Annotated in this window: 48 protein-coding genes and 1 tRNA gene (1 of these 49 only partly in view); 31 read left to right on the top strand and 18 right to left on the bottom strand. The window is 67.8% G+C overall.

Annotated elements, in window-relative coordinates:
- Window positions 1-48: 48 nt before the first annotated feature.
- Window positions 49-3,195: an ABC transporter substrate-binding protein gene (locus tag ACJ8AT_RS28560; protein WP_407741054.1), complete on the bottom strand. Its 3,147-nt coding sequence runs from the start codon at window positions 3,193-3,195 to the stop codon at window positions 49-51.
- Between the two features lie 118 nt (window positions 3,196-3,313).
- Between ACJ8AT_RS28560 and ACJ8AT_RS28555 the strand changes: the two genes are divergently transcribed.
- Window positions 3,314-4,288 carry a transglutaminase domain-containing protein gene (locus tag ACJ8AT_RS28555; protein ID WP_407741057.1) on the top strand — a complete coding sequence of 325 codons (975 nt, stop codon included), beginning with the start codon at window positions 3,314-3,316 and terminating at the stop codon, window positions 4,286-4,288.
- A gap of 4 nt (window positions 4,289-4,292) precedes the next feature.
- Here ACJ8AT_RS28555 and ACJ8AT_RS28550 read toward each other — a convergent pair whose 3' ends face one another.
- The gene (locus ACJ8AT_RS28550) at window positions 4,293-5,276 is read right to left on the bottom strand and encodes a c-type cytochrome (RefSeq protein ID WP_407741053.1); all 984 of its coding nucleotides are present in this window, start codon (window positions 5,274-5,276) and stop codon (window positions 4,293-4,295) included.
- 59 nt (window positions 5,277-5,335) lie between these two features.
- Window positions 5,336-6,361, bottom strand: coding sequence for an arginine N-succinyltransferase (locus ACJ8AT_RS28545; RefSeq protein ID WP_407741052.1), 1,026 nt, complete (start codon window positions 6,359-6,361; stop codon window positions 5,336-5,338).
- A 369-nt stretch (window positions 6,362-6,730) separates the two neighbouring features.
- Between ACJ8AT_RS28545 and ACJ8AT_RS28540 the strand changes: the two genes are divergently transcribed.
- Complete coding sequence (locus tag ACJ8AT_RS28540) at window positions 6,731-7,654, top strand: polysaccharide lyase (RefSeq protein WP_407741051.1); 924 nt, start codon at window positions 6,731-6,733, stop codon at window positions 7,652-7,654.
- Window positions 7,655-7,738: 84 nt separating this feature from the next.
- Window positions 7,739-9,253, top strand: a complete 1,515-nt coding sequence (locus ACJ8AT_RS28535) for a pyridoxal-dependent decarboxylase (protein WP_407741050.1) — start codon at window positions 7,739-7,741, stop codon at window positions 9,251-9,253.
- A gap of 29 nt (window positions 9,254-9,282) precedes the next feature.
- Here the strand turns inward: ACJ8AT_RS28535 and ACJ8AT_RS28530 are convergent, their stop codons facing one another.
- Complete coding sequence (locus ACJ8AT_RS28530; protein WP_407741049.1) at window positions 9,283-9,663, bottom strand: hypothetical protein; 381 nt, start codon at window positions 9,661-9,663, stop codon at window positions 9,283-9,285.
- 90 nt (window positions 9,664-9,753) lie between these two features.
- Here ACJ8AT_RS28530 and ACJ8AT_RS28525 point away from each other — a divergent pair, with 90 nt between their 5' ends.
- The 4 genes from ACJ8AT_RS28525 to ACJ8AT_RS28510 all read left to right on the top strand — a co-directional run bounded on the left by ACJ8AT_RS28525 (window position 9,754) and on the right by ACJ8AT_RS28510 (window position 12,371).
- The gene (locus tag ACJ8AT_RS28525; RefSeq protein WP_407741048.1) at window positions 9,754-11,049 is read left to right on the top strand and encodes a TIGR04013 family B12-binding domain/radical SAM domain-containing protein; all 1,296 of its coding nucleotides are present in this window, start codon (window positions 9,754-9,756) and stop codon (window positions 11,047-11,049) included.
- A gap of 15 nt (window positions 11,050-11,064) precedes the next feature.
- The gene (locus ACJ8AT_RS28520) at window positions 11,065-11,415 is read left to right on the top strand and encodes a hypothetical protein (RefSeq protein ID WP_407741047.1); all 351 of its coding nucleotides are present in this window, start codon (window positions 11,065-11,067) and stop codon (window positions 11,413-11,415) included.
- Between the two features lie 90 nt (window positions 11,416-11,505).
- A complete protein-coding gene (locus tag ACJ8AT_RS28515; RefSeq protein ID WP_407741046.1) occupies window positions 11,506-11,751 on the top strand; it encodes a hypothetical protein in 246 nt (81 codons plus the stop codon).
- A gap of 50 nt (window positions 11,752-11,801) precedes the next feature.
- A complete protein-coding gene (locus tag ACJ8AT_RS28510) occupies window positions 11,802-12,371 on the top strand; it encodes a DUF2378 family protein (protein WP_407741045.1) in 570 nt (189 codons plus the stop codon).
- Window positions 12,372-12,416: 45 nt separating this feature from the next.
- On the opposite strand, the gene aceA is transcribed toward ACJ8AT_RS28510, so the two are convergent.
- Together aceA and aceB are read right to left on the bottom strand one after the other, a co-directional pair.
- Complete coding sequence (aceA, locus tag ACJ8AT_RS28505; protein WP_407741044.1) at window positions 12,417-13,703, bottom strand: isocitrate lyase; 1,287 nt, start codon at window positions 13,701-13,703, stop codon at window positions 12,417-12,419.
- A gap of 28 nt (window positions 13,704-13,731) precedes the next feature.
- Window positions 13,732-15,357 (bottom strand): malate synthase A, encoded by a 1,626-nt coding sequence (gene aceB / locus ACJ8AT_RS28500; RefSeq protein WP_407741043.1) that lies wholly within the window; start codon window positions 15,355-15,357, stop codon window positions 13,732-13,734.
- A 267-nt stretch (window positions 15,358-15,624) separates the two neighbouring features.
- Between aceB and ACJ8AT_RS28495 the strand changes: the two genes are divergently transcribed.
- From ACJ8AT_RS28495 to fumC, 3 genes are all read left to right on the top strand, one after another.
- Window positions 15,625-15,984 (top strand): PspC domain-containing protein, encoded by a 360-nt coding sequence (locus tag ACJ8AT_RS28495; protein WP_407741042.1) that lies wholly within the window; start codon window positions 15,625-15,627, stop codon window positions 15,982-15,984.
- A 56-nt stretch (window positions 15,985-16,040) separates the two neighbouring features.
- Window positions 16,041-16,610: a Uma2 family endonuclease gene (locus tag ACJ8AT_RS28490; RefSeq protein ID WP_407741041.1), complete on the top strand. Its 570-nt coding sequence runs from the start codon at window positions 16,041-16,043 to the stop codon at window positions 16,608-16,610.
- Between the two features lie 97 nt (window positions 16,611-16,707).
- Window positions 16,708-18,105 (top strand): class II fumarate hydratase, encoded by a 1,398-nt coding sequence (gene fumC, locus ACJ8AT_RS28485; protein ID WP_407741040.1) that lies wholly within the window; start codon window positions 16,708-16,710, stop codon window positions 18,103-18,105.
- A 48-nt stretch (window positions 18,106-18,153) separates the two neighbouring features.
- On the opposite strand, the gene ACJ8AT_RS28480 is transcribed toward fumC, so the two are convergent.
- The gene (locus ACJ8AT_RS28480; RefSeq protein WP_407741039.1) at window positions 18,154-18,579 is read right to left on the bottom strand and encodes a hypothetical protein; all 426 of its coding nucleotides are present in this window, start codon (window positions 18,577-18,579) and stop codon (window positions 18,154-18,156) included.
- Between the two features lie 72 nt (window positions 18,580-18,651).
- On the opposite strand from ACJ8AT_RS28480, the gene ACJ8AT_RS28475 reads away from it, so the two are divergent.
- The 6 genes from ACJ8AT_RS28475 (at window position 18,652) to ACJ8AT_RS28450 (ending at window position 26,676) form a co-directional block, all read left to right on the top strand.
- Complete coding sequence (locus tag ACJ8AT_RS28475; protein ID WP_407741038.1) at window positions 18,652-19,245, top strand: Isoquinoline 1-oxidoreductase subunit; 594 nt, start codon at window positions 18,652-18,654, stop codon at window positions 19,243-19,245.
- A gap of 18 nt (window positions 19,246-19,263) precedes the next feature.
- On the top strand, window positions 19,264-19,779 hold the full coding sequence (locus ACJ8AT_RS28470; RefSeq protein WP_407741037.1) for a (2Fe-2S)-binding protein: 516 nt from the start codon (window positions 19,264-19,266) through the stop codon (window positions 19,777-19,779).
- Window positions 19,779-21,965, top strand: coding sequence for a molybdopterin cofactor-binding domain-containing protein (locus ACJ8AT_RS28465; protein WP_407741036.1), 2,187 nt, complete (start codon window positions 19,779-19,781; stop codon window positions 21,963-21,965). The genes ACJ8AT_RS28470 and ACJ8AT_RS28465 overlap by 1 nt, the downstream gene beginning before the upstream one ends.
- A gap of 117 nt (window positions 21,966-22,082) precedes the next feature.
- Window positions 22,083-22,685: an ATP-dependent Clp endopeptidase proteolytic subunit ClpP gene (gene clpP / locus ACJ8AT_RS28460; protein WP_407741035.1), complete on the top strand. Its 603-nt coding sequence runs from the start codon at window positions 22,083-22,085 to the stop codon at window positions 22,683-22,685.
- 145 nt (window positions 22,686-22,830) lie between these two features.
- On the top strand, window positions 22,831-25,128 hold the full coding sequence (locus tag ACJ8AT_RS28455; RefSeq protein WP_407741034.1) for a hypothetical protein: 2,298 nt from the start codon (window positions 22,831-22,833) through the stop codon (window positions 25,126-25,128).
- A 153-nt stretch (window positions 25,129-25,281) separates the two neighbouring features.
- A complete protein-coding gene (locus tag ACJ8AT_RS28450) occupies window positions 25,282-26,676 on the top strand; it encodes a serine/threonine-protein kinase (RefSeq protein ID WP_407741033.1) in 1,395 nt (464 codons plus the stop codon).
- A gap of 237 nt (window positions 26,677-26,913) precedes the next feature.
- On the opposite strand, the gene ACJ8AT_RS28445 is transcribed toward ACJ8AT_RS28450, so the two are convergent.
- Together ACJ8AT_RS28445 and ACJ8AT_RS28440 are read right to left on the bottom strand one after the other, a co-directional pair.
- On the bottom strand, window positions 26,914-28,002 hold the full coding sequence (locus ACJ8AT_RS28445) for a restriction endonuclease PLD domain-containing protein (protein ID WP_407741032.1): 1,089 nt from the start codon (window positions 28,000-28,002) through the stop codon (window positions 26,914-26,916).
- A 3-nt stretch (window positions 28,003-28,005) separates the two neighbouring features.
- Complete coding sequence (locus tag ACJ8AT_RS28440; RefSeq protein WP_407741031.1) at window positions 28,006-28,821, bottom strand: GIY-YIG nuclease family protein; 816 nt, start codon at window positions 28,819-28,821, stop codon at window positions 28,006-28,008.
- Between the two features lie 294 nt (window positions 28,822-29,115).
- Between ACJ8AT_RS28440 and ACJ8AT_RS28435 the strand changes: the two genes are divergently transcribed.
- From ACJ8AT_RS28435 to ACJ8AT_RS28410, 6 genes are all read left to right on the top strand, one after another.
- Complete coding sequence (locus ACJ8AT_RS28435; RefSeq protein WP_407741030.1) at window positions 29,116-30,540, top strand: WGR domain-containing protein; 1,425 nt, start codon at window positions 29,116-29,118, stop codon at window positions 30,538-30,540.
- Window position 30,541: 1 nt separating this feature from the next.
- A complete protein-coding gene (locus ACJ8AT_RS28430) occupies window positions 30,542-33,652 on the top strand; it encodes a WGR domain-containing protein (protein WP_407741029.1) in 3,111 nt (1,036 codons plus the stop codon).
- On the top strand, window positions 33,642-35,288 hold the full coding sequence (locus tag ACJ8AT_RS28425) for an SWIM zinc finger family protein (protein WP_407741028.1): 1,647 nt from the start codon (window positions 33,642-33,644) through the stop codon (window positions 35,286-35,288). The genes ACJ8AT_RS28430 and ACJ8AT_RS28425 overlap by 11 nt, the downstream gene beginning before the upstream one ends.
- A 280-nt stretch (window positions 35,289-35,568) precedes the next feature.
- Window positions 35,569-37,092, top strand: a complete 1,524-nt coding sequence (locus tag ACJ8AT_RS28420) for a reverse transcriptase domain-containing protein (protein WP_407741027.1) — start codon at window positions 35,569-35,571, stop codon at window positions 37,090-37,092.
- Window positions 37,093-37,166: 74 nt separating this feature from the next.
- On the top strand, window positions 37,167-37,430 hold the full coding sequence (locus ACJ8AT_RS28415; protein ID WP_407741026.1) for a hypothetical protein: 264 nt from the start codon (window positions 37,167-37,169) through the stop codon (window positions 37,428-37,430).
- A gap of 67 nt (window positions 37,431-37,497) precedes the next feature.
- Complete coding sequence (locus tag ACJ8AT_RS28410; RefSeq protein ID WP_407741025.1) at window positions 37,498-38,121, top strand: hypothetical protein; 624 nt, start codon at window positions 37,498-37,500, stop codon at window positions 38,119-38,121.
- Between the two features lie 33 nt (window positions 38,122-38,154).
- On the opposite strand, the gene ACJ8AT_RS28405 is transcribed toward ACJ8AT_RS28410, so the two are convergent.
- Entirely contained in the window at window positions 38,155-38,727 is a 573-nt protein-coding gene (locus ACJ8AT_RS28405; RefSeq protein WP_407741024.1) for an ester cyclase, read from the bottom strand.
- Window positions 38,728-38,825: 98 nt separating this feature from the next.
- Entirely contained in the window at window positions 38,826-39,506 is a 681-nt protein-coding gene (gene nth / locus ACJ8AT_RS28400; RefSeq protein ID WP_407741023.1) for an endonuclease III domain-containing protein, read from the bottom strand.
- A gap of 122 nt (window positions 39,507-39,628) precedes the next feature.
- Here nth and ACJ8AT_RS28395 point away from each other — a divergent pair, with 122 nt between their 5' ends.
- Window positions 39,629-40,444 (top strand): hypothetical protein, encoded by an 816-nt coding sequence (locus ACJ8AT_RS28395; protein WP_407741022.1) that lies wholly within the window; start codon window positions 39,629-39,631, stop codon window positions 40,442-40,444.
- A 22-nt stretch (window positions 40,445-40,466) separates the two neighbouring features.
- On the opposite strand, the gene ACJ8AT_RS28390 is transcribed toward ACJ8AT_RS28395, so the two are convergent.
- Window positions 40,467-40,664 carry a hypothetical protein gene (locus tag ACJ8AT_RS28390; RefSeq protein WP_407741021.1) on the bottom strand — a complete coding sequence of 66 codons (198 nt, stop codon included), beginning with the start codon at window positions 40,662-40,664 and terminating at the stop codon, window positions 40,467-40,469.
- A gap of 106 nt (window positions 40,665-40,770) precedes the next feature.
- The gene (locus ACJ8AT_RS28385; RefSeq protein ID WP_407741020.1) at window positions 40,771-41,280 is read right to left on the bottom strand and encodes a GNAT family N-acetyltransferase; all 510 of its coding nucleotides are present in this window, start codon (window positions 41,278-41,280) and stop codon (window positions 40,771-40,773) included.
- A gap of 210 nt (window positions 41,281-41,490) precedes the next feature.
- Between ACJ8AT_RS28385 and argC the strand changes: the two genes are divergently transcribed.
- Window positions 41,491-42,555: an N-acetyl-gamma-glutamyl-phosphate reductase gene (argC, locus tag ACJ8AT_RS28380; protein ID WP_407741019.1), complete on the top strand. Its 1,065-nt coding sequence runs from the start codon at window positions 41,491-41,493 to the stop codon at window positions 42,553-42,555.
- A complete protein-coding gene (argB, locus tag ACJ8AT_RS28375) occupies window positions 42,552-43,400 on the top strand; it encodes an acetylglutamate kinase (RefSeq protein ID WP_407741018.1) in 849 nt (282 codons plus the stop codon). Before argC ends, argB begins: the two co-directional genes overlap by 4 nt.
- A gap of 52 nt (window positions 43,401-43,452) precedes the next feature.
- Here the strand turns inward: argB and ACJ8AT_RS28370 are convergent, their stop codons facing one another.
- Both ACJ8AT_RS28370 and ACJ8AT_RS28365 read right to left on the bottom strand, forming a co-directional pair.
- A complete protein-coding gene (locus ACJ8AT_RS28370; protein ID WP_407741017.1) occupies window positions 43,453-45,087 on the bottom strand; it encodes a TIM44-like domain-containing protein in 1,635 nt (544 codons plus the stop codon).
- 4 nt (window positions 45,088-45,091) lie between these two features.
- Entirely contained in the window at window positions 45,092-45,721 is a 630-nt protein-coding gene (locus ACJ8AT_RS28365) for a hypothetical protein (RefSeq protein ID WP_407741016.1), read from the bottom strand.
- Between the two features lie 49 nt (window positions 45,722-45,770).
- Between ACJ8AT_RS28365 and ACJ8AT_RS28360 the strand changes: the two genes are divergently transcribed.
- The 3 genes from ACJ8AT_RS28360 (at window position 45,771) to ACJ8AT_RS28350 (ending at window position 49,801) form a co-directional block, all read left to right on the top strand.
- Window positions 45,771-46,688: a phosphotransferase gene (locus ACJ8AT_RS28360; RefSeq protein ID WP_407741015.1), complete on the top strand. Its 918-nt coding sequence runs from the start codon at window positions 45,771-45,773 to the stop codon at window positions 46,686-46,688.
- A gap of 210 nt (window positions 46,689-46,898) precedes the next feature.
- The gene (locus tag ACJ8AT_RS28355; protein ID WP_407741014.1) at window positions 46,899-47,732 is read left to right on the top strand and encodes a BsuPI-related putative proteinase inhibitor; all 834 of its coding nucleotides are present in this window, start codon (window positions 46,899-46,901) and stop codon (window positions 47,730-47,732) included.
- A gap of 167 nt (window positions 47,733-47,899) precedes the next feature.
- A complete protein-coding gene (locus ACJ8AT_RS28350) occupies window positions 47,900-49,801 on the top strand; it encodes a glycoside hydrolase family 15 protein (protein WP_407741013.1) in 1,902 nt (633 codons plus the stop codon).
- A 137-nt stretch (window positions 49,802-49,938) separates the two neighbouring features.
- Here the strand turns inward: ACJ8AT_RS28350 and ACJ8AT_RS28345 are convergent.
- Together ACJ8AT_RS28345 and ACJ8AT_RS28340 are read right to left on the bottom strand one after the other, a co-directional pair.
- Window positions 49,939-50,036 (bottom strand) — tRNA-OTHER (locus ACJ8AT_RS28345).
- Window positions 50,020-50,292 carry a hypothetical protein gene (locus ACJ8AT_RS28340; protein WP_407741012.1) on the bottom strand — a complete coding sequence of 91 codons (273 nt, stop codon included), beginning with the start codon at window positions 50,290-50,292 and terminating at the stop codon, window positions 50,020-50,022. Before ACJ8AT_RS28340 ends, ACJ8AT_RS28345 begins: the two co-directional genes overlap by 17 nt.
- A gap of 118 nt (window positions 50,293-50,410) precedes the next feature.
- Here ACJ8AT_RS28340 and ACJ8AT_RS28335 point away from each other — a divergent pair, with 118 nt between their 5' ends.
- From ACJ8AT_RS28335 to ACJ8AT_RS28325, 3 genes are all read left to right on the top strand, one after another.
- On the top strand, window positions 50,411-50,905 hold the full coding sequence (locus ACJ8AT_RS28335; RefSeq protein WP_407741011.1) for a hypothetical protein: 495 nt from the start codon (window positions 50,411-50,413) through the stop codon (window positions 50,903-50,905).
- Between the two features lie 92 nt (window positions 50,906-50,997).
- The gene (locus ACJ8AT_RS28330; protein WP_407741010.1) at window positions 50,998-51,648 is read left to right on the top strand and encodes a hypothetical protein; all 651 of its coding nucleotides are present in this window, start codon (window positions 50,998-51,000) and stop codon (window positions 51,646-51,648) included.
- An 11-nt stretch (window positions 51,649-51,659) separates the two neighbouring features.
- Window positions 51,660-51,821 (top strand): hypothetical protein, encoded by a 162-nt coding sequence (locus ACJ8AT_RS28325; RefSeq protein ID WP_407741009.1) that lies wholly within the window; start codon window positions 51,660-51,662, stop codon window positions 51,819-51,821.
- Between the two features lie 107 nt (window positions 51,822-51,928).
- Here the strand turns inward: ACJ8AT_RS28325 and ACJ8AT_RS28320 are convergent, their stop codons facing one another.
- Window positions 51,929-52,157: the final stretch of an amidohydrolase family protein gene (locus ACJ8AT_RS28320; protein WP_407741008.1), read on the bottom strand. 971 nt of this gene lie beyond the right edge of the window; the window shows 229 of its 1,200 coding nt (coding positions 972-1,200); its start codon lies off the right edge, out of view; its stop codon occupies window positions 51,929-51,931.

The following is a 52,157-nucleotide window of genomic DNA, read 5'->3' as shown; positions in this document are numbered from 1 at the left end:
GCCACCGCAAACATCAAGACGAGCAATCTCATTACGCTATCCTCGCCCCTACGGCTTGCTGTCCATTACGATCCACATGTCCTCGAAGCGGACCTGGGGCGGAGTCATGTGCAGCCGCAGATCCTGAACCATGGGCGTGGCCACGGCGAAGATGCGGTCGTGGTACAGGGGCAGCAGCGGGCAGTCCTTCTCGAACAGCTCCTCGGCGCGGCGGTACAGCATGTGGCGCAGATCCGGATCAATGGACACGCGCGCTTCGGCCGTGAGCTGATCCAGCTCGGGGTTCTTGTATCCCAGCGGATAGATGGTCTGCGCGCTGGAGTTCAGCAGCAGGTAGAGGAAGTTGTCCGGGTCCGGGTAGTCGGCGATCCACAGCGTCCGGAACGCCGGAATCTGCCCCGCGCGCAGCCGCGTCGTGTAGTCCTGCGGAGGCAGCTCCACGTGGTGCAACTCCAGCAGCCCCGCCTCGATGAGCGGGCGGAACAACACCTTGTCCTCCTCGGACGTATCCCGGCCCGCTGGGTAATAGAGGGTGAGCGGCACCTTGCGCACGCCGGCCTCGCGCAGCAGCTGCTGCGCAAGCGCCACGTCCGGGCCTGACACCAGGGCCGGGTTGCTGTTCTGCAGCAGCTCGGGCGGGGTGAGCGTGCTCGCCATGCGCGCGCCGGGGTGGAACTGCTCCACCAGCCGGGGAATGTCCATCCCGGCGCGGATGGCCTGGCGCACGCGCACGTCGTCATAGAGCGGCTCGCGCAGGTTCAGGCCCACGAAGGCGGTGGAGGGCGTGGCGCTGGCGACGACCTGGAACATCTCCATGCCGTGGCCCTGCGCGTGCTGCGCATAGAGGAAGGAGACGAAGTCCACCTGTCCGGCCTGGAACTGCTCGATGGCCTCCTGCCGCGAGTCCACCAACCGGAACTCGAGCCGATCCAACAGCGGGTGCCCGCTCCGGTAGTAAGCGGGGTTGCGCTCGAGGATGACGCGGTCCGACTCGAAGCGCTCCAGGCGGTAGGGGCCGGTGCCCAGCAGGCGCCCCTGGGTGTCCACGCGAGCGATCGCCGTGGGCGTCAACGTGAGCAGGTGGAGGAAGAAGGCCTTGGGCTCCTTGAGGCGGATCTCCAGCGTCCCCTCGTCGATGACGAGGATGCCCGTGACTTCACGCGCGTTGCCGCTGACGTAGTCGGGCACCCCGGCGATGTCCTCCAGCAGGGTCCGGTCCGGTGAGCGCACCTCCGGGTTCAGCAGCCGCTCGAAGTGGCGCTTCACATCGAAGGCCGTGAGCTTCACCCCATCGTGGAAGGTGACGCCGCGGCGCAGGAAGAAGCGGAAGATGCGCGCCGAGGAGTCCACCTCCCAGCGCTCGGCCAGGTCCGGGGTCAGCACGCCATCCTCCAGCCGCAGCAGGTTGGCGAAGACGCACGCGCACACCTCGGCGAGCTGGATCTCCACGCTGAAGAGCGGATCCAACGTCTGCCGGGAGCGCAGCGCCGCGGCCTGGTGGATGCCCACGCGCAGCTCGCCCCCGGTGCGCGGCTGGGGCAGGCGGAAGCGGAACACCTCCGCCTCCAGGTTCGTCGTCTCGTGGCCGAGCTGCTCCACCGTGCGGCTCAGCTCGTCGCCAATGCGGATGACGCGGCGAGCATCCTCCCGCACGCGGGAGACCTCTTCACCGATGGCCTGCTCGCCGCGGGTGAGCACGCCATGGGCCTTGCGGATGTCGTCGATGGCGGCGGTGAGCCGCACCACGGCCTCGGAGAGCTGGTGCCCGGTGCGAGCCTGTCCCTCCACCTTGTCCGTGGCCTCGCGGGCCATGCGCGCCATCTCGCCCGTCTGGCGCACCAGCTCGCGAGCGTGCCCCACCTGCTCGATGGCGGCGCGAGTCACGTCATCCACCTGCATCGCCACCCGGCGGCTGGCCTCGGCCACGGAGGTGCCCTGCAGCTCCAGGCGCTTGGTCTCCTCGACGGTGGACTCCACGGCGGAGAAGGTGCGCTGGGTGATGGTGCGGATCTCCACCAGCGCCCCCGCGGCCCTATCCCCGAGCTGCACGCCCACGGTGGCCTGCTCCCGGCCCTCCTTCACCAGCGCCACCGCGGTGACAACCGCCTCGCGCACGCTGGTGACCATGGAGGCGATCTCCCGCGTGGAGCGCGCGGTGCGCTCGGCCAGCCCGCGGATCTCATTGGCCACCACGCCGAAGGGGCGCCCGTGCTCGCCGGCCTGCGCGGCGATGATGGAGGCGTTGAGCGCCAGGAGCTTCGTCTGGTCGGCGATCTCCTGGATGACGTCGACGATGCGGCCAATCTCCGTGGAGCGCACCCCGAGCGAGTCGACGAGCTCGGCCGCCTTGCGCACCGTCTCCTCGACTCGGTACATGCCCTTGACGCTGTCGTTGACCAGCTCCTCGCCGCGCTGGGAGGTGGCGGTGACGGCCATGGCCAGCTCGTTCGTCTCGCTGGCGCGGCGGCGCACGGCGTCGATGCCGGTGCTCACCACGGAGACGAAGCTCTCGGCCTCGTTGGCGAAGCGGGCCAGCTCGTCCCCGGCGATGGCGATGTGGGCCAGCCGCTCGCTCATGGCCTGCACCAGCTCGCTGGTGTTGTGGGAGAACTCGTCGAGGATGGAGAGGGACTGGCCCACCTGCTGGAGCCGCTCGGTCATCTCCGCCAGGGCGCTCTTGGTCTCGTCGGCGAACGAGTCCATCTGCCCCACGCGCTGGCCGGTGGCCTGGAGGCTCTGGCCCATGCTGGTGACGGCGGACTGGGAGCGCTCCACCGCGAGGCTCTGCCGGCGCGCGGCCTCGAGCAGCATCCGCGACTGCTCGGAGACGCTGGTGCTGGTGCGGTGCAGGTTCACGGTGACGCGCTGCACCTGGGAGATGGCGCGCCGGAGCGAGACGAGCAGCCGGTGCACGTCATCTCTCCCCTCGAACTCATCCTGGGTGGAGATGGCCAGGTCTCCCTGGGCCAGGCGGGTGATGACGCGCCGGCGCATGCGCAGGCGGCGGCCGGCCCAGGCGAACCAGGTGAGCCACCCACCCAGCAGGTAGAGCAGGGGCGTGGCGAGCAAGAGCAGGAGCCACCCGCTGTAAGTGCGAGGCTCTCCCGTGAGTGCGCGCAGAAGGCCACCCACAATCAGCGCGGTTGCGAGTCCTCCACCAAGGCCGAAGGTGAAGAGGTACCGTTTGGCTCCCATGAGCAGCCGCGAAGCTACTCCGCATTTCCGCGCCGTACCTCAAAACCGTGCACGGCTGGGTGCGGGGTGGGCCTTGTTGGCCACCCTGCTCCTGGTCCTACCTGCTACGTCGAGTGGAATTTCAGGGGGAGGGTCCGCCGCGCCCCAGGGGACAGACGACTCAGCACGTTACCTGTTCTCGTGGCGAGGGGTGCCGGTGGGGCTGGTGACGCTGAGGCGGACGGAGGGGCGCTTCACGTATACCTCGTTGCACCTGCACACCCGAGACGGGCAGGTGGGCGCGCTGACACGGGAAGTGAAGTTGGCGCTGGACGCACAGGGTCGGGTGGAGGGCTCGCAGAGCGTGCCGCAGGCGCTGTGGCTGTGGAGGGGGCCGCCGCCCACCGGGTGCGTGACGGGGCGGGAGGAGCTGACGGGGCGCGAGGGCGCGCACTGTGTCACCGCCGCTCACGGGAGCGAGGTGGAGGGGACGATGCTGGGCGCGCCCTTCCGAGCCCGGTACGACGCGAGCGGGAGGCTGGAGGTGCTGGAGCTGGGCGACTCGCGCTTCACCGTGGCGGCGCCGGGGGAGCGGCTGCGAGCGCCGCCGGAGCTCTTCGCGGACGGAGTGCCGGTGGAGGGAGAGCAGGGAGCGCTGAGCTTCGAGCCTCCCTGGCCCGTGCCGGAGCGGCTGCCGGGGATGACGCCATGGGAGGCGGCCTCGGCGAGAGCGCTGGCGAAGCGGGTACATGCGGCGTTCCCGGAGAAGGGGCCTGGGGCCGCGGACTGGCGAGCGGGAGGAGAGGGCGAGGCGGGAGGGTGCCTGGCGCACGCGCTGCGCTTCGCGGCGGAGGCAGCGAAGCTCGGGCAGCGAGTGGCGATGGTGCACGGCCTGCTGGTGGTGGACGGAGGCCCGGCGCGTCCCCACGCCTGGGTGCGAGTGGCGCTGGCGAGCGGGGGAGTGCTGGAGCTGGATCCCACCTCGTTGGATCCGGTGCGGCCGGATACACACCTGCCGCTGGCGCTGGTGGACCCGAAGGGCTCGTCACTGGAGGCCGGTGAGCGCTGGCTGGAGCTGCTGCGAGGCACGCACCGAATCGTCCGGCGTCCCTGAGCCTTCAGGTCTTCTGAGCGGGGAACTTCTCCACCCGGTTCTCGATGGGAGGCACGGTCCGCAGGTAATCGTAGATGGCGCCGAGGTCCTCTTCCGTCATCCCCGCGTACATCAGCCAGGGCATGGGGGTGTTCTTGTTGGGAGCCACCGCCAGGTTGTGGGACTGCGGCGTGGCGTAGGCCTTGAACAGCGCGATGAAGTTCTCGCGCGTCCGGCCGCCCAGCCCCGTGGCGTGCGGGGTGAGGTTGGGGCTGACCACCGCGCCGCCCTGCTCGAACGGGAACGGCTGGCCTCCCGAGAAGGCCTTGCCTGGCAGGGGCTGGTGCCGCCCATCCACGGGCGTGTGGCAGGTCTCGCAGCCGGCGGCGGTGACCAGGTAGCGGCCGTAGGCCACCGAGTCGCTCTTGTTGGGCGCCGAAACGGGGCTGGTGAGCGGTTGGGGTATGAACTTCACGACGATGGGCAAGGGGAACTTCAGCTGGCGAGCGGGCCTCTGGCCAGGCACCGGGGGCAGCGTGCGCAGATAGGCCACCACGGCCAGGGCATCGTCATCGGACAGGTGGCGGAAGTTGTCGTAGGGCATGAGGGGGAAGAGCGCCTGGCCGTTCTTGTCGACCCCCTCGCGGATGGCGCGGAGGAGCTCTCCGTCCGTCCACTGGCCAATGCCGTCTTGCGGGTGCTGGGTGATGTTCGTGGCGCACAGGGTGCCGGCGAAGCCCATCGCCTCGGTCAAGCAGAGGCCGCCCGCGCCTCGGAGCTCGGGCTTGTGAGGCAGGCCCCAGCGGGACTCGTCGCCCGGCGAGTGGCAGTGCAGACACGCCGACACATGCTCCACCAGATAGCGTCCGCGCTCGAGCCGCTCGGGGGTGGCCTCCACCTTGAGGTCGGGCGCGGGACGCTGGGCGGGGGTCTTCAGCGCCAGGAAGGCGGCTGCGCCACCGGCCATTAGGACGACGGTCGCCACGATGCCAAGGAGGAGCTTTTTCATGTGCGGTGCGAGGGAGGATGCCCCGGCGGAAAATACGGGTCAACGAAGCGGACCGCCTCCTACTCGAACGGAATGAGCGACAGCCTCGCTCCCCCCGAGACGCCCAGCAGCTCCTTGGCGGGGCCCGGCAGGTAGACGAGCTGATCCTCCACCCGGCCCTCCGTGCGCACGGCGCGGAAGCGGTTGCGGCCCGACTCGCGCTCACAGGAGACGAGGAGATCCTCGCCCTCCTGCTCGAAGTCCTCCTCGGCCAGCTTCACCGTGCGGTAGCGCCGCACCAGGCTCACGTCCGCCACGTTGGCCTCGAAGTGCGGCCCGCCGTCAAACGGATCAATCCGCTCCACGTACTTGAAGCCAATGCGCTCCAGCATGCGCTGCACGCCGCGCGTCTGCGGCCCCACCTCGCCCAGCACCTTCTGCACCCGCGTGGGGAACAGCGAGGCGTAGATGTCCGACGAGGGGAACAGCTCCTTGATGAACTCCTTGTTCTGCCGGCTGAGCCGGTCCGCCTCCTGGTAGCTCAGGCCCGTGAACTTCCGGCCGCACGCCTCCCACAGCAGGCTGCGCCCATCCGGCAGCAGCGGCGGCAGCAGCTCCGCCAGCACCCGGGGCCGGAACAGCCGCCGGTGCATGGCGATGAACAGGAAGCGCACGTACGACAGCTGCTTGCCCGGCTTGTCCGGCGTGGCGCGGTAGGGCGGATCCACCACCAGGCCCCCAATCTCCGTGGGGCCCTCGTAGTTGTAGGCGATGGAGAGCACCTTGTGCCGCAGGTGCCGCTCCAGCGAGGCCGAGTAGTGCTCGCGCTCGCTGACCTCGTAGTAGATGTGGGGCGCCTCGTACGTGCCGTGCTGGGCGATGATCATCGACGTGCCGATGAGCGTGGAGTTGCGCGGGTCCTCGAGGATGAAGAGGTACTCGCGATCCAGCGGGTTCTTCACCTTGCCGGCGAAGCTCTTCACCGACTTGTCGATGATGTTCGACAGCGTCTCCTCGTTGTTGGGGAGGTTGACGGTGTTGAGCACGGCGGCGAGCCGTTTGAGGCCTGGCAGGTCGCTCTTCTGGACGTCGCGCAGGACGAGCATGGGACACCTGGGACGCCCAGGGGGAGGGCGCCTCGGAGGGGTGGGGACCATACACCACGCCTGCTCCCCGTCAGCCCCTTGTCTGCGGGCCGAACTTGCCGCTCTGCGTCAAGGACGGGGCCCCTCCCACCTCCACCTCCGACAGAGCGTCCGAGCCCCACCCGCTCACGAGTGAAACATGTTTCATGAAACCAGGCCCCTGCCTGCCCGCACGCTCTGGGAGCGAGGCGCTGGGAAGAGTTGCTCGCAGGAATGAAACATGGTTTTCAACCCCAGCACGGATCGTTTGGTAGCCAACCTTCATCAGGGGCCCCTGGTTTGAGAACCTTCCCGCTGTGGCTTGTGACGTTCCTGATTTCCAGCCCGGCCGTGGCTGGCGTCGTCTGGAGAGGGGACTTCGAGACGGGCGACCGCTCGCAATACAGCGGAGCCCAGATGGTGAGCGCGGATCGGCTGCAGGTGGTGAGCTCGCCCGTGGCGGAGGGGCGCTACGCGCTCAAGGCCACGGTGAAGCAGGGGGATGACCCCATCAACTCCAGCGGCAACCGCAACGAGCTGGTGTACCAGGGCCACGAGGCGGTGGGCTCGGAGTACTACTACCGCTGGAAGGTGATGTTCGCGCCGGACTTTCCCAGCGTGCGCACCTGGCAGATCTTCACGCAGTGGCACCACGATGGCTCGAGCGGCTCGCCGCCGGTGCAGTTCTACGTGTACGGGGAGGAGCTCCGGCTGACGATGTCGGACACCCTCACCCCGTGGAGCATGCCGCTGACGCGCGGGGTGTGGCACGAGTTCATCTTCCACGTGAAGTGGTCGCCGGACCCGAAGGTGGGTTTCATCGAGCTGTGGCACAACGGCGAGAAGGTGCTGCCCCAGCGCAACGTGGCGACGACGTACGCGGGCATGGGCATCTACCTGAAGCTGGGGCTGTACCGCAGCGACACCGTCACGCAGACGGGCGTCGTCTACCACGACGGGTTCACCATGGCGACGCGGCTGGAGGACGTGCTGCCCCCGCCTCCGCCTCCGCCTCCCCCGGCGCCGGACGCGGGCACTCCCGACGCGGGCACTCCCGACGCGGGCACGTCCGCTCCCGGGGATTCGGCTCCGGGCAGCGAGACGACTCCGCCCGGTGGCAGCCCGGGGACGGTGGATCCCGGTGCCGGCAGCCCGTCGGACACGGGCTCCGCGGTGAAGGCCACGCAGTACGGCTGCTCCACGGGAGGCGGTCCGCTGGCGGCCGTGGCCCTGCTGGGGCTGTTCGGAGTGCTGCGCCTGCGCCGTCAGCGCTGAAGGTTCGGACCCAGAGGAGGCGAGAGCCCTCTCAAGGTGCTCTCGACACTCCCGAGGCCCGCCACTAGGGTTCGCGGCCCGGCCATGAGCAACGAACGCGAAGAGGCAGTGCCCCACCTGAAGTCCGAGGATTTCCGGCGATTGGGCCACCAGATGGTGGACTGGATCGCGGACTACTGGCAGCGGGTGGAGTCCTTCCCGGTGCGCTCGCAGGTCAAACCGGGCGAGGTGCTGGCCAAGCTGCCAGTGCACCCGCCGGAGCAGGGGCTCGGCGGGGCCGAGGGCTGGGACGCCGTCTTCCGGGATCTGGATTCGGTGATCCTCCCAGGAGTCACCCACTGGCAGTCGCCCTCCTTCTTCGCGTACTTCCCCGCCAACGCGTCGGGCCCTTCGGTACTTGGAGATCTGCTGTCCGCGGGGCTGGGCGTGCAGGGGATGCTCTGGTCCACGGGCCCCTCGTGCACGGAGCTGGAGACGCGGGTGCTGGACTGGCTGGCGGAGCTCACGGGGCTGCCGGAGTCCTTCCGCTCCACCTCCGGCACGGGCGGCGGCGTCATCCAGGGCACGGCGAGCGAAGCCACCCTGGTGGCCATGGTGGCGGCCCGGGCGCGGGTGCGGCGCAAGGTCCCCGGGAACGCGCCGCTCGTCGCGTACTCCTCCACGCAGGCGCACTCCTCCGTCCTCAAGGCGGCCATGCTGTCCGGGGTGGCGAAGGACGCGAGCGACACCGCGCACGTGCGCCTGCTGGAGACGGACCCGGGCTATGCCCTGCGTCCGGAGGTGCTGGAGCGCGCCATCCGAGAGGATCTGGCCGCGGGCCGCCAGCCCTTCTTCGTCTGCGCCACGATTGGCACCACCTCCTCGGGAGCGATGGACCCCCTGGAACGGATCAGCGAGGTGATGGAGCGCACGGGGCTGACGGCCATGGGAGGCTGGCTGCACGTGGACGCGGCGTGGGCGGGCGCGGCGCTGCTCTGCCCGGAGCACCAGGGGCTGGCCAAGGGCGTGGAGAAGGTGGACTCGCTCGCGTTCGATCCGCACAAGTGGCTGCTGACCAACTTCGACTGCGACGCCTTCTTCACGCGGGACAGAAACGCGCTGGTGGATGCGCTCAGCGTGACGCCGGAGTACCTGCGCAACGCGGCCAGCGCGAGCGGCGCGGTGATCGACTACCGGGACTGGCAGGTGGAGCTCGGCCGCCGCTTCCGAGCGCTGAAGCTGTGGTTCGTCATGCGCCACTACGGCGCGCAGGGCCTGCGGGCCTATATCCGCGAGCACGTGCGCCTGGCGGGCCTGTTCGAGGCCTGGGTGCGAGCGGACGCGCGCTTCGAGCTGGCCGTGCCGCGCTCGCTGAGCCTGGTGTGCTTCCGCCTCGCGCCGCGCCCGGGAGAGCCGCCCGAGGCCACGGACTCGCGCAACCGCGCGTTGCTGGAGCGGTTGAACGCCACCGGGAGCGCGTTCCTCTCACACACGGTGCTGCCCGGAGTGGGGGGCGCGCCCGCGAGGTTCGTGCTGCGCCTGGCCATCGGCGCGGCGAGCACGGAGGAGCGGCACGTGCGCGCCTGCTGGGAGGCGCTCCAGCGGCTCGCCGGAGAGTGACGAGCCGCGAGCGCCTCGGGCGAAGCGGCTCAGTCCTCCAGCGCTTCGATTCCGGGGCGGCTCTGGCCCATGGAGAAGGTGCCGCTCGCGAACGACATCAGCGACATCTTCATGAGATCCACCAGCGCCTTGTTCTGGTCGGCCTTGCTCATCTGGGTGCCGGTGGTGGCGGCTCCGGCCGTCTGAGCCTGGAGGTAGGGCGCGCCGAAGGTGGAGCCCGGGGCGGCGCCGGAGTTCACCGAGATCGCCTTGGAGACGATGCTGGAGCCCGGGATGGCCACTCGGCCCGCCATGGGAGCGCCCGCGCCGCTCTGCACGAGCGTGCCGAAGCTGGCCCGAGCCGTCTGGGACGTGCTGTTCGCAGAAGTGGTGACGGGCATCCGCGCGCCGCCCAGGTTGTTGATTTGCATGGTTCCTCCACCTTCCATTATCGGTCAGGATTGCGCTGGAGTTGCGCCTTCATTTTCTTCAATGGTTTCAAGAGCTTGGTTGAGGGTTCCATGGATTCCAACGGGAAGGTCGCGCTCGTCCTGAGCTACCAGTACCCGGGCAAGTACGCCTTCACGGTGCTGGCCGGCGCCGTCGAGTCGGACCCTGCGCTGGCGGAGGTCGCGCTGCACTTCCCTCGGGATCGCGAGACGCTGCTGGCCACCGTGCGCCAGTGCGCGGACGAGGGCTACACGGTGGTGGCGGCGTGGTCGTTCTACTCGGCGAGCTTCGGCGCCGCGGTGGAGGAGCTGTCCTGGGTGCGCGAGCGGCTGGAGGGCCGGCGGGTGCTCTGCATCGCGGGCGGGGTGCACGCCACGGCGGAGACGGAGCAGACGCTGCGCGCGGGCTTTGAGCTGGTCGCGGTGGGCGAGGGCGAGCACCTGCTCCGGGAGCTGCTCCACCGGCTGAAGCGCGGCGAGGACCCCAAGGCCACCCGGGGGATGGCGCGGCTGGAGCAGGGGAAGGTGGTGCACAACGGGCGGGGCGAGGGCGTGGTGGACCTGGACGCGTTCCCGCCGTTCGCCGCGGAGCACGGGAAGTTCGGCGCCATCGAGATCACCCGGGGCTGCATCTACGCGTGCCGGTTCTGCCAGACGCCATTCCTGAACAAGGCGCGGTTCCGGCACAGGAGCGTGCGCAACGTGGCCGAGTGGGCCCGGGTGCTACGGCAGTCGGGGCGCAAGGACATCCGCTTCATCACGCCCACCTCCATGTCCTACGGCTCGCCGGACGAGTCGGTGAATCTGGCGGCGGTGGAGGAGCTGCTGGCGGCGCTGCGCGAGGCGATGGGCCCGGACGGGCGGATCTTCTTCGGCACGTTCCCGTCAGAGGTGCGGCCGGAGCACGTGACGCCCGAGTCGCTGGCCTTGCTCGAGCGGTACGTGGACAACGACAACCTGATCATCGGCGGGCAGTCGGGCTCCGAGCGGATCCTGCGCGACAGCCACCGGGGGCACGACACGGAGGCGGTGGTCCGCGCGGTGCGGCTCTCGCTGGAGGCGGGCTTCCTGCCCAACGTGGACTTCATCCTCGGGCTGCCGGGCGAGGCGCGAGAGGACATCGACGCGACGCTCCAACTCATGGAGCAGCTCTCGGGGCTGGGCGCGCGAGTCCACGGACACACCTTCATGCCGCTGCCAGGGACACCCTACCGGGATGCGCCCGCGGGCCGGGTGGACGAGCAGACGCAGCTCCGGCTGGATCGGCTGGCCTCCCAGGGGCGTCTCTACGGGCATTGGAAGCAGCAGGCCACGCTCGCGGAGCAGATCGTCCAGCGAAGACAGCCACGCGCGCGGGGACAGGCTTGATTAGGATGGGGAGCGATGTCCGACGACTCCCAGGATCCTCCCTACTGGACGCTCATCTCGGTCCTGTTCAGCACGCAGCCGCTCACGCCCTCGCTGGCGATGACGCTGCACCAGAAGGCGTATGAGCTCTACGAGCGGGGTGACTCGGTCGGACAGGTGGCGGGGGACCTCATCTCGGGCCGGGTGCACAACCTGCGCAAGGACGTCCAACTGGGAGGCATCGCCGGCCCGGCCTTCGAGGCGGAGATCGACACCGAGCGCGGCTCGGGAGTGGTGCGCTTTCTGCTGACGCGCCAGGGGCTGGAGCTGATGCAGGCCCGGCCGCCGGAGTCGAGGCCCCGAGTAAAACCCCCGCTCCTGAACTGAGCGAGCAGGCCCGCGAGCCCTCGCTGCCCGAGGCCGTTCCAGCCGCACCTTTGACGCACGAGGCGAACCCCGCCCTCGGAAGGAGCGAGCATGGACCCGAAGGAATGGAAGCAGCGCAGCGTGGGCATGCCCTTGGATCCAGAGAAGCAGAAGGATCCGGACGAAGAGGGAGACCGGCTGCCGGGTGAGGGTGGCAAGGCCGCGCTGACCGACCTCAGCGAGCAGAACGGCGGCCAGCGCACGGAGGTGGGCGTGCCCTACGACAGCTCGGGGGACGTGCAGAGCGGCCAGCGCGACGCCTACAGCAAGAAGAGCGATCGCGAGAAGAAGGCATAAGCCCCCCGAGGCTGGCTATAGTCCCGGGGTTGTCTCACCCTGGGCGGAAGATGGAACCACGGCCACCTCAGCAGACGGCGAACAAGGACGCACGGAGCTTCAAGCACAGCGCCGTCGAGGGTCTGCTGCGGGGCTTCGGCGTGAAGGCCGGCTCCGTGGAGATGCTGGAGGTCATCGAGCTGCTGGGCGGCATCGGCGGACTTCCTCCCGAGGTGCCGGTGGACCGGTACATCGCGTTGATCCAGTGGCTGGCGCGCCGCTACTACGGGAGCCTGCCGCTGCCCGAGGGCACCCGGTGCGTGGGGATACGCATGTTGAACGGCTACCGGCAGACGCTGCTGGGGCAGATCCAGCTCAAGGCGCTGAACCTGATGGGCCCGGATCGGCTGATACGCAAGATGGGAGACTTCATCGGGCGCAACAGCAACTTCGGCGAGCGCACCGCCGAGCAGATAGGCCCCAACCACTGGCGGCTGCACTTCAAAGGCGTCCCCGTGGCGCCCGAGTTCTACCAGGGGCTGGCTGAGGCCTCCTTCGAGATCATGGGCATCAAGAAGGTGAGCATGACCTTCGAGCGCAAGGGCCCCGAGGACACGGACTTCGACGTGCGCTGGGAGTGAGCGCGGGGGCCCGAGAAGCCCCCACGCCCACGGAACTTCACTCACCTAGAACTGGTGAGCCTCGGTGGACTCGGTCAGGGCCAGCGTGCTGGAGCAGCCGCCGGAGATGACTTCAGCCACCTGGTCGAAGTAGCCGGTGCCCACCTCGCGCTGGTGGCGCGTGGCGGTGTAGCCGTCCTTCTCGGCGGCGAACTCCTTCTGCTGCAGCGCCGAGTACGCGGCCATGCCCTGGTCCTTGTACGTCCGCGCCAGCTCGTACATGGCGAAGTTGAGCGCATGGAAGCCGGCCAGGGTGACGAACTGGAACTTGTAGCCCATGGCGCCCAGCTCGCGCTGGAACCTGGCAATCGTCGCGTCGTCCAGGTTCTTCTTCCAGTTGAAGGACGGCGAGCAGTTGTACGCCAGCATCTTGCCCGGGAACTTCGCGTGGATGCCCTCGGCGAACTGCTTGGCCTGCTTCAGGTCCGGGGTGCTCGTCTCGCACCACACCAGGTCCGCGTACGGCGCATAGGCCAAGCCGCGGGCAATGGCGCACTCCACGCCGCCCTTGAGCCGGTAGAAGCCCTCCGCCGAGCGCACCGCCTTCTTGTCGATGAAGCGGCGATCGTACTCGTCCGAGTCGCTCATCAGCAGCTTGGCGCTGTCGGCGTCCGTGCGCGCCACCAGCAGCGTGGGCACGCCCATGACGTCCGCCGCCAGCCGGGCCGCGGTGAGCGTTCGGATGAAGTTGTTGGTGGGCACCAGCACCTTGCCGCCCATGTGGCCGCACTTCTTTTCGCTGGCGAGCTGATCCTCGAAGTGCACGCCCGCGGCGCCCGCTTCAATCATCGACTTCATCAACTCGAAAGCGTTGAGCGGCCCGCCAAAGCCCGCCTCGGCGTCGGCGATGATGGGCGCGAACCAGTAGCGCTCGCTCTTGCCCTCGGCGTGCTCGATCTGATCGGCCCGGCGCAGGGCGGCGTTGATCTTGCGGACCACGGTGGGCACGCTGTCCACGGGATAGAGGCTCTGGTCCGGATACATCTGCCCGGCGCTGTTGGCATCGGCCGCCACCTGCCAGCCGGACAGGTAGATGGCCTTGAGGCCCGCGCGCACCATCTGCACGGCCTGGTTGCCGGTGAGCGCGCCCAGGGCGGCCACGAACTCCTCGGTGTTCAGCAGCTCCCACAGGCGCCGCGCGCCCATCTCCGCCAGCGTGTAGCTGATGCGGATGGAGCCGCGCAGCTTCTCCACGTCCTTCTCGGTGTAGTTGCGGGTGATGCCCTCGAAGCGCCGCGCATGGAGCTTGGCATGAGGGGAAGAGTCCGGTGTGGTGGTGGTGACGTCAGGCATCGCAAGCTCCTCTCGGGTGGAATGCAAATCAGTACTGCGGGTCCAATGCCTCGTAGGCTGGAAGGGTGAGGAAGTCCTCGAAGGTGGGCGTGGCCAACAGGCGCTCGAACAGGGAGCAGGCCTGGGCGAAGCGCTCGGCGCCGAAGCGCTCCGGCGCGCCCTCCTTCTGGAGCACGGCGATCTCCTCGGAGAACACCTGGCGGAACAGCTCCGGGGTGACGTGCCGGCCGTCCTCGAGCGTGGCGCCGTGGTGGATCCACTGCCACACCTGGGCGCGGGAGATCTCCGCGGTGGCCGCGTCCTCCATCAGGTTGTAGAGCGGCACGCAGCCCAGCCCGCCCAGCCACGCGGCCATGTACTGCACGCCCACGAGGATGTTGTGGCGCAAGCCCTCCTCGGTACGAGTCCCCCGAGGCACCTTGAGCAGGTCCGCCTCGGTCACATGCACGTCCGTGCGCAGGTTGTGGAGCTGGTTGGGCCCGTGCATGTGCTCGTCGAACACGTTGCGCGCCAGGGGCACCAGGGCCGGGTGGGCCACCCACGTGCCGTCATGGCCGTTGTTCACCTCGCGCAGCTTGTCGGCGCGCACCTGGGCCAGCGCTTCCTCGTTGGCCACCGGGTCTCCCTTGATGGGGATGAAGGCCGCCATGCCGCCCATGGCGTGCACGCCGCGCCGGTGGCACGTCTGGATGAGCAGCCGCGAGTAGGCATCCAGGAACGCCTTGTTCATCGTCACCTGCCCGCGGTCGGGCAGCAGGACGGCGGGGTCCGCCTGGAGCTTCTTGATGAAGCTGAAGATGTAGTCCCAGCGGCCGCAGTTGAGGCCAGCCGAGTGCTCGCGCAGCTCGTAGAGAATCTCGTGCATCTCGAAGGCCGCGGGCAGCGTCTCGATTAGCACGGTGGCCTTGATGGTGCCGCGCGGAATGCCCAGCTCGCTCTGGGCCAGCAGGAACACGTCGTTCCACAGCCGGGCCTCCAGGTGGCTCTCCATCTTGGGCAGATAGAAGTAGGGGCCGGTGCCGCGGGCGAGCTGCTCCTTCGCGTTGTGGAAGAAGAAGAGCCCGAAGTCGAAGAAGGCGCCGGGCACCGGCTTGCCGTCCACCTCCAGGTGGCGCTCGAGCAGGTGCCAGCCGCGCGGGCGGACGAAGAGCACCGCCGGCTTGTCGACCAGGGCGTAGTGCTTCCCGTTCCCGGCGTCGAAGGTGATGGTCCTTCGGACGGCGTCGATCAGGTTGAGCTGCCCGCGCACCCCGTTGTCCCAGGTGGGGCTGTTGGCGTCCTCGAAGTCCGCCATGAAGACGTTGGCGCCCGAGTTGAGCGCGTTGATGATCATCTTCCGCTCCACCGGGCCGGTGATCTCCACGCGTCGATCCAGCAAGTCCCGCGGCAGCGGCGACACCTTCCAGTCCCCGTCGCGGATGGCTTGGGTCTCCGGGAGGAAGTGAGGACGCAGGCCGCGGTTGAAGGCGGCCTGGCGCTCCTGGCGGCTGGCCAGCAGGGCCTGCCGCCGCTCACCGAAGGTTCGAGTCAGCTTGGCGACGAAGTCGAGCGCCTCCGAGGTGAGCACGGACGCGTATTCCGGAGACCAGGGGCCACGGAGCACCACCCCGGGGCTCAAGTCCGGGGGCTTCGGGGAGGACACGGGATCTCTCATGGCAACCTCGTGACTTGGTGCGTTGTAAAAAGAGCTGATGGGCGGAAAATTGGTCATCCCCAAGGCACAGAGGGAAGCGGCTGTGAAAAGAGTGCTCGCTCGCTTGTAAGCCCATCAACACCAATCTTAGATAACTTGTAAATCAGCAGACTTCCAAGCAACCTCTTGGGGGCGGGCGCCGCCGCAATGGCCGGGTCCTGGCTGCGTAGGTAGGGACGAGGCCCGGGATCGACAAGGCAGGCCGGGTTGTACGAAAGGACAAGAGTCATGGACACCCCGAAGCGCTGTGTGGCGTGCGCGATGGACCTGCGGGACGAGGCGACGCGATGCCCTCACTGCCGGGCGGTGCAGCCAGGCGCGGTGATGCACCGCGGGGGCGAGGGCCGCACGCTGCTGGGAGTGTGCCTGGCGGTCAGCCGCCAGTTCGGCCTGGACGTGGCGCTGGTGCGGGTGGCGTTCGTGCTCGCGCTGGCGGCGGCGGGTGGAGCGCCGCTGCTGGTGTACCTGCTGCTGTGGGCCTTCACGCCGCCGTCGGCCATCGGCAGGGCGCCGGTGCAGCGGGTGGTGGAGTGGGTCACCGGGCCGGCGGAGGGCTCGGCCGAGCCCAAGGTCGAGCGCCGGGTCTGACCTGGTAGGTTGCCTCGGGTCTTGAGAATGCTACAGGTTGGGGGCATGCTGTAGACATGCCTGCCCGCCCTGAGATGACCTTCAAGGAGCTGTACCCCGCCCTGGGAGCCTTCGCCTCCAACATGGTGGCGGAGATCCTGGGCGGCGAGCAGGTGGACAGCCCCCGGCCCCGGATGGTGCAGACGCTGGCCGCCTCCATGCTGCTGGGGACGCTGTCAGGGCCGTTCATGCGGCGGCACAAGGGCCCGGGGAGCTGGTTGTTGCTCTTCGCGCCGGAGCTGCACCTGAGCGGAGAGATCATCATCCCGGACCTGGCGGGTTGGCGCCGCGAGCGGGTGCCGGAGCTGCCGGATGTGACGGTGATGACGCTCGCGCCGGACTGGGTCTGCGAGGTGCTCTCGCCGGAGACGCTGGCGCTTGATCGCGGCATGAAGATGCTGGCCTACGCGCAAGCGGGAGTGAAGCATGTGTGGCTGGTGGACCCGGACCTGCACACGCTGGAGGTCTACCGCCTCGAGGACGACGGGGCCTGGGAACTGCTGGATGTGCACGAGGGCGCCAGGCGGGTGCGCGCCGAGCCCTTCGAGGCGATTCAGCTGGAGCTGGCCCCCCTCTGGGAGCGGTAGCACGGTTCACGGTTGGACGCTGCCGCTCAGGCCAGGCGGGTACACAGGGCTGGGGAGCGAGGTTCCATGGTACGCGACGCTCCCAGGAGGCTGACCTGTGAGCACGAAGAACGTTCGTATCGAGAAGGACACCTTCGGCCCCATCGAAGTGCCGGCCGAGCACCTCTGGGGCGCGCAGACGCAGCGCAGCCGCCAGAACTTCGCCATCTCCACCGAGCGGATGCCCCCGGCGCTCATCCGCGCGCTGGTGCTGGTGAAGAAGGCGGCGGCGCGGGTGAACATGGAGAACGGCTCGCTCGACAAGCAGAAGGGCGAGGCCATCGTGAGGGCGGCGGACGAGGTGCTCGCGGGCCAGCACGACGAGGAGTTCCCGCTGCTGGTGTGGCAGACGGGCAGCGGCACGCAGACGAACATGAACTGCAACGAGGTGCTGGCCAACCGCGCCTCGGAGCTGCTGGGCGGCGAGCGCGGCGAGGGCCGCCGGGTGCACCCGAACGACGACGTGAACAAGGGGCAGAGCTCCAACGACGTGTTCCCCACGGCCATGAGCGTGGCGGCCGCACAGGCGGTGGTGGGCCACGTGCTCCCCGAGCTGAAGGAGCTTCGAGAGGTGCTGGCGAAGAAGTCGCAGTCCTTCCAGGACATCGTGAAGGTGGGCCGCACGCACCTGCAGGACGCCACGCCGCTGACGCTGGGCCAGGAGTTCAGCGGGTATGTGGCGCAGCTGGACCATGCGCGCAGCCACCTCGAGCAGGCGCTGCCGCACCTGCACGAGCTGGCGCTGGGCGGCACGGCGGTGGGCACGGGGCTCAACGCGCCCCGGGGCTACGCCGAGCGCGTGGCGCAGGAGATCGCCCGGCTGACGGGCCTGCCGTTCGTGACGGCGCCGAACAAGTTCGAGGCGCTGGCGGCCAACGACGCGCTGGTGCACGCGCACGGGGCGCTCAAGGGGCTGGCGGCGTCACTCTTCAAGATCGCCAATGACGTGCGGTGGCTGGCCTCGGGGCCGCGCTCGGGGATTGGGGAGCTCACCCTCCCGGAGAACGAGCCGGGCAGCTCCATCATGCCGGGCAAGGTGAACCCCACCCAGTCCGAGGCGATGACGATGCTGTGCGCGCAGGTGATGGGCAACGACGTGGCCATTGGGCTGGGCGGGGCCTCGGGGAACTTCGAGCTGAACGTGTTCAAGCCGCTGATCATCCACAACTTCCTGCAGAGCTGCCGGCTGCTGGCGGATGGGATGCGCAGCTTCCGGCTGCACTGCGCGGTGGGCATCGAGCCGAACCGGGCGCGGCTGAAGGAGAACCTGGAGCGCTCGCTGATGCTGGTGACCGCGCTCAATCCGCACATCGGCTACGACAACGCGGCGAAGATCGCGAAGAAGGCCCACAAGGAGGGCAAGACGCTCAAGGAGGCCGCGGTGGAACTGGGGCTGCTGACGGCCGAGCAGTTCGACCAGTGGGTGCGCCCCGAGAAGATGATCGGCAACCTGTAGCGCGGGGCGGTGTGTCCTGGCCTGCCCGCCGCGGACGGGCCCGCGCCCTTACAGCTTGGGCCGCAGTCCGCCCGTGCCAGGCACCACGATGTACCACTTCCCGTCATGCCACCTCAGAGCGAGGATGTCCGAGCAGTCCTTGTCGTGCGGCATCTGCCCGAGCGCGCGGAAGGTGGCGGTGCACTTGAACTTCACCGCCGCCTCTTCGTTGGGACGCTGGACGAGCGACTCCTCGATGGAGAGGTCGATGTTCCGGACGTCCTGGAAGATGCTGTAGTAGAAGGCCGAGACGCGCCCGGGGCCTCCCGACTTCTGGATGCTGTCCGGATCGATCATCTCGGGGAGCTCCTTCCAATCCTCGGACTCGATGGCCGAGTAGAAGGACTTCACCGTCCCGTCGGGAGTGCTCTTGGGACCACCGCACCCCGTGCAGAGGAAGAGGCCCAGGGCCGCGGTCATGACTGCGCGTGACATGCGGCCTTCATACTCCATCCCTGGGGAACCCTCCATAGCTCCTGAACCCAGGGGGCTGCTATAACCCGGGTAATGCCGCTGCTATCAATGCTGGTGCTCCTCGCGGTGACCCAGGCTCCAACCCCCCCAACGACGACGGCCGGGAGCGCAGGCCACCCGTTCGACGATGTGGCCCGGGTGTTGATGCACCCGCGCTGCATGAACTGCCACCCTGCGGGCGACCGTCCTCTCCAGAAGGACACGCAGATCTTCCACAAGCAGAACGTGAGCCGCCGGATCGACCAGCTCGGCCACGCCTGCACCACCTGTCACCCGGCCAAGGCCGTGCCGGGGGCCAACCTGCCGCCGGGGGCCCCGCACTGGCACATGCCCTCGGCGCGCACGCCCATGGTCTTCGAGAAGCGCACGCCCCAGCAGCTCTGCGAGCAGCTCAAGGATCCGGCCACCAACGGCAACCGCACGCTCGCGCAGCTGCGCACCCACATGGCGGAGGACTCCATCGTGAAGTGGGGCTTCTCGCCGGGCGAGGGGCGCACCGTGCCTCCGCTGACGCACGACGAGTTCATCCAGCGCGTGGATGCCTGGCTCGCCGCGGGCGCGCCTTGTCCGCAGAGCCCGCCGGCGACGGCTCCGACTACAACCACTCCCCCTCCCGCGTCCAAGTAGCTCCGAGGAAATGAAGCCATGGTGAAGCTCGTGATCAACGGTGTCGAGCGGGAGCTCGACGTCCCAGAGGACATGCCGCTGCTGTGGGTGCTGCGCGACGTGCTCGGGATGACCGGGACGAAGTTCGGCTGCGGAGCGGCGCTGTGCGGAGCGTGCACGGTGCATGTGGATGGCACCGCCACGCGCGCCTGCGTCATGCCCGTGGGCACGCTCGCCGGCCAGCGCATCACCACCATCGAGGGGCTGGCCCAGAAGGGCGCAAGGCACCCCTGCCAGCGGGCGTGGGCGGAGCTGTCCGTGCCGCAGTGTGGCTATTGCCAGTCCGGGCAGATCATGTCCGCCTCGGCGCTGTTGGCGGCCCAGCCGGAGCCCACGGATGAGGACATCGACGCGGTGATGGCGGGCAACCTCTGCCGCTGTGGCACCTACCCGCGCATCCGCGCCGCGATCCACCGCGCCTCCGAGATGGCGAAGCAGGAGCATGTGGATCTCAAGGCGGCCATCGGCACCGCACAGGCGAAAGAGGAGCCGTGATGACGACGCTCTCCCGGCGTGGGTTGCTCAAGGCGGGGCTGGCCGTGGGAGGCGGGCTGCTCGTCGAGGTGTCACTGCCCTCGGCGCAGGCGGCCACCGCTCCCGAGGCCTTCACCCCCAACGCCTTCCTGCGCATCACCTCCGATGATGTGGTGACGTTCATCCTGAGCCGCGTGGAGATGGGCCAGGGCACGGCGACCTTGCACGCGCAGCTCATCGCCGAGGAGCTGGGCATCGATCCCACGAAGCTGGTGGTGGAGTTCGCTCCGTCCGACCGGCGCTATGACAACCCGCTGCTCGGCTTCCAGATCACCGGCGGGAGCATGTCCACGCCCACCAGCTGGGAGCCCTACCGCACGGCCGGGGCGACGGCCCGGGAGATGCTGCTGGAGGCGGCGGCTCAAAGCTGGGGCGTGCAGAAGCCGGAGTGCGTGGCGGAGGACGGCGCCATTCACCACCCGCCGACGAAGCGCTCCGCGCGGTTCGGGCAGTTCGCCGAGGCGGCCGCGCGCCTGTCGGTGCCCGAGGTGAAGCTCCGGACGCGAGACTTCCGGGTCATCGGCAAGCCGGTGCCGCGCATTGATGCGGCCACGAAGGTGGATGGCTCGGCGGTGTTCGGCATGGATGTGCAGGTGCCGGACATGCGCGTGGCGGTGGTGGTGCGGTGCCCGGTGCCCGGCGGCCAGGTGAAGTCGTTCGACGCGGCCGCCGCGAAGGCCATGTCCGGAGTGGATCAGGTGGTGCAGATCTCCTCGGGCGTGGCGGTGGTGGCGAAGACGTACTGGCACGCGCGGCAGGCGGCGGCGCAGGTGAAGGTGGAGTGGGACGAGGGGCCGCTGGCCGGCTTCTCCACGGCGGCGCTGCTGGAGACACACCGCAAGCTGGCTCGCGAGGGCGGGGGCAAGCGCGTGCGCTCGACGGGAGACGCGGACTCCGCGCTCGGGGGAGCTGCTCGCGTGCTGGAGGCCGAGTACACCGCTCCCTTCCTGGCCCACGCGACGATGGAGCCCCAGAACGCCACCGCGCATGTCACGGACTCGAAGTGCGAGGTGTGGGCGCCCACGCAGAGCCCGGGCATCCTGCACGAGGAGGTGAAGAAGCTGCTCGGCTATAGCGGCGACGACGTCATCATCCACCAGACGTGGATTGGCGGAGGCTTTGGCCGGCGGATCTCTCCGGACTCCACGCTGGAGGCCGTGCAGATCTCCAAGGCGGTGGGCAAGCCGGTGAAGGTCGTCTGGAGCCGCGAGGACGACATGCGGCACTCGCCATACCGGCCCGCGGCGACGCACTGGGTGCAAGGGGCGCTCGATGCGCAGGGCCGGCTGGTGGCGTGGAAGCACGCGGTGGTGACGCAGTCCATCCTCGCCGACGTGGGAGAGGGCTTCATCTACAGCATGTTCGCCGGGGCCCCGGGCTTCATGAAGGGGATGACGGCGGGGTTGGCCGTGCCGATGTTCTCGGCCAACGATCAGTCCTCATTCGAGGGCATCGACACCTTGCCGTATGGCATCCCGCACGTGGCGGTGGACTTCATCCGCCACCAGCCGGGCGTGCCGGTGGCGTTCTGGCGCAGCGTGGGGCACTCGCACACGGCGTTCGCCACCGAGAGCTTCGTGGACGAGGCCGCGCACGCGGCGGGACAGGACCCGGTGGCCTTCCGCCGCGAGCTGCTCAAGTACGAGCACCGGCACCGCTGGGTGCTGGAGCTCGCCGCCGAGAAGGCGGGCTGGGGCAAGCCGCTGCCCAAGGGCCACTTCCAAGGGGTGGCCGTGCACAAGAGCTTTGGCAGCTACGCGGCGGCGGTGGCCGAGGTGTCGGTGGAGGGCTCGGACATTCGCGTGCACCGCATGGTGATGGCGGCGGACTGCGGGCGGGTGATCAACCCGAACCTCGTGGAGGCGCAGCTCGAGGGCTCGGCGGTGTTCGGCCTGTCCGCGGTGCTCAAGCAGCGGATTACGCTGGAGAACGGGCGGGTGCAGCAGCGCAACTTCCACGACTACGAGCTGCTGCGCATGCACGAGAGCCCGAAGATCGAGGCCTACATCCGCCACAACGAGGCACCTCCCACGGGCATCGGCGAGCCCGGGGTGCCGGTGGTTGCGCCCGCGGTGGCCAACGCCGTCTTCGCGGCCACGGGAAAGCGGCTGAGGGACTTGCCGCTCTCGCTGGACACGGCCACCTGAGAGGGGCCTCGCCTGCCCGCCTGTCACCGGGAGACAGGGGCTGAACCGTAACGCAGCGTACGCTCCGCGAAGAACGGGCGAGCGAACGGGGCGGAGGGGGATTAGGGTAGGGGGGCCATGAACATCCCCTTTGTCATCGAGACCACGCACCGCGGCGAGCGGGCGTATGACCTCTACAGCCGGCTCCTGAAGGACCGGATCATCATGCTGGGCACGCCCATCAATGATGAGGTGGCCAACGTCATCGTGGCGCAGATGCTCTTCCTGGAGTCCGAGGACCCGGACAAAGGCATCAACATCTACATCAACTCCCCTGGCGGCTCGGTGACGGCGGGCCTGGCCATCTATGACACGATGCAGTACGTCAAGTGCCCGGTGTCCACCATCTGCGTGGGGCAGGCGGCGTCGATGGGAGCGCTGCTGCTGCTGGCCGGCTCGAAGGGCAAGCGCTACTCGCTGCCGAACGCGCGCATCATGATCCACCAGCCGCTGGGCGGGGCGCAGGGCCAGGCGACGGACATCGACATCCAGGCGAAGGAGATCCTCCGTCTGAAGGCCTACCTCAATGGGCTCATCGTCAAGCACACGGGCCACAACATCGAGCGCATCGAGAAGGACACCGAGCGCGACTACTTCATGAGCGCCGAGGATGCCCGGCAGTACGGCATCATCGACGAGGTGGTGGTGAAGGCGGGCGTGCCGGTAGCGAACAAGACCTGAGCCGCGGTGGGCCTCGTCCGTAGATGACCCATGAGGTCATCCGGGGTGGGATGGATGCGCCCGCCTCCCCGGTGCCTCCCCCCGCGCTGCGCCGTCGCTTATCCTCGCTCTACTGCCGTGCGGCAGTGGAGCCGGGAGCGCGCCCATGAAGCCGGGTCAGAGTGTCTATTACAACGACGGGTCCAGCGACTGGGAGGCGGTGGTCAATTACGTGACCGGCCCGGTCTGCATGATCCGCATCACCGATCCGGCCTGGCGCGCCCCGCGCGTGACCCGCGTCAACGTGGCCGAGCTGCGCGCCCGCACCCTGACCGTGACCACGCCGCAGATCGCGATCCCCGGCGTCTCGTATCTCGGTCCGAGCCGCAACACCGAGGGCGGTGAGGCCATCCACCGCTCGGACTTCGAGACCGAGGAGATCCGCGGCGTCCATTACATCCGCCTCTATCTCTCCGTGCCCACGGCGGCTGACTTCAAGGGCACCGGCAAGCAGGATGGGAAGGCGGTCAGCAAGTTCAAGGACGTGCAGCAGGACCCCGACACCGGGCGCATCATCATCTCCTCCGGGGATAATCGCATGCTGTGGGTGGGAGGCGGCCGCCCGCTGCGCGCGATCAAGTGGGCGGAGAAGTACGTCGTCGAGCATGCGGGGCTCACGAAGGAGCAGGAGGATCGCCTCGCGCTGGAGAACCCCAAGCTCGAGCGGGCGCTGCGGCAGGTCTCGTTTCTCGAGAAGGACGTCGAGGCCTTCAGCAAGCTGAAGAACCCGACGCTGAAGCAGAGCAAACGCATTCAGCTCAACAGCACCAAGCTTGACGAGGAGCGCAAGAAGCTGCGCGAGGCCGAGGAGGTGGTCAAGGAAGCGACCGCGAAGGCGAACTTCCACCGCACCATCACCAACCCGCTCATCCGGACCTATCTCTTTCCCCTCGAGCGCTTCAACGAGATCGTCTCCCACGCCGTGCCCGAGAGCGAGAACGCCAAACCCATCTACGCCGAGCGCAGCTTCAACGTCGACCGCCATTACGAGCCCAATCAATACGGCTTCCGCGGCGCCGACCTGGACACGCTCCGCGAGGAGGCGCTGCCGGGCTCGCTGATCACCTACGCCTACCGCCCCGAGGAGGTGGACCCGCGGACGGCCGGCGAGGTGCGCCACATCGACGCGCTGCGCGAGCGCCTGGGCATCCCGCTGCGCACGCTCAGCACCTCGCAGTTCACCCAGGGCACGGGCTTCGCCAAGCGCGACAAGTTCGCCAGCTCGGCGGACAACCTCGGCATGCTGTACGGCACGTGGCTCAACTCGCTCCAGCAGCCGCTCCAGCGCACGCGCAACCCGTTCCTCGACGGGAAGGGCGGAAAGATTCCTTATTTCCGCCGCAAGGAGCTGCTCGACAAGTTCCTCGACGAGCACAACATCGACAAGAACCAGCCGCAGGCGATCAAGAAGTTCATGGAGGAGGTGGTCTCTCCATGGGCGTCCCAGAACATGATCGCCCACGTGATGGCGGAGGACTACGACCGCATCCAGAAGGACGAGAACGTCACCGCCAAGGGCGGCCGCAGCGAGAACTTCGCCAAGGTGAAGGAGTCGGCGCCCGTCGAGCGCAAGCGGCTGGAGATCCTCGGTAAGTGCCTCGATGGGTTCGTAAAGTTCAAGTCGACGCCGAAGCAGTACGTCGATCTGGTGATCAAGACCCGCCCGGATCTCGAGAGCTATTACGAGAAGATCTCCGCGAAGAGTGAGAACTACAGCTTCTATGCCCACGCCCAGATGGTGCTGGGGCAGTTCCTCGAGCTGTCGGGGCAGTATCGCGAAGACACGCGCGTCGTCCCGGCCGCGCTGATCATCAAGGCGATCCTCTTCCACGACATGGAGAAGGTGAACTCGAAGCTGCAATACGGGAAAGAGGGAGAGCACGTCCTCACCGTCAACGAGCTGAAGAAGTTCGGCGCCATCTTCGCCAGCCAGGAGGAGCTCGCCATGGCGGTGGCGCTCGTGGACTCGGATCCGTTTGGTGACTACTTCAAGGCGCAGAAGCCCAACCCCGTGGCCACCTTCCGGATCATCGCTGGGATCGCTCGCCGGCTGGGGATCGGCCGGCCGCGCCTCAAGGCGTTCTTCCTCGACTTCCACCAGTACTATCAGGCGGATTTCTCGTCCTACACGAGCGCCGCCCTCTACCAGGAGAAGAACGGGACGACCGTTCGCGGCAAGCCGGTCTTCAACCGCTTCTTCAAGATGAGCAAGAACCAGATCCAGGGCGCCCTGGGCGAGCCCCGCTTCCTCTACAGTGACGAGGACGGCTACGAGGCGAAGTACCAGGAGCTGCGAAAGCTCTTCAGCCAGAACAAGATCAAGGAGCTGACGAAGGCCTGGGACGAGGAAGAGCGGGACAAGAACGACAAGTACCGCCAGCAGTTCCTCCGTGAGACGCGGTAGCCTCCTCGCCGCGCCCCGCGTAGAAGTATCGTCAACGAGACTTCCGTAGCGGTTCAGGGTAGGCCATGAAGGTGAAGGGCTTACATGAGCCGAGGTGCCGGCAACCTCCCAGGGGGCGCACCTCTTTCGCACCCATCACGTAGGATGGCGGTCGTGGAGACTGCTCCTCCCAAGGATCCTGCCGATCTTCCTTCCGGCACACAGGTGGGCGCGTGGCAGGTGGTGAGCCGCCGTGGCCAGGGCAGCTACGGTGTCGTCTACCGCGTCCAGCGGGTAGGCCATCCTGAGGCGGGGGACTTTGCGCTCAAGCTGGCCCGCCACCCGATGAACCCGCGCTTCGAGCGGGAGCGGGAGCTGCTCTCGCGCCTTCACCACGCCCACGTGCCTCGGCTGCATGACAGCGGGTGGTGGAAGTTCGCGGACGGGATTTCCTTTCCGTACGTGGTGATGGAATGGGTGGAGGGCGAGCCCCTGTACGAGTGGGCTGACCGGCGGAGTCCCACCCAGCGCGAGGTGCTACGGCTGGTAGCGCAGCTGGCCCGAGCCTTGGAGGCCCTCCACGAAGTGAGCGGCGTGCACCGGGACGTCAAGGGCGACAACGTGCTGGTGACCGAGGAGGGCCGGGCGGTGCTGACGGACTTCGGCTCGGGGCACTACCGCGGAGCGTTCGCGCTCACGTGGCAGCCGGTGCCTCCCGGCACGCCTCGGTACTGGAGCCCCGAGCTGGTGAGCCACCAGTGGGGCTTTCTCCGCCAGGACTCGGAGCACTACCACGCGAGCCCGGCGGATGACGTGTACGCGCTGGGAGTGACGACCTATCGGCTGGTGACAGGTACGTATCCGCCACCGGTGACGGGTCCGGAGCGCTCCGAGGACGGAAAGCACTGGGCCTTCGTGGTGTGGCTGCCGCCCGAGGCACTGGCTGGGGTGTGCCCGGAACTGGCGACGATCATCCGCCGGATGCTTGCCAGCGAGCCCTCGGCTCGGGTCAGTGCCGGAGAACTCGCCCAGGCGCTCGAGAATGCAGTGGAGACCTCGGACAGCAGAGCGGATCAGCTCATCTTTCGTCGCTCAGAGGATGCATCGTCTGTGCGGCTGGCTCGCTCCGCGCCTATGCGCCGACATCGAGCCTTGGCACTGGGGCTGGTCGTGACGGGCTCAAGTCTGGCTCTGCTGGTGCTCAAGACGCGCGGGACTGGGAACGGAGAGCCTGTCGAGCGTCGCGCAGCGGTGGCGCGACAGGTGCGAGATAGCGACCAAGCAGACGGAGGAACCGCGAGCTTGGCGGACGCCATGCGCGCGGAACGTGCGAGCAACTCACCGCCCGTGGCGGAGCAGCACGGGCTCAGGCTCAGCATTCCTAAGGAGCCGTTACCTGGGCAGCGTAAGGCCCCATGTGGGAAATATGAGGTCGAGATCAATGGAGGGTGCTGGGTGCGCCCGCCTAATGCGACTCCTCCATGTGGTTCAGGGCTCTATGAGTGGAAGACCGGTTGCTTTGCGCCCACGTTTGAGCCCCAGCGGCCTCCTACATCAGAGCAACCATAAGAAGAAAGGTTTCCAGGACATGGGGGGAGTGGATCTCATCCTGCGCAACGCGCGAAGGGAGAGGTGCCGGAGTCGATCACTCCGAACCTGTCTGACTGTCAGACAGGTTTGGGACATGCGCCGCCGACAGGGCGGTCCAGTGGCTCAGGATGAGAGCCACACCCGACATGGGCTCATCCCGAAAGCCTAGCCTATATTGGCGAAGTGAAGTCAGATGCTTGAAATAGGTTTCAGGCGTCAAGGGAGCTTGTGAAATTTTGCGATGAGCCGCCGAAAGAGCTTGGCCTGCTGACTTTTTAATCGGTAGTCTTTCCCGCTCACTTTGGCTGCTAATGCGTGTCTGTGAAGACCAAAAATACGCAAGATTTTGTCTGCCTGTGCCTTGTCTCTGTTCGTGAACTTCCGAGAACTGCCGCGAATGCTTGGGCTGGGAAGGACCCAAAGCCACCGCTTGCTTTTCGGATCCTGGAAGCGGGCTGGTGCACGGGTGCGGATCAGACATACTTGCTTAAGCAGCTTTTCACTGGCATGGTCGGAAAAGGTGAGCTGGACTGCCAATGCTTGGGCGGGAATGAGAGGCTTGTTATTAAAGCCCCAATAGACAGTTCCGCCACTGAAGCTTTGATCTACCTCTCCCTTCCGGCGGGCTGACCTTAACGCGGAATCGTAAGTCTTCTGATCGTCAGATGTCATGTGAGAAATAGCTGTAAACCACAGAGGCTCCTTGTTGGAGGGCGCGGGGAGCCGAGGATGGCGGGCACGTGGTCGCAAGGATTCCCGAAGGTCAGAACTCGCTTTCTCCATTTTCTTCAATTTCTCGACCTTCGCCCGGTACTTGGCTAGCCAGGGGCGGGTGATCGCGAATCCGTCTGTCCAGAACCGCTCGGCAGCATCCCAAGCCATTTTCGCATGGGCTTTTCCCGTAAGTTGCACCCCGAGTTCTCCAGAGCCGGGATCGAGGGCTTTCTGTGAGAGATTGGCCGACCCTACGATGGCGACCAAATCCCCAAGTGATTTAAAGCCAAAAAACTTTGCATGAAATGAAGGCTGACCGCAGTACCGCAAATCGAGTCTGCCGCGCGAATCCTTCTTCAAAGTAAGCAACATATCAAGTGCTTCAGGTTCAGTTCGAAAGTCGTCGGTCTTCATCATGAAGCGAAGGGACCGCGACTTGGATTTAAGGAGGCGTTCTAGCGCGGGTAGGAGTCTTTTGACTGCCTGTCGGTCAACATAGGCGACACACCAAAGACAATTGTTTGCGTCGTCAAGACGGGTTTGGAGGAGATCGGCGAGTGCCTGCTCGGGTGCTATGACAGAAATACCCACTTTTCATTCCCCCGAGGTCGAGTCCCCAGTGACCTGCTGCTGTTGCCACTCCTTGTAACTTTCACCCGTTGGGATGACCTTCCACATGTCGCGCCCGTTCACGCTTGTGCCGGCAACCGCCACGGCGGCCGCAGTGGGCGACTCGAAGACGAAGTCCTGGGTGAAAACCAGCAGATCCAGACCTTGTGGGATCAGCACTCCGCTCTCGATGAGCCGTTGCCGCATGTTCTGGTAACTGGGCTGGAGAGAATCGACGTTCTTCTTTCTGGCGGTGGAGCCTTTCTGAACGACGAAGGCCCCGTTCTTCACGATACAGTCGGCTGTGGCGTTGTCCCAGGCAAGATGCAAGCGCACGGCTCCTGCTTTGGAAGCGTCTAGGCTCCCAACCGCCGAGGCGAACACGTTGAGTCCGAGCACCGGCAGCAAGAGCCGGACGTTCTCGATGAAAGTCTCCATGTCGGCCGCATCGGCCTCGGGTAATCGACCTCCACCGGGATCGTTTCCATTCATAACCTGAACGAGTTTCGCGGCTCGAATCTCCTCAATGAGCCGAGCCTCCAGCCATCGGACATGAGCCTTGGTAAGGTTGTCGTCCTTGGAGACGAACACCACCACCCATGTCCAGAAGTCCTTGTAGGAGTCATGGTTCGTGATGCGGGCCCAGACGTCATCTCCCTCGCCAACGTAGACCGCTGTGTCGAACGCTTGGTCCTCCGCCGGTCCAACGAGCACGTAGACGCCGGTACTTCGAACCTCCTCCCGTCTGCCGAGTCGTGCGATTTCAGTACGAGGAGCGACCAGAGCCTGCCCTGTCCACATCCCCACCTCCGCGGTGCGGAGTCCCTGGGGAGTGCCATCAACGAGGAAGAGACGGACTGATCTGCCTGGCATCGATCAAACTCGCTTGGGAGGTGGACTGCTTTCAGGGGCTTTCTACCTGGGTTCCAGGTAACAGGAGAGGACCTTGAACACAGCGCTGAAGGTTCTCTCTCTTCCTTCAGGCGACTCCCAGGGTACATCCGTTAGTGAGTTCGTGGCACCTGGGTGTGGGGCTTCCGGAATGTCACCCCCTACGGCTAGGCTCCTGCCCGTTCGCCTGAGGGGACCACGGGAATGGCTGATCAGCTGACGTACCTGGAGCTTTCGGAAGACGGCGGTTCTTCGCACAAGTTCTATGAAGTGAAGGTCGAGGGCAAGAAGCTCTCCATCCGCTACGGCCGCATCGGCGACTCCGGCCAACTCAAGGTCTCCGACTTCGCCAGCGCCGAGAAGGCCCTCGCAGAGGCCCAGAAGAAGATCGCCGAGAAGACCAAGAAGGGCTACGCCCCCGCCGTCAAGGGCTTGCGCAAGAAGCGCGCCGTCACCCGCCGAGAAATCACCAGCGGCACCTCCTCCGCCACCCAGGCCCCCATCCGCTGGAAGTTCGGCACCGGCGACCGCGCCTTCGGCGTCTTCGTCGACGACTCCCGCTGCTGGGTCGGCAACGAGAGCGGCAGCATCTACTCGCTCAGCCATGACGGCAAGGTGCTCGACCAGTTCCGCCTCCCCGATGGCGTCAAGTGCATCGTCGCCGATGACCGCTGGCTCTACGCCGGGTGCGATGACGGCAATGTCTATGACTTGGGCGGCAAGGTGCCTCGCAAGGCGTACGAGATCGCCGAGGACGTGGACATCTTCTGGCTCGACATCAAGGACGCCGTGCTCGGCGTGTCCGACGCCAATGGCAAGCTCACCGCCATCAACCACGAGGACGAATCCGTCTGGTCCCGCCAGTCCAAGGGCACCCACGCGTGGATGGTGCGCTGTGATGAGGTCGGCATGTATCACGGCCACGCCAAGGGCGTGACCATGTACGACTGGGAGGACGGCCGGGAGATCTGGTCCAAGCCCACTCAGGGCCACGTGATGTTCGGCTGGCAGGAGGAGTCCTCCATCTACGCCTGCACCAACACCGGCTATGTGCACCGCTTCTCCAAGAAGGGCGACGTGGGGCCGGTGATGAAGTGCGACTCGGCGGTGTTCTCCTGCGCCGCCGTGGACGACGGGAAGTACGTCTTCGCTGGCGACAACATGTCCAGCATCTACTGCTTCAACGACAAGGGTGAGCGGCTGTGGAAGTTGTCCACGGGCTGCGGCTCGGCGTTCTCGATGCAGTTCTTCAAGGACCGGCTCTACATCGTCACCACGGACGGCTCGCTGGCGTGCATCGACGCGAGCGAGGCCGCCATCCAGGCCGCGCAGAAGGGCACCGTGCCCAAGCTCGTCACCGTCAAGGCTCCCAAGCCGCTCGCCGCCGCCCAGGTGGGCACCGTGGAGACCACTCGCAGCGCGGGCTCGGGTGTCATCGTCGAGTGCTATGAGGATGGCGGGAACGTTCGCGTGCGCATCGTGTCTCCGGGCTACCACAAGAACTGGCACGTGCAGTTCCCCAAGGACATCCGCGAGTCGGGTTCCCGCTACGTGGTCGAGGGCGTGCGCGAGTCGGCTCGCGGCGGCTTCTACCGCGCCTACGGGGACATCAAGAAGCTGGTGAACTGACGTGAAGCTGCTCGAGCAGGTGACGCTGCTCTTCCAGGAAGGGAGGAGCGACAAGGTGTACGAGGTGGACCTGCTCGAGGTGGGGGCGGGCCAGCACGTCGTCAACTTCCGCTACGGCCGGCGCGGCGCCGCCCTCAAGGACGGCACCAAGACGCCCACCCCCGTGTCCATGGCCGAGGCGCGCAAGGCCTTCGACAAGCTCGTCCAGTCCAAGCTGGAAACCGGCTATGTGCGCGCGGGGCATCCCTCCACCGGGCTGCCTCCGCCGCCGCCTCGGCCCACGGCGCCTGCTCCGGGGACGGCGGGGGGACCTGCTGCAGCTGCTCCCGTTGCTCCGGCCGGGCCGCCTCCGGGGGCTTCGGCTCGCGAGCGGACCCTGCTTCAACAGCTCACGCAGGAGGTCAGCACCCGCCGCTGGTTCCGCAGCACCGAGGTGCGTGCGCAGCCCCGGCCCCTGGAGCGCGTCATCTGGCGCGTGGGCGAGCTGCGAGTGCGCGCCGCCGAGCCCATCCTGCTGCCCATGCTGGAGCGGGCCACTCCGCTGCGCGCCTACTGTATCGCGGCGGCGCTCGGGCGGCTGGGCTCGGCCCAGTCCGTGTCCGCGCTCGGGCGGCTCTATGGCGACCCGGAGACGCCGGACATGGTGCGCCGGATTGCCACGGAAGCGCTGCTCCAGCTCTCCGACGAGGCCACCCGCAACGAGTTTCGCCAGGATCTCATGGGCAAGCTGCCCCCGGCGCTGCGCGACGCGGCCCAGGCGGGCAATGGCGAGGGCTTCGGCCAGGCGCTCGACAAGCACCTGAGCGCCGGTGGGAAGGAATCGTACTCGGTGCTGGAGACGGTGTACCTGGTGGACTCGCCGGTGGTGCGGCCCGCGCTGCTGCGGGTGCTGCGGACCGCTCCCTTCCAGCGCAGCGTGGTGAAGGCGCTGCGCCACGTCTTCAAGATGGCCGAGTACCGCCGGGATGGTGAGGTGTTCGGCCTCATCGCCTGGCGTTACGAGAAGGAGCGCTCGACGAACCGGAGCTCTCGCGACGGCTTCGCCAAGTCCACGCGGCTGTTCCTGCGGCGGCGCATCTGGCGCACGCTGCGGCGGCTTGGGCAGATCGAGGATCCTGACTTCGTGAAGATGGCCGTGGGCGTGCTGCTGGCCTTCAGCGACGCGGACGCGGTGCCCGAGCTCACCACGAGCTCCGGCCATGGCCGCAACCGCGAGGAGCACTACTGGGGGCCTTTTGCTCCCTACTGGGCCTTCAATCACCTGCTCCATGGCGGCGGCCGGCGCTTCGAGGCGGTGGACCACAAGCTCGCCTTCTACGCGAAGTTCAAGCCGCGCTCGGACGCGGAGGTGCGTCAGCGCGAGGAGAGCTTCCCTCAACTGTGGGATCGCACGCCCCAGGGGTTGATGCACCTGCTCGATGAGAGCCGATGCGCGCCGGTGCATGTGTTCGGGGCTCGTGCGCTGCGCTCCCTGCCCACGTTCCTGGCCCAGCTCGATGCGGACGCGGTGGCGACGCTGCTGGAGAAGCCCTACGCGCCCACGGCCCAGCTCGGCTTGGATTTGGCCATCGAGCGCGTGAATGCTCGCGGAGAGCCTCGGACGCTGGTGCTGGCCGCTGCGGGCTCTCCGTATGCTCCCGCGCGCCAGCAGGCCTTCCGGTGGCTCGATGCGCTGCGGGACGTGCTGCTGAAGGATCTGTCCTTCCTCGCCGCGCTGGCCATCTCTCCTCAGACCGAGACCCGCCAGTATGTGGCTCAGCTGTTGCGCGGCTCCGTGCTGCCGGACGATGTGGCCGAGGCCTTCATCCGCCAGCTGCTCCTGGCCGCGCGCAAGCTGGGACCCAACGATGGGCCGCTCGCGGCGGACGTGAAGCTGCTCGTGCTCGCCGCGCTGGGGCCCCTGGGCCGGCCGCCGGGTACGGAGATTCTCATCGAGCTGCTGGTCCATCCGCTCGTCGAGGTGCAGGAGCTGGGCGGCGAGCTGTTGCTGCGCCGGGATCTGCGCACCGAGCCGGTGCCTCCCGAGGTGCTGGGCCACCTGCTGCAGTCCGCGAGCGCCTCTCTGCGGACCCTGGGCCTGCGGCTGCTCGGGAAGATGCCGGATGAGGCTTTCCGCGCGAACGAAGCCGTCATCGGCCGGCTGGCCTCCAGCCCGCACCCGGAGGTGCGCCAGGGCATCCGTCCCTTGATTGGACGGCTCGTCACCCTGGATGTGGCTGCGGGGGCCCGGGTGGCGGAGCTGCTCGTGAGCGCGCTGCTGCGCCGGCGGCTGCCCGAGGGCGGGCCCGAGCATGTGAAGGCCTTGCTCACCGGCGAGCTGGCCACCGCGTTCTGGACCCTCCCCGCCGAGACGGTGTGGCGGATGCTGGACTCGGAGGACGCCACGGCGCAGGGCCTGGGCGGGGAGCTGCTCGAGAAGCGGGGAGACTCGCTGGCGGTGGATGCGGCTCGCGCGGTGAAGCTGGCGGGCAATGACGTGCTCAAGGTCCGCGAGTGGGCCTGGCGCTGGCTCGAGGGGCACGTGCCCGAGGTGCGCGCGGAGCTGGCCACGGCGGTGCGGCTGCTCGACACGCGCTGGGAGGATGCGCGGGCCTTCGCCTTCCGCTACTTCCGCGAGCGCTTCGCTCCTGAGGACTTCTCGCTGGAGGTGCTCGTCTCCGTGGCGGACAGCGTTCGGACGGACGTGCAGACGTTCGGGCGCGAGCTGCTGGCGCGCGCCTTCCGCGAGGCGGACGGGCCGGAGCTGCTGCTGCGCCTGTCCGAGCACCCCGCGCCTCCGGTGCAGCTCTTCGCCACGCACTACCTGGAGCGCTTCGCCAGCGGCAACGCGGCCCTGGTGGAGAAGCTGGTGCCCTATTTCGTCCGGGTGCTGAGCCAGGTGAACAAGGGGCGCGCCGCACGAGGCCGCGTGCTGGAGTTCCTCCGCAAGGAGGGCCAGCGCAACGAGGTGGCTGGCCGCCAGGCGATGGACGTGCTGCACCGCTTGTCAGCCACGATTGCTATTGAGAATCGCGCCGCGGCGCTGGAGGCCATGCTCGCCATTGGTAAGGCGCAGCCCGCCCTCCCACTGCCCGTGCGCTTGAAGCCGGTGGAGGTCCGTCGTGGAGTTTGAGTACGCCTATCGGGGCAACACCGCCGTCGAGCACCGGGGCGACCGCACCGAGCTGTCCTTCTCGCCGGACACCAAGCGCCCGCCCACGTTCTTCTCCGGAGAGCTGCGGCAGAACGTGGCCTTCCGCGAGGCCATCTCCGCGCTGCACCACGTGGTGGTGTCGGACCTGCGCTTCAAGCCCAAGGACAAGACGGCCTACAAGGCCTGGGCGGCGAAGCAGGAGGACCGCGACTTGGACACCATCATGGCCCAGCGCCAGGCGGTGGCCGGCCGGCTGAAGGGCCTGCGCGACGAGCTGACGGAGCTGGAGCGGCAGAGCGCCACGCGGATGCGCCCCTTCCTGCAGGCGCGCCAGCGCTACTTCAACTACCTCTACGAGAAGAACAAGGACTTCTGGTTCGTGCTGGATCCGGTCATCACCGTCCACCCGGACGAGGCCTTCTTCGAGTGCTTCAGCCAGGACGAGTCCAGCTACGGCCGGCTGGGCGCCAGCTACGAGGTGTTCCAGAACATCGGCGAGTTCTCCTGCGGCACCACCAACATTGACTACTCGTCGCCGCTGTATGACGAGTTCCAGAAGATCCGCTCGTACAAGAAGACGCGCTTCGAGGTGGACCCCACGGGCTTCACCACGCAGACGGGCGAGGACTCGGCGTACAAGGAAGTGAAGATTGATTTGCCGGACTCGTGGGTGCGCGGGTTCCTGCAGGTGAACTCGGCGATGAGCCTGCCGGCCACGCGCGTGAGCCTGCACCCCATGGACGTGCACAACTTCCTCTTCGTGCTCAAGCGGAACAAGGAGAAGAAGGGGCCGCGCTCCATGCGCTACAAGCTCACCCCCGGGCAGCCGGTGAAGGTGGTTTTCGAGCCGTGGAACCTGGAGGTGTCGTGCCCGCGCTCCATCTACGAGGGCCCGGGCACCCACGACATCCGCGTGTGGGGCCGGCGCCGGCTGCTCATCCTCGAGCGGCTGATTCCCGTGGCGCGGCGCTTCACGGTGCACCTGCTCGGCAGCGGCATGCCGTCCTTCTACGTGGCGGACCTGGGAGATTTGTCCTTCACGCTGGGGCTGTCCGGGTGGACGGCGAATGACTGGTCCACGGCGGGCAACTTCGACTTGATGGCGCCTCGCACGGAGGTGGATGAGTTCACCCGGCGCCGCGTCTTCGACGCGCTGAAGGAGACGTGGCGCGAGCCGCCCGAGGCGCTGGCCGCGCGGCTGGGGCTGGACAAGGCCACGGTGCTGGGCGCGCTGGGCGCGTACACGCAGGCGGGCCGGGCCATCTGGGACTTGAACAAGAACGTGTACCGCGCCCGCGAGCTGAGCCGCGAGCCGCTGCCCATGGAGAAGCTGCGGTTCTCCAACGAGCGCGAGGAGAAGGCCACGCGCTTCCTCGAGGCGAAGGGGGTATTGGTGGAGGCGCGGCCCTCGAATGTGGATGGCTCGTTGGAGCTGAAGGGCACGGTGCGCGAGGCGAGCAAGGTGCACCGCGCGTCTTTGCGGCTCGATGGGGATCAGCGTATGGTCTCCGCCGAGTGCACCTGCAACTTCTTCCAGCAAAACAAGTTGTTCAAGGGGCCATGCGAGCATCTGCTCGCGCTGCGGCTCCAGCACTCGAAGTCGAATCGGACGTGAAGAAGGGAGGGTTCGCGCACGCGGCGGTCAGAGGGCAATACCTTGCAACCCGGGCGGCGTTTCGCCGTCCTTGCCTGATGGCCTGTGATGATTCACTGGCCCGCTCTTGACTGTGCCGTACCTCCCTACCCCAGGCGTATGGCGGTGTGGATTCCGTAAATCCATAGCGCCCGGGGTAGGGGGTACGGCTTGAGTCGAGACGAGCCAGTCCTGAGAGCAGTACGAAGGAGCTCTCGGACCGCCGCGTGGACGGACCCTCCCAGCTCTTCATGAGAGCGACATGGCCCAACAACCCCCGCGTAACCGGCAGGAGCTGTACGAGCGCATCCAGCAGGGCTCCAAGGAGGAGTTCGTCCTCGAGGACATGGTGCGGCTGGGCTTCTGGCCCGCGCGCAGCGGCGTCCCGGGAGATCCGCGCGACGAGGTGCACCGCAAGGCGGAGCTGGAGAAGCAGCTCCGCGCGCTCACCTCCGAGCAGGCTCGGCTGGGCAACCTGGAGCGGCTGAAGAAGGAGCTGCGCAAGAAGCGGCTCGCCGAGAGCAAGCGCAAGCAGCAGGAGACGAAGGATCGCCGCGAGCGCGAGCGGGTGGCGCGGGCCGAGGCGTGGAAGGCGCGCAAGGCGAAGGAGATTCTCTTCCTCGGGCGCGGGGTGTCGGGCGGGCTGAACCAGCGCACGCCGGATGGGGCGAAGCTGGAGCGCCAGGGGCTGCCGAAGCTGGACACGCCGGAGGTGCTGGCACAGGCGCTGGGGCTCTCGGTGGGGCAGCTGCGAGGGCTGTGCTACGCGCGGGTGGTGTCCACGCGGACCAACTATGTGCGCTTCGCGCTGCCGAAGAAGACGGGGGGCCTGCGGCTCATCTCCGCGCCCCTGCCTCGGCTGAAGGCGGCGCAGCACTGGGTGCTGAAGAACGTGCTCGAGAAGCTGCCCCTGCACGAGGCCGCGCATGGCTTCCGGGCTGGGCACTCCATCGTCAGCAACGCGCGGCCCCACGTGGGCGCGGCGGTGGTGGTGAACCTGGACTTGAAGGACTTCTTCCCCACGGTGGTGTACCCGCGGGTGAAGGGCTTCTTCGTGAAGCTGGGCTACAGCGAGGCCACGGCCACGGCGCTGGCGCTGCTGTGCACCGAGCCGGACATGGAAGAGGTGGAGCTGGATGGGCAGCGCTACTTCGTGGCGCAGGGAGGCCGGCGGCTGCCGCAGGGCGCGCCCACCTCTCCGGCGTTGACGAACCTGCTGTGCCGTCGGCTCGACCGGCGGCTGAAGGGCGCGGCGCGGCTGCTGGGCTTCACGTACACGCGCTACGCGGATGACCTGACGTTCTCGGTGCCCAAGGGCGGGACGGGGGACATGGGCAAGCTGCTGCGGCTGGTGCGCTTCGTCGTCCGCAAGGAGGGCTTTGTCCCGCACCCGGAGAAGACGCGAGTGCTACGCCGGGGCGGGCAGCAGGAAGTCACCGGCGTCGTCGTCAATGACAAGCCCGGCGTGGACCGGGAGACGCTGCGGCGCTTCCGGGCATTGTTGCACCAGCTCGAGAAGAGCGGGCCCGAGGGCAAGAAGTGGAACGGCTCCACGGACGTCATCGCCTCCGCGGTGGGTTTCGCCAACTACGTGGCCATGGTGGATCCGGCCAAGGGCCAGGTGTTCCAGCAGAAGGCCCGGGCGCTAGAGCAGAAGTACGGGCGCAAGACGGTGATGCCGCCGAGGCCCAAGCCGGCGGGGGCTCCCACGGGGGAAGCTCCGAAGCCCGAGGAGCCTTCGAGCCCGAACGAGCCACCGAAGAAGAAGTGGTGGAAGGTGTTCTGAGCGCCCAGCCCTGTCTGGGGCCAATGTTACCTGCTAAGTAGGGACAGGCTCGTTCTTTCGACAGGAGTTCGGGTGTGGACGGTCAGGAGGTGGACGTCACGACGGTGCTGATCGTCGTGGGCCTGGTGGTGCTCGCCGTCGTCCTGGGGCTCGCGTTCCGAGGGACGGAACCCCAGCGGCTGCGGCGGGCCTGGTTCCGCAGCACGCCTCTGCCCAGGCTCCAGGCCGAGGAGTTGCTCGCGCGGCACCTGATGGCGCTCAAGGGGCGGTTCCCCGGCCGGAGCGAGGCCTGGTACTTGAAGAAGATCCTCTCGGACCTGAAGCGGGATCGGCGCTGAGCAGTCGACAGATGGGCGCGCATCTCGACGGAAGGTTGGTTAGCCTCGGCTCGGGAGGCTGGCGCACATGGAGAACCTCGACTCGCGGCTGGAGCGGTTGGAGCGTGGATACCGGCGCATGCAGGGCATCGCCCTGGCTGCCATGGTCCTGGCGGGCTTGGGCCTGGGCGCGGCCGTCCTCAAGGGCGAGGGGCGCGCTGAGTCGCTGGTGGTCTCTCGGCTGACGCTGGCGGATGCCCGGGGCCACCCGCGGGCCACGCTCTCGGCCGAGGCGGACGGGAGCGCGGGCCTGGTGCTCAGTGACGCCGCGGGCAAGCCGCGAGCCCTGCTCGGCGTTTCCCAGGATGGTTCGCCGAGGCTGCGGTTCTCCACCGCCGAGGGGAACACGCTCGCCGAGCTCACCGTGTACTCGAACGAGGCGCCGCGCCTGGCGTTCGCGAAGAACGGTGGGGCGGAGTTCTTCGCCGTGGGCCTGTTCGCCGATGGCTCGTCCCGGCTGGAATTGGCGGATGCGGACGGCAGGCCCCGCGCCATCCTCAATGCGGACGAGCACGGCTCGCCCGGGTTGCTGCTCGTGGACCGGCTGGGGCAGCCTCGGGCGACGCTGCGGGTGTCTCCGTCCGACAGCGCCAGCCTGGTGCTGGAGGGGCACGACGGCGAGGTGTTCCGAGCGCCCTCCACCGTGGAGTGAGGCAGGTTACTTCTCCAACGCCAGGACATCAGGTCAGGACGCTGGGGGTTGAGCTGGTGGAGCTGCAGGCGGTGCGGCAGGCGCAGGCGGAGCAGCATGTGCTGGCACAGGCGGCAGGAGCTTGAAGCCACGCTGTAGCAGGAAGCCCAGTCGATCCGTGATGTCCCACGACTCGACGATCTTTCCCTGCCGCATCCGGAAGAGGGACTGCCCCTGGAGCGTCAGCTGCTTGGGCTTGCCCGCATCGTCCAGCGTCTTGGCGTCCGTCCCCGTTGCCTTCCAGTGGATGAGCACCAGCTCTCCGTCTGCCAGCAGGTGCTCGATGTCGAAGCGCAGGTCCGGCAGCGCGGCGAGGCTCGCCTCCGCCTGCTTGCGTACGAAGTCCGGGCCCTTGGCCTCCGGTGGCGCGCCGGGCGACTCATCCACGAAGTCCTGCGCCACATACACGGGGATGCGGTCGAGCTGGCGCTGGTTGTAGATCTCCTCGGTGAAGGCTCGGGCCAGCCGCTTGTTCTCCTCTTCGGCGACGAGGTTCCGAGTTCCTGAGGTGGTGGTGGCGCAGCCCGTCAACAGCGTGAGTGTCAGCAGAAACGTGAGTCGGTTCATGGGAGCCTCGAGTGTGCTACCGGCCCAGGCTCGCGTCAGCCGTGTCCTCACGCCATTGTCCACCGCATGGCGACAGACCCTCCAGCTGTCAGCGAACGTCAGCGCGGATGCGTGACGCCGACCTGACGGCACATGGACAGCACGGGGCAGGTGGAGCACTTGGGCCGAGTCCCCGTGCAGACGTGCTTACCGAAGGGCACCAGCAGCCGGTTGAGCTCGATCCAGTACAGCCGAGGGAGCCGCGCCTCCAGCGCCGCCAGGGTCTGCTCCGGCGTGCGCGCCTGGACGTAGCCCCAGCGGTTCGTCACCCGGTGCACGTGGATGTCCACGCTGATGGCCTCGTGCCCGCAGGCGATGCCCAGCGCCAGGTGGGCGCACTTCGGGCCCACGCCCTTGAACGACTGGAGGACCTGCGCGTCGCACGGGAGCTGGCCGTGGAACTCCTGCACCGTGCGCACCGCGATGGCGTGGATCTGCTTCGCCTTCGGTTCGGGGAACGTCACCGGACGGATGAGGGACTCGAGCTCCCGCGTCGTCAGCCGGCTCATCGCCTCCGGAGTGCGCGCCCGTTGGAGGAGCGCCAGGGACGTGGGCAGGCTCACCTCGTCCCGAGTCCGGATGGACAGGATGCAGGCCACGAGCTGCTCGAACAGCGTGGTGTGCCCCTGGGCCGCCAGCGCGAACATCGCCGCGTCCGCGAAGCTCCGGACCGTCTCCCGGATGCGGGCCAGCACCACCTCGATGTCGAAGGGCTCTTTCTCCGTTTCGATGCTCCCCATGGGTTGGGTGGAAAGTAGGCTACCTATCAAGTAGGGGCAAGTCCTGACGATGGGGAGAGCATGCCTGGGGCATAATCCCGCGGCCCGAGACACGGGGATGCTGCGCAGGGAGAGGGACCACGATGGGAATCATGCTGCTGCACGCTTTGCTGCTGTTTGGACCGACGACCCAGGGCGCCGCCCCTGTGAAGTCCGAGGTGCTCGTCTGTACCCAGGCCGTGAACGGGGAGTGCAAGAAGAACGAGACCGCCATCCCGCTCGGCACCGATGACATCTACGCGACGTGGGTGACGAACACGCCGCCCAAGCGTGGGAGCACCCTGGTGGGCACGTTGATCGCCGAGGACGTGGGCGCCGCGCTCCCGTCGGGCAGCCGGATTCTCGACAAGGAGTTCAAGGCGGATGTGCTCAACACGCTCGGCGGGCTCGCGAAGCACTTCACCTTGAAGCTGCACTTCAACAAGCCGAACCCGGCCTGGCCAGCGGGGTGGTACCGCGTCGAGATCACCCAGGATGGAACGCTCGTGGGCACCGGCCGCTACCAGGTGCAGGGGCCCAAGGCCACGGTCCCGCTGGTCCAACTCGGGCTCTGCGAGCAGAACCCGGCCAAGGACTGCGCGGACGTGAAGACCGCGTTCAAGACGGACACGCCGGCGCTCCTGGCGATCGCCCGGTTCTCCACCCCGCCCAAGGCTGGCAGCAAGGTGACGACGAAGTGGATCGCGGTGGACGTGGGCAAGGCCGCCCCGCCCAACACGCTCATCGACCAGACCGTGATGGACGTGACCGAGCAGAACCGGAATGTCGCCAAGGACCACCGCTTCACGGTGAGTGGCCAGCTGACCCGCCCCACCAAGGGATGGCCACCCGGCCACTACAAGGTCGATTGGACCCTCGACGGCCAGCCGCTAGGCATGTCCGAGTTCCAGGTTCGCTGAGCTCTCCTGGGTATGAGTCCTGCTAAGTCGAGCGCTTGTTGGGACCGCCGTGGGTTCCGAAGTCACCCGTGCCTCGCTTCTGCGGGAACACCTCCGTGTCGTCCCGGCGCTCGCGCCCCTGGCCCGAGACATCTCCCGAGTCCACCTTCGGCTGCCGCTGTTCCTTGCCCTCGTCCGCGTGCAGCTTCTTCTGGCCCTGATCCTGATCCTGCTGTGCCATGCGCCACCTCCTCCCGTACAAGATGGGGATGGGGGACAGGTGCAGGGAGGGAGGCCCGGCCAGCAGGGGAGGAGGGAAGCCCTGGGCTGGCCCGCTGCGAAGCCGCTCAGAGGCTCGAAGGGGCCTTGCTCAGGTCCAGCGTGTAGAAGCGGTTGCAGCCGAAGTGCCCCGTGCTCCCCATGGCCTGGGGGATCCGCCCGAAGCCCAGCCGCTCGTACAGCTTCTGCGCCTGGTCCATGCCCGTGAGCGTCTCCAGGTAGCAGAGCTGGTAGCCCGCCTCCTTCGCGAAGGCCAGGCACCGCCGCAACAGCTTCTCTCCCAGGCCGCGCCCTCGCGCTTCCTTCAGGAAGTACATCTTCCGCAGCTCGCACACGGACGGGTCTCCCCCCGCCAGCGGCGCGATGCCGGCTCCGCCCTTCACCCGGCCCTCATGCTCCACCACGAAGTACCCATGCCGGGGTCGCGAGTACGACGCGCTCATCGTGCCCACCTCCGCGTCGTGGATGGCGAAGCCCGGGCCACTGGCTCCGAACTCCGGCATCACGCCGCGGATGATGGCGGCCACCGCCGCGTCGTCTCTCGGCTCGATGGGACGAACCACCCACTCGGTGCTCATGCCGCTCACCGTTCCACAGCCCACCCGAGTTGGCCAGTGACTCGTGTGACGTCGCGAGTCCTCCGGGCCGCGGGCGATGGCGCAGTGCGTTTCGAGTAGTCAACGGTATGCCTACCCGCCTGGAGAGAAGGACGAGCAGACCTCGTGCGGGGTGGATTCGCGTCCGGCAAGCCCCTATACACCCGCGGAACCCCTCAGGAGTCCTGGCACATGGCCAACAAGGTCAAGGCAGTTCTCATCGGTGGTACGGGCTACGGCGGCGCGGAGATCCTCCGCCGGCTTCTCTTCCACCCGAACGTGGAGGTCACCCGCATCACCGCGGTGGATAACATCGGCAAGAAGGTGGGCGACGTCCACCTCAACCTCGCCGGCCTCACCGAGCTCACGTTCCAGCAGTTGGCTCCCGCCGAGGCCGTCAAAGGCGCGGACGTGGTCTTCCTGGCCATGCCCCACAAGACGACCGCCCAGGTGGTGATGGAGATCCTCTCCTCGGGCGTGCGCATCGTGGACCTGTCCGGCGACTTCCGCCTGAGAGATCCGGCCGCCTATGCGAAGTACTACGGTGTCGCCCACCCCGCGCCCCAGCACCTCACGGACGGCACCTTCGTCTACGGCATGCCCGAGCTCAACCGCGAGGCCATCCGCAAGGCGCGCTACATCGCGAGCCCCGGCTGCTTCGCCACCACCATCGCCCTGGGCCTGCTGCCGCTGGCCAGGGGCGGCAAGCTGCGCGGCCCCGTCCACACCGTGGCGGCCACGGGCTCGTCGGGCAGCGGCGCCAACCCGCAGATCACCACCCACCACCCGCTGCGCGCCAGCAACCTGCGCACCTACAAGCCGCTCGAGCACCAGCACATCCCGGAGATCCTCCAGACGCTGCGCAACGCCGGCGGCTCGGAGGACCTGTCGCTGGAGTTCGTCCCGGTGTCCGCGCCCCTGCCGCGCGGCATCTTCGCCACCTCGTTCGCGGACGTGCCCGCCTCCACCACGCAGGAGGAGCTGGATGCGCTGTGGAAGGAGACCTACGGCAAGGAGCCGTTCATCCGCATCATCGGCGGCGGGCGGCAGCCCGAGGTGGTGGGCGTCTCCGGCAGCAACTACGTGGAGGTCGGCTTCACGCTCGGCCCCGTCACTGGGGAGACGCGCCGCGTGGTGTGCTTCTCCACGCTGGACAACCTGGTCAAGGGCGGCGCCGGCCAGGCCATCCAGAGCTTCAACGTGATGATGGGCTTCGATGAGCGGGCCACCCTCGCCGAGCCGGGGCTGTGGCCGTGAGCGGGCTCGGGGCCTTCAAGGGCCGCTGGTTCGTGGTGAAGATCGGCGGCGAGCTGGCCTCCGACAAGCCCAAGCTGGCCGCCAGCGTGGGCGCCGCCGTGCGCGCCTTCCTGGACGCCGGAGTCCGAGTCGCCGTCATTCATGGCGGCGGGCCGCAGGCGACCGAGCTCACCCAGAAGCTGGGCCTGACGCCAAAGATGGTGGGCGGGCGCCGCGTCACCGACGAGGCCACCCTCGAGGTGATGAAGATGACGCTCGCGGGCCAGGTGTCCGTGGACGTCGCCGCCGCGTTCCGGATTGCCGGAGTGCCGGCGGTGTGCACCACGGGCGTGTCCGCGGGCCTCATTGATGCGCGCAAGCGGCCGGCCAAGGTGATTACGGGCGCGGGACCGGATCCGATTGATCTGGGCCTCGTGGGCGACGTCACCGAGGTGAACACCGCGCTCTTCGAGAAGCTGTCGGACGCGGGGCTGGTGCCGGTGCTGGGCTCGTTGTCCGGGGACGCTCAGGGCAACGTGTTCAACATCAACGCGGACACGGTGGCCACGCGCGTGGCGGCGAAGCTCAAGGCGGCCAAGCTGTTCCTGGTGTCCAACGTGCCGGGCGTGCTGGCCAACAAGGATGATCCGTCCACGCGCCTGCCCACGCTGACGCCCGCCGAGGCCAAGGCGAAGATCGCCTCCGGCGTCATCCAGGGCGGGATGATCCCCAAGGTGGAGGAGAGCCTCGCCATGCTCGAGGAGGGCATCGAGGCGATCCACATCGTCGGCATCTCGCCCGCGACGGCGCTGCTGGGCGAGGCCGAGAAGGCGGGGAGCTTCGGCACCGCGTTCCTGCGCGGCTGACGGCGGTTCCCGAGCCGGAGCGCGGCTTCAAATGAGGCTCTGATCTGGAGCCTCAGCCCTGGTAGGACTCGTCCTGTTCGATGCGGCTGAGCACCCAGTCGAAGTCGCCCGAGCTCACCCGGGCCGAGCAGTGCGTGCAGTTGCCCGCCAGGTTGATGGCCAGCGGCGCGCCACACGAGGGGCAGTGCTTGTCCGTGCGGGGCCGGCCCTTCGCGCTCGTGCCGCGGATGAGCGTCCAGTATTCGGAGTACTGGCGCTCGCGCGACTTGCTGCCACCCACCACATGACCGTCCGAGTCCCGCACCGTGTAGTCCAAGCCCGTGGCGAACAGCCGCACGGTGATGGCGTGGTAGTACTTGTCGCCCACCACTCGGGCGAGCTCCACCCGGGTGATGCGCGCTTTCTCCGTCACGTTGCGCAGCCCGGCCTGCTTGTAGGCCTCCATCCAGTAGAGCTGCATCTGGAAGAGGCTGTCGCTCACGTACGGGCGCGCGTGCTCCCACTGGCGATTGGACCAGGCGACCTGCAGCTCCTGGAAGATGAGCACGAGGCGCCCGGCGAGCGCGTTCCAGGACAGCTCCGGATCCTGCTCCAGCAGCGCCCCCAGGTGCTCGTTGACCCGAGGCTGCTTCACGGTGGGCAGGTCCGTGCCCTCCTCCGGGGTGTCACCGCCCAGCTGCGGGCCTCGGGCCTCACGCTCCTGCAACTCCACGGTGGCCACCACCCAGTCGAACTCGCCGGTGTCCACCTTCTTCTCGCAGTACGAGCAGGTGTTGCCCCGCATTCCCTCCAGCGGCGCGCCGCAGTTGGGGCACTTGAACACCCGTGCCGCATCCGGCGGGCGGGACTTCGCCGCCGTGCTGCGCGAGAGCGTCCATTCCTCGGCCACGTAGAAGCTCTGCTCGAAGCCGTTCGTGGAGACCTCGGTGTAGTTGGCCTCGAAGCGGATGCGCACGCTCACGGTCTGGCTGTCCGGCCGCAGGTTCGTGGCATCCAGGTACTGCATCGAGCCCACCACCACGGCCTTCACGTGCACGGGCTGGCTGATGCCGCTCAACGTCTGACGCGCCCCCTGCGAGAGGTACGCGGCCAGCGTGTCCACCCGGCCGCCACCGCGCGCCTCGTGGGCCTTGGCGTACAGCGCATAGAGGAAGTCCTCGAAGGGGACCAGCGAGAAGTCCGGATCAAACGGCACCGGCCTGCCATCTGGCCCCGGTGGGCCCGCGGTGCGCAGGCGCTCCAGCAGCTTCCGCGCCGAGACCGGGCGCGCCCCGGGCGCGAACCCCACGACGTCCACCGGGCGCGGAGGCGGAGCGGCCGTGCTCCAGTCTTTACCCTGCTTCTGTGATCGCTGTGCGCTGGCGACCACTGCCATGATGATCATCACCATCATTAGCAGGAAGCAGAGGCCGCCGAAGGCGCCGCCCACGGAACTCCCGGAGCCGGAAGAGCTGGAACCGGAGTAGCTCCCCGAGGAGCTGGAGTGGCTCCCCGAGGAGGAGCTGGAGTAGCTGTGGCTGCTCGAGGAGCTGCTGGAGAAGCCCCTGCTTCCGGAGGAGCTGCTGCTGGAGGAGCCCCGGTAGGTGTTGCCTCCACCCGGGCGCGCCTCGCCTTGCGCGGCCACGAGCACCAGCGCCAGCAGCAGCGGCGCGAAGAAAGCCAGAGAATAGGAAAGGGAGCGTCTCATGGGTTCACGCGGCATGCGGAGCGTCGGGGAGCTCGTTGACGTCATCGGCGGAGCGCGGGAGCGCCTGCTCCAAGGGGGGTGCCATCAGGCGCAGCGCCTGGAAGAAGGGCTCCGCGTCCTCGGCGGAGGCGACCGCGGCGGACAGCTTCGCCTGGAACTCCTCCCACTCCTTGCCCAGGGCAGCGGGATCCACCCCGATATCCGCCACCACCTCCGCGCGCCGCTCGAAGATCGACACGAACACGAGGATGCCGGTGCGCCCCGAGGTGCGTGACACGCCGAACTCCACGAAGGCCGCTCGCGCCGCCGTCCGCACGTTCTCCTCCAGGAGCTTCCGTGAGGTGAGCCTTCGGCGCAGCCCGGGAAGGATGGCGCACAGGCCGGCTCCCGCGGCGAAGGACAGCGCGACGTCCACGGGGAAGTACTCGAGCTCGAAGTCGATGGGCAGGTAGAGCATCGCCACCAGCGTGGCGATCGACAGCACGAAGCCCACGAGGTAGTCCGTGTGCCGGTACTGGCCCGAGGCCCGGCGCACGGCGACGACCACCTCGGCGGAGGTCCGGGCCTCGATGGCCTTCACCTCGGCGGCGGTCTTCTCGCGGGTGGCTTCTTCAAAGAAGGCTTTCGCCCACATGGGTGCTCTCCTGGGGTTCCAGGCCTGAGAGTATGAGGCAGGAGGCTCTATGTCCCCAACCTGGCAGGCGGATTTCACGTTGACCCAAGAGGACGCTGGCCAGCTGATCGAGCGCCAGTTCCCGGAGCTCGCCCCGGTGAGGCTGGAGCCACTGGGCTCGGGCTGGGACAACGCGGCGTATCGGGTGAACGGACAGTGGGTGTTCCGCTTCCCACGCCGCAAGATCGCCGTGAGGCTGTTGGAGAATGAAGGCCGCTTCCTCCCACGGCTGGCTCCCCACCTGCCGCTGAGCATCCCGCGGCCGGTATGGCTCGGCCACCCCGAGGAGCGCTTCCCGTATCCGTTTGCTGGGTACGCGCTGCTGCCGGGGCGCACCGCATGCGCGGTCAACTGGACGCCCGAGGAGCGCCAGCGGAACGCCGCGCCGCTCGGGAGCTTCCTGGCGGCCCTGCACGGCATCCCCGTGGATGACGAGGCGTTGGCCTTGGGGCCGCGGGACGAGTTCGGCCGCGCCGACCTGCGCAAGCGCGCGCCGATGATTCTGGAACGGCTCGCGCAGGTGGAGTTGGACGTCCCGGAGGTTGATGGCGCGGCGGTGCGTGACTGGGTGTCACGGCTGGTGGAGACACCGCCGTGGACCCGGCGACCCTGCTGGGTGCATGGAGACCTGTACGCGAGGCACCTGCTCGTGGATGAGCACCACACCGTGTCCGGGGTGCTCGACTGGGGAGACGTGCACCTGGGGGATCCAGCGATCGATCTAACGCTCGCGTTCACCTTCCTGCCTCCGGAGGCGCGCGGGGACTTTCGAGCGGCCTACGGAGAGATCGACGAGGCCACATGGGACCGAGCGCGCTTCCGAGCGTTCCACTATGGGGTGGTGCTGCTGGAGTACGGGCGGAGCGAGGCAGACGAGGCCATCACGAGGGTCGGCCTCGATGCGCTCCGCTACGGCGCCGCCGGATGACCTTCCATCATGCGGTCGCTCCCTCTGTGAGTGCGGTTGCGATGTGTTGGCTGTTTAAAACATCCAGGTGCCGTGTGGCCACGCGATAACCAGCGGCGATCCATCCGAAAAGGCTCTCGACAAGCCAGGGCAGTGGCGAATGAACGCCACCGCAAGGAGCCACCCCCCCGCATGTGGATCAAATCGTCTCCCGCACCCTGGACTCTCGCCTTGACCCTGGCCCTGTGCGCGGCCCTCGCGCCTGTCTCCCAGGCGCAGGCCGCCGACCCGCTGTCATTCCAATTCACCGCGGATAAAGCGGGTTACACGCGCAGCGAACAGGCCGTGCTCACCATCCAGGTGAAGAACACCTCGGCCCTGCCGCTGGTGATCAATTTCTCCAATGGGCAGCAGTATGACTTCGCGGCGCGCGACGCCAGCGGCGCCACGGTCTGGACCTGGTCCACCGGCAAGAGCTTTGATCCCTCGGGCTCTCAGCGGGTGCTGGCCGCGGGCGAGACCTGGACCCTCCAGGAGACCTGGGCCTTCGTCACCGACGGCGGGCAGGGCGTGCTCGACGGCAGCTACACCGTGAGCGGGACGTTCCTGGGCAACTACGTGGGGAAGACGGGCTCCAAGTCCGGCGAGCAGGCCGTGACCCTGACGACGCCGGATGCCCTCCAGGTCACCTTCACGACGGACAAGAGCTCCTACGGGCGCCTCGATACCGCGACGCTGACCCTGACGGTGACCAACACCGCGCCCTACGCGCTGACGGTCGACTTCAACTCCGCCCAGCTCTATGACTTCAGCGCCACGAGCTCCTCGGGCACCACGGTCTGGAGCTGGTCGAACGGCAAGACGTTTGATCCCACGCCGCAGGAGATCGTCCTGGCTCCGGGAGAGTCCCGGCAGTACCAGACGACGTGGGGGCTGACGCAGAACAACGGGCTGGCCGCCCCGAGCGGGACGTACACGGTGCGCGGCACCTTCCTGGGCATCTACTACGGACAGCAGGGCACCAAGGACGGCGCCGCCCAGATCCAGATCCGTCCGCTGCTGTAGACCGAGAGGGGAGGGGGCCCGGCGGTGGCTTCGCTGGGCGCCTGTCCTCCCGACGGGGGTGAGAGCGCGCCCTCGATCTCCAGGCCCAGCCTTGGGTTGCAACGGCTGCCCCTCGTCCCCAATGACGAGGGGAGGCCCAAGGTGCTGGCGTGGCTCCCGGAGGCGAGATGCGGCAGCGGATTGACGATTACGCCTTGCTGGGCGATTGCCACTCCGCGGCGCTCGTGGGACGTGACGGCTCCATCGACTGGGCGTGCTTTCCCCGGTTCGACTCGCCCGCGGTGTTCTGCCGCCTCCTCGATGTGCGCCGCGGCGGCTCCTTCCAGGTGAGCCCCGAGAGCACGTTCCGCTCCACTCGCCAGTACCTCGATGACACCAATGTGCTGGTGACGACCTTCACCACGCCGACCGGGGTGCTGGAGCTGACCGACTGCATGCCCATCCGCTTCGGCCGGGGGCGAGGGCCCCGCGTGGGCACCCCGCACTCGCTGCTGCGGCGGGTGCGCTGTGTCGGCGGCGAGGTGATGACGCGCGTGGTGGTGGCGCCGCGCTTCGAGTACGGGGCCTTCGCTCCGAGCGTTCGCCTCACCTCGGCGCGGACGGCGGAGCTGGTGGGCGGCGCGGACGCGCTCTGGGTGACGGCCACGCGCCCGCTGGTGGCGTACGAGAGCGCCCTGCGCGCGCACTGGCGGCTGCGAGCCGGAGAGGAGGCCTGGGTGGAGGCGGCCTGGACGCCCTCGCTCATCGAGCGCGCCGCGGAGGAGATGCCGGATCTCGCCACGCTGCGCCAGCGGCTGGAGGACACGGTGGCCTTCTGGCGAGATTGGATCTCCCGCTGCGCCTACGAGGGCGAGTACACCCGGCAGGTACGCCGCTCGGCGCTGGTGCTGAAGGCGCTGACGTACTTGCCCTCGGGAGCCATCGTGGCGGCGCCCACCACGTCCCTGCCCGAGGAGCCGGGGGGCGTGCGCAACTGGGACTACCGTTACACGTGGCTGAGGGACACGGCGCTCACGCTCATCTCGCTCATGCTGCTGGGCTACCAGGAGGAGGCGATTGCCTTCCGGCGCTGGCTGGGGCGCACCAGCGCGGGCCGTGTCGAGGACATCCAGATCATGTACGACATCCGAGGGCACCGGCTGCTGCCGGAGCTGGAGCTGGCCCACCTGGAGGGCCATCGGGGCTCGCGGCCGGTGCGCGTGGGCAATGGCGCGGTGAAGCAGCTTCAGCTCGATGTCTTCGGGGAGATGCTGGAGGCGGCGTGGCTGTTCGCGAAGATGGGCGGGCAGATGAGGCTGGGGACCTGGAACTTCCTGCGCCAGTTGGTGGATGGCGTGTGCGAGCGCTGGCGCCAGCCGGACCAGGGGCTGTGGGAGATCCGCGACGAGCCTCGGCACTTCATCCACTCGAAGCTGCTGTGCTGGGTGGCGTTGGACAGGGCGGTGCGCATCGCTCGGGCGAGGCGCTTTCCCGCACCCGTTGGGCGTTGGGTGCGCGAGCGCGAGCAGCTCCGGGAGTATCTGCTGGCGGAGGGCCGGCGCAACGGGTGGTTCGCCCAGGCAGTGGGCTCGGACCGGGAGGACGCCTCGGTGTTGCAGCTGCCCGCGCTGGGCTTCATCCCCGTGGCCCACCCGCTGATGAGCCGCACGGTGGAGGTGGTGCGCCAGCGGCTGGAGAAGGACGGGCTGCTCTACCGCTACCACGCGCCGGACGGCTTGCGCGGCGGCGAGGGGGCCTTCCTGCTGTGCTCCTTCTGGCTGCATGACGTGCTGGTGCACTCGGGGAGGACGCACGAGGCGGAGACGCTACTGCGGCACCTCATGCGACTGTCCAATGACGTGGGCCTCTACGCGGAGGAGGCGGTGCCGGGGACGGGCGAGGCGCTAGGCAACTTCCCGCAGGCCTTCACCCATATGGCCCTGGTGGCCTCGTGCGCGCAGCTCTCCGCGGGGCGGAGGTTTCAGCTGCCGAGGCCCGGCGCATACGACTTCGCGGACTTCGCGCTCACGTACCACCTGGGCCAGCGCTCCCTGTTCATGTCCCGCTTCTCGGCGGAGGCGCTGCAGTGAGGGCCTCGAGCGGGTGCGGCCAACAGGGAGAGGGTCGTTGCCTTGCGGTCACGGTGCTGGAGCGAGATGTTCTCTTCGGGTAGCGGGTGGTCACATCGCGCCTCCGCTCTCGCGTATTGAGGCGGATGGCGTGGCGGAGACGGCGGCGGCAATCGAACCCGCAACCAGGCGGGAGCAAACCCTACAAAAGTCTTACCGGTAAGACTTCCGTAGCCACTTCAGTGCCAACACCGCCGTGGCTGCGAGCCAATGTACGGATGGTGCGCGCCGGTTGCGAACTTCCACTGACCGTGGTCCACCAGACGCGGGATGCTCGGGTGGCGTGTACGCGAGAGCAAATCCACCTCGCGCGCCATTCGCGGATCTCCGGGGCCCATGGCGAGCTTGAGGGCCACGGGCTGGGCCTGTTGCTGCCCGACGCGCACGGCGCGGTAGACGACCCCATGGACGCCGCAGCCAGCCCTGGCCACCACCCGCCAGGAGCTCACCACGGAGCCCACAGGAAGATAGACGGGGTGGAGCGAGGGTGCTCCAAGCGGCCCAGATAGGATTCCCTCTCGATCGGGAATGTCCTATGCTCAACATTCGTCCACAGGGGGGATTCCATCTATGCAGACGAAGCTCATCGTGACCTTGCTCTCTCCAATCCTGATCTACGGCTGCTCGACCACCGCGACGATCTCCCGTGCCAATGGAGAGTCTTTGGACGCGAAGATCCTGCGCAGCGCTCCGGGGGCCGTCGTGGTCCAGATAGACAACGGCTCGGAGCTCCGCATCCCGAGATCAGAGATCACCGACATTGACCACCCGGGTAATGGCGTCGCCGTGGTGGGAGGGCTCCTGAGCGCCTATGGGGGCCTCAACATCGCCGCGGGGGCGCCCAAGTGCAGTGAGAACGGCGGCGCGTACTGCACCGGGGTCTTCCTGCCCGCGGCCATCGGGGCTTCGATGCTCATCTGGGGCCTGTCGACCTGGATCAGCTCCACCGACGCCGCGAGCAGCCCGCCGAGCTCCGGCAGCGTGCCGAAGGTCCCGCAGGCCTCTGCCTTCGATTTCTCCCTCTCCACCCATGGAAGCGGGAGCAGCGCCGTTCTGGCGCGTTAGAGGACGCAGCTGAGTAGCAATGAGTCCCAACGGGCGGGTGCCGGATGTGGACCCGCCACAACCCAGAGGTATCTTCTTTGAGAAGCTCTATCGTGAAGCAGTGCTTGTTCTTCCTTGTCGCGCTGTCCGGCGGGGGGTGTGCCCTGACGGACCTGACCCTGCGGGCCCCGGAGGTGCCCGCGGTGGCCCGGCAGTGCACCAGCACCCGGCCGCTCGTCACCCTGGTGACGCCCCTTGAAGACAACCGTCCGCAGAAGAAGCGCTGTGGGATGAAGAAGAACAGCTACAACATGGACACGGCCGATATATTCTGTGGGGCCGAGCCCGCCCAATACCTGGCCGGGCTGCTCGCAGTCGAGCTGGACAAGGCCGGCTTCGAGGTCCGGCACACGTCCTCTCTCGCCGCCTCCGCCTCTACCGACGGGGTGCAGCTCGAGGGACAACTCCTGCAGTTCTTCGTTGAGCCCGCAGTCGGTTTCGCCACCTTTACTCCCGAGGCGGACGCCTACGTGAGGCTCCTGGCCACCTCGGCCTCGGGGCTGAAGGCCGAGCGCGACTTCTACGTGAAGTGGGAGGAGACCTCCATAGTGGGCACGGAGGACAACTTCCAGATCGCGGCGGATAAAGCCACGTCCGGGGTCGTCATCAACATGGCCCACGCCGTTCAGGAGCTCCTCGAGCGCTACCCACAGCTCAAGACGCGGACCGCCGGAAACTCCACCCAGGGACAGCCCTGCTCCTGAAGGAACGTGACATGAAGACTCTCATCAAGGCATTGCTCCTGCTGCTGGCCACTCAATCCCTCGCGTGCGAGCGCTACGTGGTGTTGGACCCTGACAAGGTCGCGCAGAAGAACAGCCAGAACTGGACGATCCAGCAGGAGCCGCAGCCTGCGCCTGCTCGGACAGGCCCCTGAGCCACCGCTCTCGATTCTTGATAGCGGTGGGTGCGCGTTGATACACATCGCCGACGGGGGAAGCTTCTGGGAGGCTTCCCGTCGGCGATATGCGCGTAGGGAAGTCTTCATTCGCTCCAGCCGTAGAAGCGGGCGCAGTTCTCCCAGAGCAGCCTTCGCCTCGCGCTCTCCGAGAGCGGGATCTCCAGCAGGCGCTCCACGGCCTGTGGGTAGCGCGAGTCCGGGTGCGGCCAGTCCGTGGAGAAGACGATGTTGTCCGCGCCCATGTGCTCGATGACGTGCGCGACGAAGTCCTCGTCCGCCTCCACCGAGACGACGCACTGCCGCCGGAAGTAG

The sequence above is a fragment of the Hyalangium sp. genome (assembly GCF_045802625.1).
In the GTDB taxonomy this organism is placed as follows: domain Bacteria; phylum Myxococcota; class Myxococcia; order Myxococcales; family Myxococcaceae; genus Hyalangium.
This window is presented reverse-complemented; position numbering and strand designations above follow the sequence as displayed.

Excerpts from the sequence above, each read along its gene's own strand:
- ACJ8AT_RS28560 (WP_407741054.1), bottom strand. The coding sequence starts at position 3,195 with ATGGGAGCCAAACGGTACCTCTTCACCTTCGGCCTTGGTGGAGGACTC.
- ACJ8AT_RS28550 (WP_407741053.1), bottom strand. The coding sequence starts at position 5,276 with ATGAAAAAGCTCCTCCTTGGCATCGTGGCGACCGTCGTCCTAATGGCC.
- ACJ8AT_RS28545 (WP_407741052.1), bottom strand. The coding sequence starts at position 6,361 with ATGCTCGTCCTGCGCGACGTCCAGAAGAGCGACCTGCCAGGCCTCAAA.
- ACJ8AT_RS28535 (WP_407741050.1), top strand. The coding sequence starts at position 7,739 with ATGAGCAACGAACGCGAAGAGGCAGTGCCCCACCTGAAGTCCGAGGAT.
- ACJ8AT_RS28530 (WP_407741049.1), bottom strand. The coding sequence starts at position 9,663 with ATGCAAATCAACAACCTGGGCGGCGCGCGGATGCCCGTCACCACTTCT.
- ACJ8AT_RS28525 (WP_407741048.1), top strand. The coding sequence starts at position 9,754 with ATGGATTCCAACGGGAAGGTCGCGCTCGTCCTGAGCTACCAGTACCCG.
- ACJ8AT_RS28520 (WP_407741047.1), top strand. The coding sequence starts at position 11,065 with ATGTCCGACGACTCCCAGGATCCTCCCTACTGGACGCTCATCTCGGTC.
- ACJ8AT_RS28515 (WP_407741046.1), top strand. The coding sequence starts at position 11,506 with ATGGACCCGAAGGAATGGAAGCAGCGCAGCGTGGGCATGCCCTTGGAT.
- ACJ8AT_RS28510 (WP_407741045.1), top strand. The coding sequence starts at position 11,802 with ATGGAACCACGGCCACCTCAGCAGACGGCGAACAAGGACGCACGGAGC.
- aceA (WP_407741044.1), bottom strand. The coding sequence starts at position 13,703 with ATGCCTGACGTCACCACCACCACACCGGACTCTTCCCCTCATGCCAAG.
- aceB (WP_407741043.1), bottom strand. The coding sequence starts at position 15,357 with ATGAGAGATCCCGTGTCCTCCCCGAAGCCCCCGGACTTGAGCCCCGGG.
- ACJ8AT_RS28495 (WP_407741042.1), top strand. The coding sequence starts at position 15,625 with ATGGACACCCCGAAGCGCTGTGTGGCGTGCGCGATGGACCTGCGGGAC.
- ACJ8AT_RS28490 (WP_407741041.1), top strand. The coding sequence starts at position 16,041 with ATGCCTGCCCGCCCTGAGATGACCTTCAAGGAGCTGTACCCCGCCCTG.
- ACJ8AT_RS28480 (WP_407741039.1), bottom strand. The coding sequence starts at position 18,579 with ATGTCACGCGCAGTCATGACCGCGGCCCTGGGCCTCTTCCTCTGCACG.
- ACJ8AT_RS28475 (WP_407741038.1), top strand. The coding sequence starts at position 18,652 with ATGCCGCTGCTATCAATGCTGGTGCTCCTCGCGGTGACCCAGGCTCCA.
- ACJ8AT_RS28470 (WP_407741037.1), top strand. The coding sequence starts at position 19,264 with ATGGTGAAGCTCGTGATCAACGGTGTCGAGCGGGAGCTCGACGTCCCA.
- ACJ8AT_RS28465 (WP_407741036.1), top strand. The coding sequence starts at position 19,779 with ATGACGACGCTCTCCCGGCGTGGGTTGCTCAAGGCGGGGCTGGCCGTG.
- clpP (WP_407741035.1), top strand. The coding sequence starts at position 22,083 with ATGAACATCCCCTTTGTCATCGAGACCACGCACCGCGGCGAGCGGGCG.
- ACJ8AT_RS28455 (WP_407741034.1), top strand. The coding sequence starts at position 22,831 with ATGAAGCCGGGTCAGAGTGTCTATTACAACGACGGGTCCAGCGACTGG.
- ACJ8AT_RS28440 (WP_407741031.1), bottom strand. The coding sequence starts at position 28,821 with ATGTGGACAGGGCAGGCTCTGGTCGCTCCTCGTACTGAAATCGCACGA.
- ACJ8AT_RS28435 (WP_407741030.1), top strand. The coding sequence starts at position 29,116 with ATGGCTGATCAGCTGACGTACCTGGAGCTTTCGGAAGACGGCGGTTCT.
- ACJ8AT_RS28420 (WP_407741027.1), top strand. The coding sequence starts at position 35,569 with ATGGCCCAACAACCCCCGCGTAACCGGCAGGAGCTGTACGAGCGCATC.
- ACJ8AT_RS28410 (WP_407741025.1), top strand. The coding sequence starts at position 37,498 with ATGGAGAACCTCGACTCGCGGCTGGAGCGGTTGGAGCGTGGATACCGG.
- ACJ8AT_RS28405 (WP_407741024.1), bottom strand. The coding sequence starts at position 38,727 with ATGAACCGACTCACGTTTCTGCTGACACTCACGCTGTTGACGGGCTGC.
- nth (WP_407741023.1), bottom strand. The coding sequence starts at position 39,506 with ATGGGGAGCATCGAAACGGAGAAAGAGCCCTTCGACATCGAGGTGGTG.
- ACJ8AT_RS28395 (WP_407741022.1), top strand. The coding sequence starts at position 39,629 with ATGGGAATCATGCTGCTGCACGCTTTGCTGCTGTTTGGACCGACGACC.
- ACJ8AT_RS28390 (WP_407741021.1), bottom strand. The coding sequence starts at position 40,664 with ATGGCACAGCAGGATCAGGATCAGGGCCAGAAGAAGCTGCACGCGGAC.
- ACJ8AT_RS28385 (WP_407741020.1), bottom strand. The coding sequence starts at position 41,280 with ATGAGCACCGAGTGGGTGGTTCGTCCCATCGAGCCGAGAGACGACGCG.
- argC (WP_407741019.1), top strand. The coding sequence starts at position 41,491 with ATGGCCAACAAGGTCAAGGCAGTTCTCATCGGTGGTACGGGCTACGGC.
- ACJ8AT_RS28370 (WP_407741017.1), bottom strand. The coding sequence starts at position 45,087 with ATGAGACGCTCCCTTTCCTATTCTCTGGCTTTCTTCGCGCCGCTGCTG.
- ACJ8AT_RS28365 (WP_407741016.1), bottom strand. The coding sequence starts at position 45,721 with ATGTGGGCGAAAGCCTTCTTTGAAGAAGCCACCCGCGAGAAGACCGCC.
- ACJ8AT_RS28360 (WP_407741015.1), top strand. The coding sequence starts at position 45,771 with ATGTCCCCAACCTGGCAGGCGGATTTCACGTTGACCCAAGAGGACGCT.
- ACJ8AT_RS28350 (WP_407741013.1), top strand. The coding sequence starts at position 47,900 with ATGCGGCAGCGGATTGACGATTACGCCTTGCTGGGCGATTGCCACTCC.
- ACJ8AT_RS28335 (WP_407741011.1), top strand. The coding sequence starts at position 50,411 with ATGCAGACGAAGCTCATCGTGACCTTGCTCTCTCCAATCCTGATCTAC.
- ACJ8AT_RS28325 (WP_407741009.1), top strand. The coding sequence starts at position 51,660 with ATGAAGACTCTCATCAAGGCATTGCTCCTGCTGCTGGCCACTCAATCC.